This window comes from Comamonas badia DSM 17552, assembly GCF_000484635.1.
GTDB classification, from domain to species: domain Bacteria; phylum Pseudomonadota; class Gammaproteobacteria; order Burkholderiales; family Burkholderiaceae_C; genus Comamonas_C; species Comamonas_C badia.
The window spans coordinates 333,766-389,188 of sequence record NZ_AXVM01000004.1 but is presented as its reverse complement, the minus strand read 5'-3'; the positions used below and the strand labels follow the sequence as shown (position 1 = coordinate 389,188).

General features: G+C 67.4%; 55 protein-coding genes (2 of these 55 running past the window's edge). 33 read left to right on the top strand and 22 right to left on the bottom strand.

From position 1 onward, the window contains the following. The 4 genes in view from K320_RS0111135 to K320_RS0111120 are tightly spaced (at most 24 nt apart) and all read left to right on the top strand, a layout consistent with a single transcriptional unit that may run on beyond the window. On the top strand, nt 1-1,009 hold the 3' portion of the coding sequence (locus K320_RS0111135; protein ID WP_024538915.1) for a cytochrome P450. The gene continues 203 nt to the left of window position 1, outside the view; the window shows 1,009 of its 1,212 coding nt (coding positions 204-1,212); its start codon lies off the left edge, out of view; it ends in the stop codon at nt 1,007-1,009. Nucleotides 1,010-1,033: 24 nt separating this feature from the next. Next, nucleotides 1,034-1,357, top strand: coding sequence for a 2Fe-2S iron-sulfur cluster-binding protein (locus K320_RS0111130; protein ID WP_024538914.1), 324 nt, complete (start codon nt 1,034-1,036; stop codon nt 1,355-1,357). 7 nt (nt 1,358-1,364) lie between these two features. Then, nucleotides 1,365-2,594: an NAD(P)/FAD-dependent oxidoreductase gene (locus K320_RS0111125; RefSeq protein WP_024538913.1), complete on the top strand. Its 1,230-nt coding sequence runs from the start codon at nt 1,365-1,367 to the stop codon at nt 2,592-2,594. Between the two features lie 21 nt (nt 2,595-2,615). After that, nucleotides 2,616-3,161: a MarR family winged helix-turn-helix transcriptional regulator gene (locus K320_RS0111120; protein WP_024538912.1), complete on the top strand. Its 546-nt coding sequence runs from the start codon at nt 2,616-2,618 to the stop codon at nt 3,159-3,161. 43 nt (nt 3,162-3,204) lie between these two features. On the opposite strand, the gene K320_RS0111115 is transcribed toward K320_RS0111120, so the two are convergent. Continuing rightward, entirely contained in the window at nt 3,205-4,113 is a 909-nt protein-coding gene (locus K320_RS0111115) for a LysR family transcriptional regulator (protein ID WP_024538911.1), read from the bottom strand. Nucleotides 4,114-4,249: 136 nt separating this feature from the next. Here K320_RS0111115 and K320_RS0111110 point away from each other — a divergent pair, with 136 nt between their 5' ends. The 14 genes from K320_RS0111110 (at nt 4,250) to K320_RS0111045 (ending at nt 16,794) form a co-directional block, all read left to right on the top strand. Next, nucleotides 4,250-4,951, top strand: a complete 702-nt coding sequence (locus K320_RS0111110; RefSeq protein ID WP_245593869.1) for a substrate-binding domain-containing protein — start codon at nt 4,250-4,252, stop codon at nt 4,949-4,951. Between the two features lie 29 nt (nt 4,952-4,980). Beyond that, on the top strand, nt 4,981-6,009 hold the full coding sequence (locus K320_RS0111105; RefSeq protein WP_024538909.1) for an amidohydrolase family protein: 1,029 nt from the start codon (nt 4,981-4,983) through the stop codon (nt 6,007-6,009). Nucleotides 6,010-6,094: 85 nt separating this feature from the next. Beyond that, nucleotides 6,095-6,778 (top strand): 4-carboxy-4-hydroxy-2-oxoadipate aldolase/oxaloacetate decarboxylase, encoded by a 684-nt coding sequence (gene ligK / locus K320_RS0111100; protein ID WP_024538908.1) that lies wholly within the window; start codon nt 6,095-6,097, stop codon nt 6,776-6,778. 11 nt (nt 6,779-6,789) lie between these two features. Continuing rightward, a complete protein-coding gene (locus K320_RS0111095) occupies nt 6,790-7,722 on the top strand; it encodes a DUF1932 domain-containing protein (protein WP_029696058.1) in 933 nt (310 codons plus the stop codon). Continuing rightward, nucleotides 7,719-8,645: an amidohydrolase family protein gene (locus K320_RS0111090; RefSeq protein WP_024538906.1), complete on the top strand. Its 927-nt coding sequence runs from the start codon at nt 7,719-7,721 to the stop codon at nt 8,643-8,645. The genes K320_RS0111095 and K320_RS0111090 overlap by 4 nt, the downstream gene beginning before the upstream one ends. A gap of 72 nt (nt 8,646-8,717) precedes the next feature. Further along, entirely contained in the window at nt 8,718-9,155 is a 438-nt protein-coding gene (gene ligA, locus K320_RS0111085) for a protocatechuate 4,5-dioxygenase subunit alpha (RefSeq protein ID WP_024538905.1), read from the top strand. Nucleotide 9,156: 1 nt separating this feature from the next. Then, nucleotides 9,157-10,029: a class III extradiol dioxygenase subunit beta gene (locus K320_RS0111080; protein ID WP_024538904.1), complete on the top strand. Its 873-nt coding sequence runs from the start codon at nt 9,157-9,159 to the stop codon at nt 10,027-10,029. Nucleotides 10,030-10,071: 42 nt separating this feature from the next. Continuing rightward, nucleotides 10,072-11,028, top strand: a complete 957-nt coding sequence (locus K320_RS0111075; protein ID WP_024538903.1) for a Gfo/Idh/MocA family oxidoreductase — start codon at nt 10,072-10,074, stop codon at nt 11,026-11,028. A gap of 30 nt (nt 11,029-11,058) precedes the next feature. Further along, nucleotides 11,059-12,237 (top strand): ABC transporter substrate-binding protein, encoded by a 1,179-nt coding sequence (locus K320_RS0111070; protein ID WP_024538902.1) that lies wholly within the window; start codon nt 11,059-11,061, stop codon nt 12,235-12,237. A gap of 140 nt (nt 12,238-12,377) precedes the next feature. Continuing rightward, on the top strand, nt 12,378-13,232 hold the full coding sequence (locus K320_RS0111065; RefSeq protein ID WP_024538901.1) for a branched-chain amino acid ABC transporter permease: 855 nt from the start codon (nt 12,378-12,380) through the stop codon (nt 13,230-13,232). A gap of 9 nt (nt 13,233-13,241) precedes the next feature. Continuing rightward, nucleotides 13,242-14,291 (top strand): branched-chain amino acid ABC transporter permease, encoded by a 1,050-nt coding sequence (locus K320_RS0111060; RefSeq protein WP_024538900.1) that lies wholly within the window; start codon nt 13,242-13,244, stop codon nt 14,289-14,291. Continuing rightward, the gene (locus K320_RS0111055; protein ID WP_024538899.1) at nt 14,288-15,037 is read left to right on the top strand and encodes an ABC transporter ATP-binding protein; all 750 of its coding nucleotides are present in this window, start codon (nt 14,288-14,290) and stop codon (nt 15,035-15,037) included. The genes K320_RS0111060 and K320_RS0111055 overlap by 4 nt, the downstream gene beginning before the upstream one ends. Then, entirely contained in the window at nt 15,030-15,770 is a 741-nt protein-coding gene (locus K320_RS0111050) for an ABC transporter ATP-binding protein (protein WP_024538898.1), read from the top strand. The genes K320_RS0111055 and K320_RS0111050 overlap by 8 nt, the downstream gene beginning before the upstream one ends. Continuing rightward, nucleotides 15,763-16,794 carry an aldo/keto reductase gene (locus K320_RS0111045; protein ID WP_029696056.1) on the top strand — a complete coding sequence of 344 codons (1,032 nt, stop codon included), beginning with the start codon at nt 15,763-15,765 and terminating at the stop codon, nt 16,792-16,794. Before K320_RS0111050 ends, K320_RS0111045 begins: the two co-directional genes overlap by 8 nt. Nucleotides 16,795-16,802: 8 nt before the next feature. Here K320_RS0111045 and K320_RS0111040 read toward each other — a convergent pair whose 3' ends face one another. Then, the gene (locus K320_RS0111040; protein WP_024538896.1) at nt 16,803-17,615 is read right to left on the bottom strand and encodes an exodeoxyribonuclease III; all 813 of its coding nucleotides are present in this window, start codon (nt 17,613-17,615) and stop codon (nt 16,803-16,805) included. A gap of 4 nt (nt 17,616-17,619) precedes the next feature. Between K320_RS0111040 and pyrE the strand changes: the two genes are divergently transcribed. Beyond that, a complete protein-coding gene (gene pyrE / locus K320_RS0111035; protein ID WP_407059761.1) occupies nt 17,620-18,312 on the top strand; it encodes an orotate phosphoribosyltransferase in 693 nt (230 codons plus the stop codon). A 44-nt stretch (nt 18,313-18,356) separates the two neighbouring features. Next, nucleotides 18,357-19,010: a DUF4124 domain-containing protein gene (locus tag K320_RS0111030; protein ID WP_245593868.1), complete on the top strand. Its 654-nt coding sequence runs from the start codon at nt 18,357-18,359 to the stop codon at nt 19,008-19,010. A 36-nt stretch (nt 19,011-19,046) separates the two neighbouring features. Here K320_RS0111030 and gatB read toward each other — a convergent pair whose 3' ends face one another. The 3 genes from gatB to gatC are packed head-to-tail and all read right to left on the bottom strand — an operon-like array spanning nt 19,047 to nt 22,286. Continuing rightward, entirely contained in the window at nt 19,047-20,492 is a 1,446-nt protein-coding gene (gatB, locus tag K320_RS0111025) for an Asp-tRNA(Asn)/Glu-tRNA(Gln) amidotransferase subunit GatB (RefSeq protein ID WP_024538893.1), read from the bottom strand. A 2-nt stretch (nt 20,493-20,494) separates the two neighbouring features. Further along, nucleotides 20,495-21,982: an Asp-tRNA(Asn)/Glu-tRNA(Gln) amidotransferase subunit GatA gene (gatA, locus tag K320_RS0111020; RefSeq protein WP_024538892.1), complete on the bottom strand. Its 1,488-nt coding sequence runs from the start codon at nt 21,980-21,982 to the stop codon at nt 20,495-20,497. Nucleotides 21,983-21,986: 4 nt separating this feature from the next. After that, on the bottom strand, nt 21,987-22,286 hold the full coding sequence (gatC, locus tag K320_RS0111015) for an Asp-tRNA(Asn)/Glu-tRNA(Gln) amidotransferase subunit GatC (protein WP_024538891.1): 300 nt from the start codon (nt 22,284-22,286) through the stop codon (nt 21,987-21,989). A 203-nt stretch (nt 22,287-22,489) separates the two neighbouring features. On the opposite strand from gatC, the gene K320_RS0111010 reads away from it, so the two are divergent. The 4 genes from K320_RS0111010 to mrdA are packed head-to-tail and all read left to right on the top strand — an operon-like array spanning nt 22,490 to nt 26,967. Then, nucleotides 22,490-23,533, top strand: a complete 1,044-nt coding sequence (locus tag K320_RS0111010; protein WP_024538890.1) for a rod shape-determining protein — start codon at nt 22,490-22,492, stop codon at nt 23,531-23,533. 37 nt (nt 23,534-23,570) lie between these two features. Next, complete coding sequence (mreC, locus tag K320_RS0111005) at nt 23,571-24,509, top strand: rod shape-determining protein MreC (protein WP_024538889.1); 939 nt, start codon at nt 23,571-23,573, stop codon at nt 24,507-24,509. Further along, complete coding sequence (mreD, locus tag K320_RS0111000; RefSeq protein ID WP_024538888.1) at nt 24,506-25,024, top strand: rod shape-determining protein MreD; 519 nt, start codon at nt 24,506-24,508, stop codon at nt 25,022-25,024. The genes mreC and mreD overlap by 4 nt, the downstream gene beginning before the upstream one ends. Beyond that, nucleotides 25,024-26,967 (top strand): penicillin-binding protein 2, encoded by a 1,944-nt coding sequence (gene mrdA, locus K320_RS0110995; RefSeq protein ID WP_024538887.1) that lies wholly within the window; start codon nt 25,024-25,026, stop codon nt 26,965-26,967. The genes mreD and mrdA overlap by 1 nt, the downstream gene beginning before the upstream one ends. 25 nt (nt 26,968-26,992) lie before the next feature. Here the strand turns inward: mrdA and K320_RS0110990 are convergent, their stop codons facing one another. Together K320_RS0110990 and K320_RS0110985 are read right to left on the bottom strand one after the other, a co-directional pair. Next, entirely contained in the window at nt 26,993-27,751 is a 759-nt protein-coding gene (locus K320_RS0110990) for a sulfite exporter TauE/SafE family protein (RefSeq protein WP_024538886.1), read from the bottom strand. Nucleotides 27,752-27,975: 224 nt separating this feature from the next. Continuing rightward, entirely contained in the window at nt 27,976-29,643 is a 1,668-nt protein-coding gene (locus tag K320_RS0110985; RefSeq protein ID WP_029696054.1) for a GMC family oxidoreductase, read from the bottom strand. 172 nt (nt 29,644-29,815) lie between these two features. On the opposite strand from K320_RS0110985, the gene K320_RS0110980 reads away from it, so the two are divergent. The 4 genes from K320_RS0110980 to K320_RS0110965 are packed head-to-tail and all read left to right on the top strand — an operon-like array spanning nt 29,816 to nt 33,400. Continuing rightward, on the top strand, nt 29,816-30,937 hold the full coding sequence (locus tag K320_RS0110980) for an MlaE family ABC transporter permease (RefSeq protein WP_024538885.1): 1,122 nt from the start codon (nt 29,816-29,818) through the stop codon (nt 30,935-30,937). Further along, complete coding sequence (locus K320_RS0110975) at nt 30,934-31,743, top strand: ABC transporter ATP-binding protein (RefSeq protein WP_024538884.1); 810 nt, start codon at nt 30,934-30,936, stop codon at nt 31,741-31,743. Before K320_RS0110980 ends, K320_RS0110975 begins: the two co-directional genes overlap by 4 nt. Beyond that, nucleotides 31,743-32,720: an MlaD family protein gene (locus K320_RS0110970; protein WP_024538883.1), complete on the top strand. Its 978-nt coding sequence runs from the start codon at nt 31,743-31,745 to the stop codon at nt 32,718-32,720. Before K320_RS0110975 ends, K320_RS0110970 begins: the two co-directional genes overlap by 1 nt. 11 nt (nt 32,721-32,731) lie before the next feature. Continuing rightward, nucleotides 32,732-33,400: an ABC-type transport auxiliary lipoprotein family protein gene (locus K320_RS0110965; RefSeq protein ID WP_024538882.1), complete on the top strand. Its 669-nt coding sequence runs from the start codon at nt 32,732-32,734 to the stop codon at nt 33,398-33,400. Between the two features lie 8 nt (nt 33,401-33,408). Here the strand turns inward: K320_RS0110965 and K320_RS0110960 are convergent, their stop codons facing one another. Beyond that, entirely contained in the window at nt 33,409-34,044 is a 636-nt protein-coding gene (locus K320_RS0110960) for a MarC family protein (RefSeq protein WP_024538881.1), read from the bottom strand. 97 nt (nt 34,045-34,141) lie between these two features. Here K320_RS0110960 and K320_RS0110955 point away from each other — a divergent pair, with 97 nt between their 5' ends. Beyond that, nucleotides 34,142-34,831 carry a dienelactone hydrolase family protein gene (locus K320_RS0110955; RefSeq protein WP_024538880.1) on the top strand — a complete coding sequence of 230 codons (690 nt, stop codon included), beginning with the start codon at nt 34,142-34,144 and terminating at the stop codon, nt 34,829-34,831. Between the two features lie 17 nt (nt 34,832-34,848). On the opposite strand, the gene K320_RS0110950 is transcribed toward K320_RS0110955, so the two are convergent. From K320_RS0110950 to hemB, 6 genes are all read right to left on the bottom strand, one after another. After that, a complete protein-coding gene (locus K320_RS0110950) occupies nt 34,849-36,417 on the bottom strand; it encodes a DHA2 family efflux MFS transporter permease subunit (protein ID WP_024538879.1) in 1,569 nt (522 codons plus the stop codon). Between the two features lie 20 nt (nt 36,418-36,437). Further along, nucleotides 36,438-37,691, bottom strand: a complete 1,254-nt coding sequence (locus K320_RS0110945; RefSeq protein WP_024538878.1) for an HlyD family efflux transporter periplasmic adaptor subunit — start codon at nt 37,689-37,691, stop codon at nt 36,438-36,440. 96 nt (nt 37,692-37,787) lie between these two features. Beyond that, nucleotides 37,788-38,279, bottom strand: a complete 492-nt coding sequence (locus K320_RS0110940) for a MarR family winged helix-turn-helix transcriptional regulator (RefSeq protein WP_024538877.1) — start codon at nt 38,277-38,279, stop codon at nt 37,788-37,790. A 185-nt stretch (nt 38,280-38,464) separates the two neighbouring features. Continuing rightward, on the bottom strand, nt 38,465-40,147 hold the full coding sequence (locus K320_RS0110930; protein ID WP_084301246.1) for a methyl-accepting chemotaxis protein: 1,683 nt from the start codon (nt 40,145-40,147) through the stop codon (nt 38,465-38,467). Nucleotides 40,148-40,352: 205 nt separating this feature from the next. Continuing rightward, the gene (locus K320_RS0110925; RefSeq protein WP_024538875.1) at nt 40,353-42,329 is read right to left on the bottom strand and encodes a multicopper oxidase domain-containing protein; all 1,977 of its coding nucleotides are present in this window, start codon (nt 42,327-42,329) and stop codon (nt 40,353-40,355) included. A 119-nt stretch (nt 42,330-42,448) separates the two neighbouring features. Continuing rightward, nucleotides 42,449-43,462: a porphobilinogen synthase gene (gene hemB, locus K320_RS0110920; protein ID WP_024538874.1), complete on the bottom strand. Its 1,014-nt coding sequence runs from the start codon at nt 43,460-43,462 to the stop codon at nt 42,449-42,451. A gap of 46 nt (nt 43,463-43,508) precedes the next feature. On the opposite strand from hemB, the gene K320_RS0110915 reads away from it, so the two are divergent. Then, nucleotides 43,509-44,204, top strand: a complete 696-nt coding sequence (locus K320_RS0110915; RefSeq protein WP_024538873.1) for a lipoate--protein ligase family protein — start codon at nt 43,509-43,511, stop codon at nt 44,202-44,204. Nucleotides 44,205-44,258: 54 nt separating this feature from the next. On the opposite strand, the gene K320_RS0110910 is transcribed toward K320_RS0110915, so the two are convergent. After that, complete coding sequence (locus tag K320_RS0110910) at nt 44,259-44,639, bottom strand: MAPEG family protein (protein ID WP_024538872.1); 381 nt, start codon at nt 44,637-44,639, stop codon at nt 44,259-44,261. Between the two features lie 56 nt (nt 44,640-44,695). Beyond that, nucleotides 44,696-45,526, bottom strand: coding sequence for a hypothetical protein (locus K320_RS0110905; RefSeq protein ID WP_024538871.1), 831 nt, complete (start codon nt 45,524-45,526; stop codon nt 44,696-44,698). 119 nt (nt 45,527-45,645) lie between these two features. Between K320_RS0110905 and K320_RS0110900 the strand changes: the two genes are divergently transcribed. Continuing rightward, on the top strand, nt 45,646-47,577 hold the full coding sequence (locus K320_RS0110900; RefSeq protein WP_024538870.1) for a sigma-54-dependent Fis family transcriptional regulator: 1,932 nt from the start codon (nt 45,646-45,648) through the stop codon (nt 47,575-47,577). Between the two features lie 157 nt (nt 47,578-47,734). Continuing rightward, nucleotides 47,735-49,543, top strand: a complete 1,809-nt coding sequence (locus K320_RS0110895; protein ID WP_024538869.1) for an NAD(P)/FAD-dependent oxidoreductase — start codon at nt 47,735-47,737, stop codon at nt 49,541-49,543. Nucleotides 49,544-49,563: 20 nt separating this feature from the next. Here K320_RS0110895 and K320_RS0110890 read toward each other — a convergent pair whose 3' ends face one another. The 4 genes from K320_RS0110890 to K320_RS0110875 form a co-directional block, all read right to left on the bottom strand. After that, nucleotides 49,564-50,079, bottom strand: a complete 516-nt coding sequence (locus K320_RS0110890) for a CinA family protein (RefSeq protein WP_024538868.1) — start codon at nt 50,077-50,079, stop codon at nt 49,564-49,566. A 27-nt stretch (nt 50,080-50,106) separates the two neighbouring features. Continuing rightward, nucleotides 50,107-51,198, bottom strand: a complete 1,092-nt coding sequence (locus K320_RS0110885; RefSeq protein WP_024538867.1) for a hypothetical protein — start codon at nt 51,196-51,198, stop codon at nt 50,107-50,109. A gap of 86 nt (nt 51,199-51,284) precedes the next feature. Beyond that, nucleotides 51,285-51,794 (bottom strand): phosphatidylglycerophosphatase A family protein, encoded by a 510-nt coding sequence (locus K320_RS0110880; RefSeq protein WP_024538866.1) that lies wholly within the window; start codon nt 51,792-51,794, stop codon nt 51,285-51,287. A 17-nt stretch (nt 51,795-51,811) separates the two neighbouring features. Beyond that, on the bottom strand, nt 51,812-53,389 hold the full coding sequence (locus K320_RS0110875; RefSeq protein ID WP_245593866.1) for a DUF4139 domain-containing protein: 1,578 nt from the start codon (nt 53,387-53,389) through the stop codon (nt 51,812-51,814). Between the two features lie 106 nt (nt 53,390-53,495). Here K320_RS0110875 and K320_RS0110870 point away from each other — a divergent pair, with 106 nt between their 5' ends. Continuing rightward, a complete protein-coding gene (locus K320_RS0110870; protein ID WP_024538864.1) occupies nt 53,496-54,293 on the top strand; it encodes a DUF169 domain-containing protein in 798 nt (265 codons plus the stop codon). 1 nt (nt 54,294) lies between these two features. Here K320_RS0110870 and thiL read toward each other — a convergent pair whose 3' ends face one another. After that, complete coding sequence (thiL, locus tag K320_RS0110865; protein ID WP_024538863.1) at nt 54,295-55,293, bottom strand: thiamine-phosphate kinase; 999 nt, start codon at nt 55,291-55,293, stop codon at nt 54,295-54,297. Between the two features lie 4 nt (nt 55,294-55,297). Next, nucleotides 55,298-55,423 carry the final stretch of a YbdK family carboxylate-amine ligase gene (locus K320_RS0110860; protein WP_024538862.1) on the bottom strand. Its footprint extends 990 nt past the window's final position, so 126 of the gene's 1,116 nt are visible here — the last part of the coding sequence; the start codon falls outside the window, past its right edge; it ends in the stop codon at nt 55,298-55,300.

Here is a 55,423-nt window from a genome sequence, read left to right as displayed (position 1 = left end):
TGGCGTGGGACTGGCCAACTTCAATATCGAAAAGCCCTTTCGCCCCAGGAGCCTGATTCTGGAGGCCGACGCGCCGCTGCACACTGCAACGCGCGCCGTCCTGTCGCGCATCATGAGCCCCAAGACGGTGATGCAGATTCGCGCCAGCTTTGCACAGGAAGCCGAGCGGCTGCTGGACAAGGCGCTGGAGCTCAATGCGGCCAACGGCTCGATCGACTGGATGGCGGTGGTGGCCAACCCATTCCCGTTGAAAGTATTCGCAGATTCGATTGGCATCCAGGAGGAAGGCCGTGAAAACCTCTTGCTCTATGGAGACATGGTTTTCAACTCGATGGGGCCACAAAACGAAGTTTTCACCAAGTCGGTGGAGCGTGTGGTGCCGGTGACGCAATGGATCATGGATCAGTGCGACCGATCGAAACTACGCCCCGGTGGCTTCGGCGATCTGATCTGGCAAGCCGCCGAGGCAGGTGAAATCTCGATGGAGCAGGCGCCCATGCTGGTGCGCTCACTGCTCTCCGCCGGGCTGGACACGACCATCAACAGTCTGGGCAACGCGATCTATGCGCTGGGGCATCACCCGCAGGAATACGCCAGGCTGCATTCTGATCCGTCGCTGGCCCGCCCCGCTTTTGAAGAAGCATTGCGCTGGGAATCCACCGTGCAGACCTTCTTTCGCACCGCCAACAGGGATTGCGAGATCGCGGGTGTTCCGATCGCGGCGCAAACCAAGGTGCTGTGCATGCTGGCATCCGCCAACCGCGATCCGGACAAGTGGCCCGATGCCGATACCTACGACATCGGGCGCAGGCCCAGTGGCCATATGGCGTTTGGCTCGGGCCTGCACGGCTGTGTGGGGCAGGCCATCGCGCGGCTCGAAGGCGAGCTGATCCTGACGGCCCTGGCCAAGCGCGTGAAAGGCATTGAATTTGCCGGCCCCCATACCCGGCGCCTGAACAACACCTTGCGCGCGTTCGACACCTTGCCGGTGCGCCTGATTCCGGCCTGAAGCGCACGCATTTCGGAGAATTTCATGTCTGCCATTCATTTCATATCCCCCACGGGCGAAACCACCACGCTGCAAGCCAAAGACGGCGACAGCGCGATGGCGACAGCCATGGCCGCCGGCTTGAACGGTATCGTTGCCGAATGCGGCGGCTCGGCCATGTGTGCCACCTGCCATGTCTATGTGGACGAGGCCTGGGCAGACAAACTGCCTGCACCGCTGGCCAACGAACTGGAAATGCTGGAATGCACCGCGTCCGAGCGGCGCGCGACCAGCCGGCTGTCGTGCCAGATCAAGATCGATGCCGCGCTCGATGGCATCGTGTTGTCCTTGCCGGAAACCCAGCAATGAGGCAGCCATGAACAGCGAGGACTCCATCGTCATCGTGGGCGGAGGCCATGCGGCAGCGCAACTGTGCGCGAGCCTGGCTGCAGCTGGCGTGGGGGGGCGGATTGACCTTGTGTGTGAAGAGGCGGTTCTGCCCTACCAGCGCCCGCCGCTGTCGAAAAGCTACGTCAAGAATCCGGACGAAACGCCGCAATTGCACCGCGGTGAAGCGTGGTACGCACAGCAGGGCATACGCGTGCACCAAGGCGATGCGGCGACCGCGATCGACCGCGCCGGGCGCAGTGTCACCTTGCGCTCAGGCGCGCACTTGCGCTACCGCTGGCTGGTGTTGGCCACCGGCACCCGGGCGCGGCATTTGCCGCACCTGTCCCCGTCATTGGACAACGTGCATGTGTTGCGGGATGCGGCGGATGCCCAGCGTTTGCGTGCACTATGGCCTGCCATGCAGCAGCTCACGGTGTTGGGCGGCGGGTTCATCGGGCTGGAACTGGCTGCGACGGCGCAGGCCCTGGGAAAGAAGGTGCAGGTGCTGGAAGCAGCGCCGCGGCTCTTGATGCGTTCGGCGTCCGCTGAACTTTCGAACCACGTGCTTCAGACACACCGCAACAGCGGCATGGACATTCGGCTCGGCGTTTCCGTGGGTGATTTCGAAGTGGCGAGCAACCGTTTGAGCGCGCTGACCGTTGATGGCGTTCGTACGCCTGTGGATAGTTTGCTGCTGGGCATTGGCGCCGCGCCGGAAACGTCACTGGCCGAGCAGGCCGGACTCGATTGCGGTAATGGCGTGGTGGTCGATGCCGGCATGCGCACCTCTGATCCAGCGATTCTGGCGATTGGCGACTGCGCTCTTTTTCCGGGCGTCATGGGTTCCGGTGCGATCCGACTTGAGTCGGTACAGAACGCCAACGATCAGGCGAAGGTGGCCGCAGCAACCATCATGGGAGAGCCGCACCACTACGAGGCTGTTCCGTGGTTTTGGACCGAGCAAGCCAGCCTGCGGATTCAGATGGCAGGGCTGTTGCCAAAAAATGCTAGCTGTTACCGCAGGCCAGGAAAGGATGAAACCAGTTTTTCACTCTTGCACTACGCGCAAGGGCAATTGCGTTGCGTGGAGTCGGTGAATGCGCCTGCAGACCATATGGCCGCCCGCAAACTGCTGGAGCTGAAGCTCTCACCCGCGCCCGAGCAGGCGTGCAATCCGCAGGTGGCTCTGCGAACCATGGTGACGCCTGCCGCCTGAGGGGTTTTCTACAATGGCGGGATGGCAACACGACGGAAAAAAATCATCGAAACCCCGGCAGAAGAGGCGAACGTGAGCATTGACCTCAATCGCTATGCACCGGCGTTTTTCACCTGGATTGCCGCCAAGCTCTCCCGTGGCGCGTCCTATCACTATTTGCGTGCTTTCGACATCGGCATCGAAATATGGCGGTGCCTGGTGCTGATTGCGGCAGAGGGCGAGGTCTCCGCGCAGCGCGTGACCAAGGTGATCGGCATGGACAAGGCGTCCGTCAGTCGCTGCTTCAAGAGCATGGCCGAGCGTGGTCTGATCGAATTTGCGCTGGATCCGGCGGATGGGCGGTTGCGTCTGGCCCGGCTGACCGAAAAGGGACAACTGCTGCATGGGCAAATCCGCCATGTCGCCTTGGAGCGTGAACGCGTTTTTCTTTCGGTGCTTACGGACGATGAGCACGAGGTACTGCTAGGCTTGTTGCGCAGGCTGCACGAAAATTTGCCAGAGGGGGAGACTGCGACGGAACGGTATATCACCGAGCGCTTTCCTGGTGTGCTCAAGCGTGCGCCATAACATCGGCCGCAGGTTATTCGGTGCCTATATTTGCCATCGGGATTCACTGTCCGCTTTCCACAGCGCACACCCGCAGGCTCAGCCGTTGCAGCAGCTCGGCCGTGTGCTGCACCAGTGCCGTCGCGCGCTGACGCGCGGGTTGCACCACGCACAGGGTGCTGACGATGTGCGGGCTGTGGATGGGCGCCTGGACCAGTCCATCGGCCGTGCCCTGGCCGTACAGGGCGCTGTCGGTCAGTGCGGCAAAGCCGTGGCCGGTGCGTACCAGGTCAAGGATCACGGGCACGCTGGAGACCTCCCACACCACATCCAGCTTGATCTGTGAAAGTGCCGCCTGCGCCTCCATCAGCTTGCGGAAAATCTGCGTGCGCTGCGGCATCACCAGCGGATAGCGCCACAGCTCGGCAAAGGCCACGCCGCCTGCGGTGGGCAGGCTGCCTTCGGGTCCGACGAGGTTCAGGCGCTCCTGCAGCACGGGTTCGATCTCGATCTGCGCGTGCCTGGCGGGCGAGTAGACCAGGCCCAGATCCATGCGCGCGCTGCCCAGCCATTCGGCGATGGTGGTGGAAAACGCCTCGACGATTTCCAGCCGCGCCTGCGGCAGCTCGTGGCGGAACGCGGCTATCAGCGGCAGCGTCAGGCGCCGCGCCAGGCTGGGCGGCAGGCCGACGGCCACGCGCCCGGTGAGCGCGCCGCGCGCATGGCCCAGGTCTTCCTGCGCGCGCGCCATCTGCTGCAGGATGGTGTGGCCATGTTCCAGCAGCATCTGGCCGGCTTCGGTCAGCGTCACCCCGCGGCCGTTGCGCTGCAGCAGGTGCTGGTGCAGCTCCAGTTCCAATTGGCGCACCTGGCGGCTGAGCGCCGGCTGGGCAATGTCCAGCGCCTGCGCCGCGCGCGTAAAGCTGCCCAGTTCGGCCACGCGCACGAAGTATTGCAGTTGCTTGAAGTCCATTGCAGCTCGCATCCAATACGCCTATCGTACGCTGAGCTATGCCATTTTGTTCTAACTGATAGTGGCGATATGGGCTTGTTTGCATGAATTCCCTTGCCCACAATGCTTGGACCCCCGTGGATTGCCCCACCTCGCCATGAACAGCCCGACCCAGCCACCCCTGCACGCCATCTCCTCCATGGCCACGCGCGCCGTGCTGGGCGATCTGGCGCAGCTCTGGCAGCAGCAGGGCGGGCGCCCCGTGGCTGTGGAATCCGTCGGCGGCGTGGATGCGGCGAAACGCGTGCAGGCCGGTGAGGCGCTGGACCTGGTGCTGCTGGCCAGCGATGCGATCGACAAGCTGATCGCCGGCGGCCACGCCGTGGCGGGCAGCAAGGTCGATTGGGTGCGCTCCAGTACCGCCGTCGCGGTGCGTGCCGACGCAGCCTTGCCGGATATCCGCACCGAAGAGGCCTTGAGGGCCGCCGTGCTCGCCGCCTCCAGCATTGGTTATTCCACCGGCCCCAGCGGCACGGCCCTGATGCGCTTGTTCGAGCGCTGGGGCATCGCCGGGCAGCTCGGGTCCCGGCTGGTGCAGGCCCGTCCCGGCGTGCCCGTGGGGCAGCTGGTCGCCCGGGGTGAAGCCGCCCTCGGCTTTCAGCAGCTCAGCGAGTTGCTGCATGTGCCGGGCATCACCGTGGTCGGCGAACTGCCGGCGGCCGTTGCCATCGATACCGTTTTCTCCAGTGCCATCGCCTGCGCATGCCAGGACCGGGAAGCCGGGCGGCCATTCCTGGCCTTTCTCGCCGGCCCGGCCGCTGCTCCGACCAAGCAGCGCCACGGCATGCAGCCGCTGTGAGCGCGCATACCTTCAACAAGGATTGACTCATGATCATTGACGTTCACGGCCACTACACCACCGCACCCGCGGCGCTGGGCGAGTGGCGCAACCGCCAGATTGCGGCGCTGCAAGACGCCAGCCTGCAGCCCAGGGTCTCGGAGCTGAAGATCAGCGACGACGACATTCGCGAGAGCATCGAGAAAAACCAGTTGCGCCTGATGACGGATCGCGGCTCGGACCTCACGCTGTTCAGCCCGCGCGCCAGCTTCATGGCGCACCATATCGGCAATTTCGAGACGTCGAGCACCTGGGCGGCGATCTGCAATGAGCTCTGCCACCGTGTGAGCGAGCTCTATCCCGATCATTTCGTGCCGGTGGCGATGCTGCCGCAGTCGCCCGGCGTCGATCCGGCGACCTGCATTCCCGAGCTGGAAAAGTGCGTGAAAGAGTACGGCGCCGTCGGCATCAACCTGAATCCTGATCCCTCGGGCGGCCACTGGACCAGCCCGCCGCTGACCGACCGCGCCTGGTACCCGATCTACGAGAAGATGGTGGAACATGACCTGCCGGCGATGATCCACGTGAGCACCAGTTGCAACGCCTGCTTTCACACCACCGGCGCGCACTACATCAACGCCGACACCACGGCCGTGATGCAACTGATCCAGGGCGATCTGTTCAAGGATTTCCCGACGCTCAAGTTCCTGATCCCGCACGGCGGCGGCGCCGCGCCCTACCACTGGGGCCGCTACCGCGGTCTGGCGCAGGAGCTGAAGAAGCCGCTGCTGGACGAGCACCTGCTGAAGAACATCTACTTCGACACCTGCGTCTACCACCAGCCGGGCATCAACCTGCTGACCGAGGTGATTCCGGTCAAGAACATCCTGTTCGCCAGCGAAATGATAGGCGCGGTGCGCGGCATCGACCCGCAGACAGGCCATTACTACGACGACACCAAGCGCTACGTCGAGGCGACGAAGAACCTCAGCGCCGAGGAGAAGCACCAGGTCTATGAGGGCAACGCGCGAAGGGTGTTCACGCGGCTGGATGCGCGGCTCAAGGCGCGCGGGCTGTAGCAGGGTTTATGCATGAAATTGGCATCGAGCCCTTATCCAGCAAGCGCTGATAGCTATTGATTCAGGAAATTGATCGGAGCAAGCAATGTACGAACTCGGAGTCGTCTACCGCAATATCGAACGCGCCGACCGCGCCACCACCGACGCGCTGGCGCATTACGGCGCCGCCACGGTGCATGAGGCGATGGGCAAGGTGGGCCTGCTCAAGCCCTACATGCGGCCCATTTACCCCGATGCGCGGGTCTCGGGCACGGCGGTCACCGTACTGCTGCAGCCTGGCGACAACTGGATGCTGCACGTGGCGGCCGAGCAGATCCGGCCCGGCGACATCGTGGTGGCGACGGTGACCAGCGAATGCACCGATGGCTACTTCGGCGACCTGTTGGCCACCAGCTTCCAGGCGCAGGGCGCGCGCGCCCTCATCATCGACGCCGGTGTGCGCGACGTGCGCACGCTGCACGAGATGGGTTTTCCGGTGTGGAGCAAGGCCATCAGCAGCAAGGGCTGCATCAAGGCGACGCTCGGCTCGGTCAACATTCCGGTGGTCTGCGCCGGCATGTGGGTGCGCCCGGGCGACGTGATCGTGGCCGACGACGACGGCATCGTCTGCGTGCCGCGCGAGAAGGCCGAGGCGACGCTCGCGGCCGCGAAGAAGCGCGAGGACAACGAAACCGGCAAGCGTGAAATCTTCGCCGGCGGCGTGCTCGGGCTGGACTACTACAAGATGCGCGAAGGCCTGGCCAAGGCCGGGCTGCGCTACATTGATTGAAGCGCGCTGCGATGACTGTGCCTGCGTCAGCGCGTGAATGGAGCATGGGCCTCGTCGGCTACGGCGAGGTCGGGCGCATCCTGGCCGAAGACCTGCGCGCGCGGGGCGTGGCGGTCGCGGCGTATGACGTGAAGCTCGGCGGTGCTGACGCAGCGCCGCTGCGCGCGCACGCCCATCAGCACGGCGTGGCGCTGGCAGACGGACATGCGCAACTGGCGGACAGGGCGGACTTCGTCATCAGCGCCGTCACGGCCAGCCAGACGCTGGCGGTGGCGCAGGCTTGCGCGCCTGCCATGCGCGGCGGGGCGTTCTATCTGGATTTCAACTCCGCATCGCCCGGTGCCAAGCAGCAGGCGGCGGCGCTGATCGACGCCGCAGGCGCGCGCTACGTCGAAGGCGCGGTGATGACCAGCGTGCCGCCCTACCGCATCAAGGTGCCGCTGCTGCTGGGTGGCGCGCATGCGGCGGAGCTGGCTGAAAAAATCAATCCGCTGGGTTTCGCGGCCAAGGTGGCGAGCGAAAAACTCGGCGTGGCATCGGCCACCAAGATGTGCCGCAGCGTGATGATCAAGGGGCTGGAGGCCATGGTCATCGAGAGCTTCACCGCCGCGCGCCACTATGGCGTGGAAGACGCCGTGCTGGCCTCGCTGGCGGAAACCTTTCCCGGCATGGACTGGGAAAGACAGGGCGCGTATTTCTTCCAGCGCGTGATCGAGCATGGCCGACGGCGCAGCGAGGAGATGTTTGAATCGGCCCGTACCGTGCGCGATGTCGGCATGCCCTCCTGGATCGCCCAGGGCGCTGCCGAACGCCAGGCGTGGATGGCGAATCTGGCGGACGACGGTGTTTTCGGCGAGCGCGGCACGCCTGGTTTTGCCCGCGGCAGCGACTGGCGCACCGAGGCCGACCGGCTGCTTTCCCACCTCAAGGAATCTTCCGCATGAGTGCCTTTGAAAAAACCCCGGGCTGGCTCGATTGGTACGCCAACCCGAGCCAACCGCAATTCAAGCTGCCCGCGGGCAGCGTGGACGCGCACTGCCATGTGTTTGGCCCCGGCGACGAATTTCCCTATGCGCCCGAGCGCAAGTACACGCCGTGCGACGCGAGCAAGGCGCAGCTCTTCGCGCTGCGCGACCACCTGGGTTTTGCGCGCAACGTCATCGTGCAGGCCACCTGCCACGGCGCGGACAACCGCGCGCTGGTGGATGCCTTGCAGGCCGCGCATGGCAAGGCGCGCGGCGTCGCCACGGTCAAGCGCGGCATCACGGACGAGGAGCTGCGGCACTTGCACGCCGCCGGCGTGCGCGGCGTGCGCTTCAACTTCGTCAAGCGCCTGGTGGATTTCACGCCCAAGGACGCGCTGATGGAAATCGCCGCGCGCATCCAGCCGCTGGGCTGGCATGTGGTGATTTACTTCGAGGCGGTCGATCTGCCCGAGCTGTGGGACTTCTTCACCCGCCTGCCCACCACCGTGGTGGTCGATCACATGGGCCGACCGGATGTGAAGAAGGGCGTGGACAGCGATGAATTCGGCCTGTTCCTGCAGTTCATGCGCGAGCACGGCAATGTCTGGAGCAAGGTCTCCTGCCCCGAACGCCTCTCGGTCAGCGGGCCGCCGGCGCTGCAGGGTGAGCGCAATGCGTATCGCGACGTGATCCCCTTCGCGCGCCGCGTGGTCGAGGCATTCCCCGATCGCGTGCTCTGGGGCACCGACTGGCCGCACCCCAATCTCAAGAACCACATGCCCGACGACGGCCTGCTGGTGGATTTCATCCCGCACATCGCACCGACCGCCGAGCTGCGGCAAAAGCTTCTGGTGGACAACCCGATGCGCCTGTACTGGCCGGACGAAGAGGTTGAGCGTTGAGTGTTCGGCGTTCAGCGAATACCAACCTTCACGCCTCACGCCTCACGCCTCACGCTCAACAAGGAGTTTGCAATGGCTCTGGATAAACCCTACCTTGACGTGCCCGGCACGATCATTTTCGATGCCGAGCAATCACGCAGAGGCTACTGGCTCAACCAGTTCTGCGTCTCGCTGATGAAGCCCGAAAACCGCCAGCGCTTCAAGGCCAACGAGCGCGCCTACCTCGACGAATGGGCCATGACCGAGGAACAGAAGAAGGCCGTGCTCGCGCGCGATCTGAACTGGTGCATGCGCACCGGGGGCAACATCTACTTTCTCGCGCGCATTGGCGCGACCGATGGCCTGAGCTTCCAGCAGATGGCGGGCTCGATGACCGGCATGACCGAGGACGAATACCGCGCCATGATGGTCGCGGGCGGCCGCTCGGCCGAAGGCAACCGTTACCTGGGTGAAGACGGCGACGCACAGCCGCAGCACCAGCCCCAGGGCCACGCGGCGAAAGGACACTGACATGGCACGCATCACCGCATCCGTCTACACCTCGCATGTGCCGGCCATAGGCGCGGCCATGGACCTGGGCAAGACGCACGAGCCCTATTGGCAGCCGCTGTTCGCCGGTTACGACTTCTCGCGCCAGTGGCTCAGGGAAAATACACCGGACGTGATTCTGCTGGTCTACAACGACCACGCCACGGCCTTCAGCCTGGACATGATTCCGACCTTCGCCCTGGGCACCGCCGCCGAGTACCAGGTGGCCGACGAAGGCTGGGGTCCGCGCCCGGTGCCCAAGGTGATCGGCCATCCGGAGCTTGCCAGCCACATCGCGCAGAGCGTGATCCAGCAGGACTTTGACCTCACCATCATCAACAGGATGGATGTGGACCACGGCCTCACGGTGCCGCTGTCGCTGATGTGCGGCGAGAAGGACCCGAAGAAGGACGCCTGGCCCTGCCCGGTGATTCCGCTGGCGGTGAACGTGGTGCAGTACCCCGTGCCCTCGGGCCAGCGCTGCCTGAACCTGGGCCGCGCGATCCGCAAGGCGATCGAGAGCTACGACGGCGATCTGAACGTGCAGATCTGGGGCACCGGCGGCATGAGCCACCAGCTGCAGGGCGCGCGCGCCGGGCTCATCAACAAGGCCTGGGACAACCGCTTTCTGGATCTCTTGACCGAGAACCCCGTGGGCCTTTCGGAAATCCCGCACATCGAATACGTGCGCGAAGCCGGCAGCGAAGGCATAGAGTTGGTGATGTGGCTGATCGCGCGTGGCGCGATGGCGGATGTGGATTGCGCCAAGCCGCTGCCCAAGGTGCTGCACCGCTTTTACCATGTGCCGGCGTCCAATACCGCCGTGGGCCATCTTATATTGCAAAATCAGGCTTGAACGCTTGATGCATCAGTGCAAGCAGCTATCAAAGGAAGAGTCATGAGTTCAACCATCAAAGTGGCGCTGGCGGGCGCCGGGGCCTTTGGCATCAAGCACCTGGACGGCATCAGGAACATCGATGGCGTGCAGGTGGTCTCGCTGGTCAGCCGCGATCTGGACAAGACCCGCGAGGTGGCCGCCAAGTACGGCATCGCGCATGTCACCACCGATCTGGCCGAAAGCCTGGCGCTGCCCGAGGTGGATGCCGTGATTCTCTGCACGCCCACGCAGATGCACGCCGCGCAGGCCATCCAGTGCCTGCAGGCGGGCAAGCATGTGCAAGTGGAAATTCCGCTGTGCGACAAGCTGGCCGACGGCCAGAAGGTGGTCGATGCGCAGCAGCAGGCGGGCAAGGTGGCGATGGTCGGCCACACGCGCCGCTTCAACCCCAGCCACCAGTGGGTGCACCACAAGATCACGGCGGGCGAGTTTCATATCCAGCAGATGGATGTGCAGACCTATTTCTTTCGCCGCACCAACATGAATGCGCTGGGCCAGCCGCGTTCCTGGACCGACCATCTGCTGTGGCACCACGCCGCGCATACCGTGGACCTGTTCGCCTGGCAGGCGGGCCGCCCGATCGTGAAGGCCAACGCCGTGCAGGGCCCCATCCATCCGCAGCTGGGCATTGCGATGGACATGAGCATCCAGCTCAAGGCAGCCAACGGCGCCATCTGCACGCTCAGCTTGAGCTTCAACAACGACGGGCCGCTGGGCACGTTCTTTCGCTACATTGGCGACACCGGCACCTACATCGCGCGCTACGACGACTTGTTCAATGGCAAGGAAGAGAAAATCGACGTCAGCCAGGTAGCGGTGTCGATGAACGGCATCGAACTGCAGGACCGTGAATTCTTCGCCGCCATCCGCGAAGGGCGCGAACCCAATGCCAGTGTGCAGAGCGTGTTTGCCTGCTACCGGGTGCTGCACGATCTTGAGCGCCAGCTGGCGGACTGACCCCTTGTTTTTTCACCCCAGGAGACTTCCATGCGATTTGCAAAGACCGTTCTCAAGGCCACGCTGGTGGCGACTGCGCTGGCCACGGCCGGCCTGGTGCAGGCCAAGGACCTCACCATAGGCCTGGTGCTGTCGGTATCCGGCCCGTTTGCCGACTACGGCAAGCAGATCAAGCACGGCATAGACGTGTACATGGCCGAGCATGGCGACACGGTCGCCGGGCGCAAGGTGAAACTCATCGTCAAGGACGATACCGGCATGGCGCCTCAGGTGGCCAAGCGCGTGGCGCAGGAGTTGCTGGTCAACGACAAGGTGGACATCCTCGCGGGCTTTGATCTCACGCCCAACGCCTTCTCCGCCGCGCCGCTGGCCACCCAGGGCAAGGTGCCGATGATCGTGATGAACGCGGCCACCTCCTCGGTCACCGAGAAGTCGCCCTACATCGTGCGCGTGTCCATGACGCTGCCGCAGGGCGCCTGGGCCATGGCCAAATGGGCGGCCGAGAACAACATCAAATCGGCCTACACCCTGGTGGCCGACTACGGCCCCGGGCACGATGCCGAGCAGCAGTTCAAGAAGACCTTCACCGAGCTGGGCGGCAAGATCGTCGGCGAGGTGCGTACGCCGGTGAACACCGCCGACTACGCGGCCTACCTGGAGCGCGTGAAGGATTCCAAGGCCAATGCCATGTTCACCTTCGTGCCGCCGGGCAGCTCGATGGTGGCGCTGATGAAGGGCTTTCGCGAGCTGGGGCTGGACAAGGCCGGCATCCAGGCCATCGGCCCGGGCGACCTGACCGACGAGAACGAGCTGGCCGCCATGGGCAATTCGGCGCAGGGGCTGATCACCGCCTTCCACTATTCGCAGGCGCACGATTCGCCCGAGAACAAGGCCTACACGGCGGCCTACCTCAAGGCCTTCCCCAAGGACCGGCCCAACTTCATGTCGGTCGGCGGCTACGACGGCATGCAGCTGATCTACAAGGTGCTGGAGCAGACCAAGGGCGATGCCAGCGGCGATGCCTTCGTGGCGGCCGCCAAGGGCATGAAATGGGTGAGCCCGCGCGGCCCGGTGCAGATCGACCCCGAGACGCGCGACGTGATCCAGAACGAGTACATCCGCAAACTGGAGAACGTGAACGGCACGCTGCAGAACGTCGAGTTCGCCACCTTCCCGGCCGTCAAGGATCCGGGCAAGGGAGCGAAGTGATCCATGACGGAATGACCGCGCTGCGCTTTGAAGACTCGCCTTGCGGCGCATGACGGTGACCCGCCGTCATTGCGTCATGTCGGCGCCAGCCGGCGGTCATTCTGTCATTTGACGCGAGATGTGAACACGGATAAACCAATATGACGATCATTTTTGACGGAATCGCCTTTGGCATGCTGCTGTTCCTCATCAGCGTGGGCCTGTCGGTCACGCTCGGGCTGATGAACTTCGTCAACCTCGCGCATGGCGTGTTCGCGATGGTCGGCGGCTATGTCTGCGTGGTGCTGCTCAATGACTGGGGCGTGCCCTTTCTGGCAACCATCCCGTTCGCCATCATCGTGCCGGGCCTGGTCGGCGTGGTGCTGGAGCGGCTGCTGTACCGCAGGCTCTACGAGGCCTCCGACCTGGACCAGGTGCTGTTTTCGCTCGGCCTGGTGTTCATGGCGGTGGCGGCGACGCATTATTTCTTCGGCGCGCGCCAGCAGCCGCTGCACCTGCCGGCGTTCCTTTCGGGGCAGATTCACCTGCCTGGGGTGGACATCGGCGTGTACCGGCTGTTCCTGGTGATCGCGGGCATCATCGTCGCGGTGGCGCTGCAGTGGTCGGTGATCCGCACCTCGTTCGGTGCGCGCCTGCGCGCCGCGGTGGACAACCAGCGCACCGCGCGCGGCCTGGGCATAGACGTGAACCGGGTGTTCATGCTCACCTTCGCCCTCGGCTCGGCGCTGGCGGGCCTGGGCGGCGCGCTCGGGGTGGAGATGCTGGGGCTGGACCCGGAGTTTCCGGTGAAATACCTCGTGTACTTCCTGATCGTCGTCACCGTCGGCGGGGGCGGCAACATCCTGGGCTCGCTCTGGGCCGCGCTGCTGCTGGGCGTGGCCGATGTGGCCGGCAAATACTACATGCCGCAGATCGGCGCCTTCATCATCTACGCGATCATGGTCGTGATCCTGATCTTCCGCCCGCAAGGCCTGTTCGGCCGCGCTAAACACTGAGACGCAGACATGAGCTCTTCCGTGACATCGTCGATGCCGCCGGCCCGTCCCGCGGATCTGCATGAGACGCTGCAGCGCTTTCGCCAGTCGGCGCGCTGGAAACCGCTGGAATACCTGTTCTGGTGCCTGCCCGTCGCGGCGTACTTCCTGTTTCCCGGCAATTACCTGCTGCTGAGCCAGATCGCGGTCACCAGCCTGTTCGCGCTCTCGCTCGATCTGATCTTCGGCTACGCCGGCATCATCTCGCTGGGCCATGCGGCGTTCTTTGGCGTCGGTGCCTACACCGTGGGGCTGCTGGGCCTCCAAGGCATGGGCGATCCACTCACTGGCCTGCTGCTGGCCGCGGTATGCGCGGCCATCCTGGGGTTCTTCAGCAGCTTCCTGCTGCTGCGCGGCAGCGACTTGGCGCGGCTGATGGTGACGCTGGGCGTGGCCTTGATGCTCTATGAATTGGCCAACAAGTTCAGCAGCATCACCGGCGGCGTGGATGGCATTCCGGGCATAGAGATCAAACCCATCCTGGGCCTGTTCGCGTTCGATCTGTATGGCCGCACCGGCTACGTCTATGCGGTGGTGGTGCTGTTCGTGCTGTTCTGGGTGGCCCGGCGCATCGTGCATTCGCCGTTCGGCCAGAGCCTGCGCGGCATCCAGATGAATGCGCAGCGCATGCCGGCGCTGGGGGTGCCGGTGAACCACCGGCTGGTGGCGGTCTACACCCTGGGCGCGGCCTATGCGGGTGTGGCGGGTGCGGTGCTGGCGCAGACCAACCAGTTCGTCTCGCTCTCGGTGCTGGGCTTCGAGAACTCCGCCGATCTGCTGCTCATTCTGATTCTGGGCGGCACCGGACGGCTCTACGGCGGGCTGATCGGCGCCATCGTGTTCATCGTGGCCAAGCATTTCCTGTCGGACATGAACCCGCAGTACTGGCAGTTCTGGCTGGGCCTGGCGCTGGTGCTGCTGGTGATGTTCGCGCGCGGCGGCATTCTGGGCACCGCAGCGAAGTGGCAGGAGGCGCGGCGCCAGAAGGCGCGCAACCGCCAGCAGGAAGGCCGCGCATGAGCACCGTGCTGCAAACCCATGAGCTGGTGCGCCGGTTTGGCGGCTTCGTCGCCACCGACCATGTGAGCCTGAAGGTGGAGGCGGGCGCGCGCCACGCGCTCATCGGCCCCAACGGCGCGGGCAAGACCACGCTGATCAACCTGCTGACGGGCTACCTCGCGCCCACCGAAGGCCGCGTCACGCTGCTGGGCGAGGACGTGACCGCGATGGCTCAGTACGCGCGCTGCCGCCGCGGCCTGGTGCGCACCTTCCAGATCAACCAGCTGTTCGCCGACATGACGGTGCTCGAATCGGTGGCGCTCTCGGTCAGCGAACGTTTGCGGCTGGGGGGCAGCTGGTTCAAGCCGCTGGCGGCACGTGGCGAAGCGGTGGACGAGGCCGCCGCCATCCTGCAGCGCCTGGGCCTGCTGCCCGATGCCTACGAAGCGACGCGCAACCTGGCCTATGGCCGCCAGCGCCTGATCGAAATCGCGCTGGCGCTGGCGCAGCACCCCAAGGTGCTGCTGCTCGACGAACCCGCCGCCGGCGTGCCCACGAGCGAGAGCCGGGAACTGTTCGACGTGATCGCGCAATTGCCGCGCGACGTGACCATCCTTCTGATCGAGCACGACATGGACCTGGTGTTCCGCTTTGCCGAGCGCATCTCGGTGCTGGTCTCGGGCGCGCTGCTGCTGGAAGACACGCCCGACGTCATCGCCAGCCACCCCAAGGTGCGCGAGGTCTACCTGGGAGAAGCCCATGACTGATCTGCTGCAGGTGGAAGGCGTCTGGGCCGGCTACGGCGACGCCATCGTGCTCGAAGACCAGAGCTTCGGCATCCCGGCCGGGGGCAGCCTGGCGCTGCTTGGGCGCAACGGCATGGGCAAGACCACCTTGCTCACCACGCTGATGGGCGCCACGCGTCTGCGCCGTGGCCGCATTGCCTTCAATGGCGTGGACATCACCCGGATGCCCAGCCACCAGCGCGCGCACCTGGGTCTGGGCTGGGTGCCGCAGCAGCGCGACGTGTTCGAGTCGCTCACCGTGGAGGAAAACCTGACGGTGGTGGCGCGGCCGGGCGCGTGGACGCTGGAGCGCGTCTACGGCGTGTTCCCGCGCCTGCGCGAGCGCCGCGGCAACATGGGCAACCAGCTCTCGGGCGGCGAGCGCCAGATGCTGGCCATCGGCCGCGCGCTGATGCTCAACCCGAAGATGCTGCTGCTCGACGAACCGCTGGAGGGCCTGGCGCCGCTGATCGCGCAGGAACTGCTGCACATCATCCACGGCATGGTGCTGGAGGGCAGCATGGCGGTGATTCTGGTCGAGCAGCACGCGCGCCAGATCCTGCCGATCACGCAGAGCGCACTGGTGCTGGAGCGTGGACGCGGTGTTTACTTTGGTTCCAGCGATGCCTTGCTGGCCGATGGCGCCAGGCTTGATGGCTGGCTGGGCGCGGGGTCAAGCGCCGGCAGCGGCCAGGGGGAGGTGACGCATGCCTGATACATCCCTGCCGCAAAGGGCGATCGGCCCGTTCGGCGTCGGAGCCATCGCGCTGGGCTGCATGGGGCTGAGCCATGGCTACGGCCAGCGCGCCGACGCAGCGCAGGCCAAGGCGCTGCTGCATGCGGCGCTGGATGCCGGGGTCACGTTGTTCGACACCGCCGCGCTCTACGGCTTTGGCGCCAACGAATCGCTGGTCGGCCCGGTGCTCAAGCCCCATCGCCAGCACATCACGCTGGCCAGCAAGGGCGGGCTGGCGGGTGAGCCCGGCGAGGATGGCGTGCTGCGCCGCGTGATGGACGGCCGCCCCGAGGCGATCCGGCGCCATTGCGAGGCCAGCCTCCAGCGCCTGGGCACCGACGTGATCGATCTGTACTACCTGCACCGCTGGGACCGGCGCGTGCCGATTGAAGAGTCGGTGGGCGCGATGGCACGGCTCAAGGACGAGGGCAAGATCCGCGCGCTGGGCCTGTCCGAAGTCAGTGCCGCCACCTTGCGCCGGGCCCATGCGGAGCACCCCATCGCCGCGCTGCAGAGCGAGTATTCGCTCTGGTCGCGCAATGCCGAGCTCGGCACGCTCGCGGCGTGCGCCGAGCTGGGCGTGGCCTATGTCGCCTTCAGCGCGCTCGGGCGCGGTTTTCTCACCGGCGCGATGACCGACGTGCAGGGGCTTGACGGCGGCGACCTGCGCGTGAAGATGCCGCGCTTTGCCCCGGAGGTGTTCGCGCGCAACCACCGGCTGCTCGCGCCCTTGCAGACGGTCGCCGAGCGCCTGGGCTGCACGCGCGCGCAGCTGGCGCTGGCCTGGCTGCTGCACCAGGGCGGGCACGTGGTTGCGCTGCCGGGCACCACGCGGGTGGCGCACCTGCACGAGAACCTGGGCGCCGCGGCGATCGCGCTCGATCCCTTGACCCTGGATGAGCTCGGCACTCTGTTTGCCCCCGAACGCATCGAGGGTGACCGCTATGCGCTCACCGGACAGCGCGAGGTGGATACCGAGAAATTTGCCTTCGAGCAAACCTGAGTTCCGGATCAAAGCGCGAAGGCGTACTCCACCGTGATCGGTGCGTGGTCCGAGAAGCGCTCGTCCTTGTAAATCGAAACGTTGCGCGCCAGGGGAGCAATCTGCTGCGTCGCGAGGTGGTAGTCCAGCCGCCACCCCACGTTGTTGGCCCAGGCCTGGCCGCGATTGCTCCACCATGTGTAGCAGGCATCGGTCGTATCGGGGTGCAGGCGGCGGTAAACATCCACCAGCGCTGCCGTCGCGCCGGCCGAGAGCCGCGCCGTCATCCAGGCGCGCTCCTCGGGCAGAAAGCCACTGTTTTTCTGGTTGCCGCGCCAGTTTTTCAGGTCGATCTGCTGGTGCGCGATGTTGAGATCGCCGCAGAGGATGAACTCGCGCTCGCTTTGCAGGCGCGCCAGGTGCGGGGCCATCGCATCCAGAAAGCGGTACTTGGCCTGCTGCCGGTCTTCCCCGGAGGAGCCGCTGGGGAAGTAGGCGCTCAGGATGGACAGCTTGCGCGCCGGGGTGTCGAAGCGCAGCTCGACCAGGCGCCCTTCGGCATCGAATTCGCCCGCGTCAAAACCGATGACGACATCGCTCGGCTCATGGCGGGTGTAGATGCCGACGCCGGAATAGCCCTTTTTCTCGGCAAACTGAAAGTGTCCTTTCAACCCGGCAAGCACTTCGAAGCGGTCTTGCACGTCACCGGCCTGGGCCTTGAGCTCCTGCACGCAAATACAATCCGGGCGCCTGGTCAGCAGCCACGGTTCCAGCCCCTTGCTGGTGGCGGAGCGGATGCCGTTGAGGTTCAGGCTGGTCAGAATGAAACGAGGAGTGGGCATGGCGATGGGTTCTGTGCAAGCGACGGATCAGGAGCGCCTGGCGCAGGAGTTTGTGCGCTTTGCGCTCGAATGCGGCGTGCTGCGCTTTGGCGAGTTCAAGACCAAGGCCGGGCGCATGAGCCCGTATTTCTTCAACGCGGGCCTGTTCAATGATGGCGCCCGGCTGGGGCGGCTGGCGCAATTCTATGCACAGGCGCTGCTCGCCAGCGGCATCGGGTTCGACATGGTCTTCGGCCCGGCCTACAAGGGCATCGTGCTGGCCAGCAGCGTGGCGATCGAACTCGCGCGCCTGGGGCGCAATGTGCCGTTTGCCTACAACCGCAAGGAGGCCAAGGACCACGGCGAGGGCGGGACGCTGGTGGGCGCGCCGCTGCAAGGGCGCGTGCTCATCGTTGATGACGTGATGAGTGCCGGCACCGCCGCGCGCGAGGCCATTGCGCTGATTCGTGGTGCCGGCGCCACGCCGCATGCGATGGCGATCGCGCTGGATCGGCAGGAAATGGCCACGGAAAACGGCCAGGATGTGCCGCACAGCGCGGTGCAGTATGTGCGCCAGGCGCTTGGCATGCAGGTCTGCGCTATCGCCAATCTGGGGGATTTGCTGCATTATCTGTCCGTGAACGGGGGCGATGCGCGGATGCAGGCGCATCGCGAACGGGTTGAGGCCTATCGTGCACGCTACGGCGTCGCGGATTGAGGAAGGGCGGCAGCGTGGCAATGGCGCATGGGCGTAGGTTATGGATGGTGGTGCTTGCGGCGAGTGTGGGTGTCACGGTGTTCGCGCAGACCACGGGCGGAGCGGGCGAGGTCTATACCTGCATCGACAAGAACGGCAAGAAGCTGACGTCCGATCGCCTGATTCCCGAATGCAATGACCGTGAACAGCGGGTGCTGGACGCGACCGGCGCCGAGCGCCGGCGCATAGGCCCGTCCCTGACGGAGCATGAGCGCTCTGCGCAGGAAGCGCAGCGGCGCAAGCAGGCACAGGAGAAAGCGCGCGTGCTCGCCGAGCGCCGCGCCGAGCGGGTGCTGATCACGCGCTACCCCGATCAGGCTGCGCACCAGGCCGAGCGTGAACAGGCGCTCGCCCAGGTCGATGAAGTCATCGCCGTGGCGAGAAAGCGCATCACCGATCTGCGCACCGATCGCAAGGCGCTGGACGAGGAACTGCAGTTCTACAGCGGCGCGCTGTACAAGGCCCCCGTGAAGCTGCAGCGGCAATTCGCCGACAGCGACCATGCGATCGAGGAGCAGGAGCGTTTCATCGCGGCGCAGCAGCAGGAAAAGCAGCGCATCAACGAGCGCTTCGATGCCGAGCTGGCCAAGCTGCGCGTGCTTTGGGCGCAGCAGCGGGCAGCGCAGGAGACGCTGCTGCCCCCCGCTGCAAGAAACTGAATTTTGATAGCTCCTGACGCTTGCTGGTCAAGTGGTTCAGGCCAATTTGGCCTTTAAAAGCTCGTTGACCTGCTGCGGGTTGGCCTTACCCTTGCTCGCTTTCATGGCCTGGCCGACCAGGGCATTGAAGGCCTTGTCTTTGCCCGCCTTGAACTGCTCGACGTTGGCGGGGTTGGCGGCGATCACCTCGGCGATGATTGCCTCCAGCGCGCCGCTGTCGTTCATCTGCTTGAGGCCCTTGGCGGCGATCAGCGCATCGACGTCGCTGCCTTCGCCGCTCCACAGCGCCTCGAACACCTGCTTGCCCGCGTTGTTGGAGATCGTGCCGTCGTGGATGCGGGTGATGAGCTGCGCCAGCTGGAGGCTCGAAACCTTGACCGCCTCCATGGTGATCTCTTCGAGGTTCAGGCGCCGCGAAATCTCGCCCATCACCCAGTTGCTCGCCAGCTTGGCCTGGCCGCAGGCCTGCGCTGTCTCTTCGAAGTAGGCCGCCATCGCCCGGCTCTGCGTGAGCGTGGTGGCGTCGTATTCGGGCAGGTTGTACTGCTCTACAAAACGCGCGGCCATGTGCTGCGGCAGCTCGGGCATGCCGGCCTTCACCTGCGCAATCCAGTCCTCGGCAATCACCAGGGGCGGCAGGTCGGGGTCGGGGAAGTAGCGGTAATCGGCGGCGTCTTCCTTGGTGCGCATGGCGCGCGTTTCGCCGGTGTCGGGGTTGAACAGCACCGTGGCCTGGCGGATCGCGTGGCCGTCTTCGAGCTGCTCGATCTGCCAGCGGATCTCGTAGTCGATCGCCAGCTGCATGTTCTTGAACGAATTCAGGTTCTTGATCTCGCGGCGTGTGCCCAGCGGCTCGCCGGGCTTCCTCACCGAGACGTTGGCATCGCAGCGAAACGAACCTTCCTGCATGTTGCCGTCGCAGATGCCTATCCAGGTGACGATCTGGTGCAGCGCCTTGGCATAGGCCACGGCTTCGGCGCTCGAATGCATGTCCGGCTCGGTCACGATCTCCAGCAGCGGCGTGCCCGCGCGGTTCAGGTCGATCCCGGACTGGCCGATGAAGTCCTCGTGCAGGCTCTTGCCCGCGTCTTCCTCCAGGTGCGCGCGCACCAGGCGCACGGTCTTCTTTTCCTCGCCGAGGTAGAACGAGACGCTGCCGCCCTGCACCACGGGAATCTCGAACTGGCTGATCTGGTAGCCCTTGGGCAGATCAGGGTAGAAATAATTCTTGCGCGCAAAAATGCTCTCTGGCGCAATGTGGGAGCCGAGTGCCAATCCCAATTTGATAGCGCATTCCACTGCCTTCCGGTTCATCACCGGCAGTGCGCCAGGCAGCGCCAGATCGACCGGGCTGGTGTGCGTGTTGGGTTCGGCGCCAAAAGCCGTGGAGGCGCGGCTGAAAATCTTGGAGACGGTGGCCAGCTGGGTGTGCGTCTCGAAGCCGATCACGACTTCGTAGCCTGCGATGAGTGGTGTGGTCATGTTCAGAAACCCTCGGGCTGGCGCAGGTGAAAGTCCGTCGCCTGCTGGAAGGCGTGCGCCGCGTTCAGGAGCCGCCCTTCCTGGAAATGGTTGGCGATGAGCTGCAGGCCCACGGGCATGCCATGCGCGCCCAGGCCCACGGGGTGCGAGAGCCCGGGCAGGCCCGCGAGCGAGGCGGGCAGGGTGTAGACGTCCGCGAGGTAGTTCGTCACCGGGTCGGTCTGCGCGCCTATGGCGGGGGCCACCGTCGGCGCCACGGGCCCGGCGATCACGTCGCACGCCTTGAACGCCTGCTGGAAGTCGTCGGCGATCAGGCGCCGGATCTTCTGCGCCTGCAGGTAGTAGGCGTCGTAATAGCCTGCAGAGAGCACGTAGGCGCCGATCATGATGCGGCGCTTGACCTCCTCGCCGAAGCCCTCGGCGCGGCTCTTCTGGTACATGTCCAGCAGGTCGGTGTACTTGTCGGCGCGGTGGCCGTAGCGCACGCCATCGAAGCGCGAGAGGTTGGAACTGGCCTCGGCCGGGCTGATGATGTAGTAGACCGGCACCGAGAGATGCGTGCGCGGCAGCGAGATCGCCACGCGCCGGGCGCCGAGCTTTTCGTATTCGGCAAGCGCGGCGTCGATGGCTGCGCGTACGTCCGGGGCCAGACCTTCACCGAAGAACTCCTGCGGTACGCCGATGCGCAGGCCATCAAGCGGCTGGCCCAAGGCCTGCGTGTAGTCCTCGGCCGGGCGATCGACGCTGGTCGCGTCGTGCATCACATCCGGTCCGCACATGGCGGAGAGTATGAGCGCGCAGTCTTCGGCAGAGCGCCCGAGCGCCCCTGCCTGGTCCAGGCTCGAAGCGTAGGCGATCATGCCGTAGCGGCTGGCGCGTCCGTAGGTGGGCTTGATGCCGGTGATGCCGCAGAAACCGGCGGGCTGGCGGATCGAGCCGCCGGTGTCGCTGCCGGTGGCGGCGGGCGTCAGGCGCGCGGCCACGGCGCTCGAAGACCCGCCCGAGGAGCCGCCGGGCACGCGCGCGGTGTCCCAGGGGTTGCGCACCGGCTGCGGTGCCTCAAAACCCATGGCCGGAGTGCCCACGTTCTCGCTGGCGCCGCCCATGGCGAATTCGTCGCAGGCGAGCTTGCCCAGCGTCACGCAGCCGGCCTGCGCCAGATTGCGCACGATGGTGGCATCAAACGGCGAGCGGTAGCCCGCGAGCATCTTGCTGGCGGCGGTGGTGGTGAAGTCGCGCGTGACGAAGACGTCCTTGTGCGCGATGGGCACGCCCGCCAGCGGCCCGCCTTCGCCTCTGGCAATCAGCGCATCCTGCGCGCGTGCCTGGGTCAGGGTGGCTTCTTCGTCGATCGCCAGAAAGGCCGCCAGGCTCTGGCGCTGGCGCGCGCGTGCCAGGAAGTGCTGCGCCGCCTCCACGCTGCTGATGTGTTTGTGGTGCAGTTGCGCGGCCAGCGCGGCCACGCCCATTTGATGCAGTTCGGTGTTCATGGCGTCACTCGATCACGCGTGGCACGAGGAACAGGCCGCGCTCGGCCGCAGGGGCGTTGGCGAGATAGGCTTCGCGCTCGTTGGGCTCGCTCACCGCGTCGTTCATCAGGCGCAGCGCTACCTGCTGCACGGCCGACAGGGGGTGGGCCAGGGGTTTCACGCCCGTGGTGTCCACCGCCTGCATCTGCGCGACGATGCCAAAAAAATCGTTGATCGTGCTGCGCATGCGATCGGCTTCGGCGTCGCTCAATTCAAGCCGCGCCAGCCGGGCGATGCGCGTGATGTCTTCGGGGGTCAGTGCCATGGGTGGGGCGGCGTCGTAACCGCTTGCAAAACAATGCAATCGGCTGTAGAGAGAGCCAAGTTATACACAGGGATGCAGTATTATCCGAGCTTTGCCGCAATACCCCGCGCCGCGCTGGTCATTGAGCGAAAAACCACCCCATACACCCGACAACCGCGGCGATGGCAGGCCGACGCGCATGCCGTGCCCGCAAGGATTCCTGCATGTTCGGAGCATTCCGCCGGTATTTTTCCACCGATCTGGCCATTGACCTTGGCACGGCCAACACCCTGATCTTTGCCCGCGACAAGGGTCTGGTCCTCGACGAGCCCTCGGTCGTCGCCATCCGCCACGAGGGCGGGCCGCATGGCAAGAAAGTCATCCAGGCCGTGGGCAAGGAAGCCAAGGCCATGCTCGGCAAGGTGCCGGGCAACATCGAGGCCATCCGCCCGATGAAGGACGGCGTGATCGCCGACTTCGTCATCACCGAGCAGATGATCAAGCAGTTCATCAAGATGGTGCACCCGCGCAGCGTCTTCACGCCCAGCCCGCGCATTATCATCTGCGTGCCCTGCGGCTCCACCCAGGTCGAGCGCCGCGCCATCAAGGATGCCGCGGAAGCCGCGGGCGCCACGGCGGTCTACCTGATCGAGGAGCCCATGGCCGCGGGCTTGGGCGCGGGCCTGCCGGTGAACGAGGCGAGCGGCTCCATGGTGGTGGACGTGGGCGGCGGCACCACCGAAGTCGGCGTGATCTCCCTCGGCGGCATGGTCTACAAGGGCAGCGTGCGTGTCGGCGGCGACAATTTCGACGATTCCATCGTCAACTACATCCGCCGCAACTACGGCATGCTGATCGGCGAGCCCACGGCCGAATCCATCAAGAAGCAGATCGGCAGCGCCTTTCCGGGCAGCGAAGTGCGCGAGATGGAGGTGCGCGGGCGCAACCTCTCCGAGGGCGTGCCGCGCAGCTTCACGATTTCCTCCAACGAAGTGCTGGAAGCGCTGACCGAGCCGCTCAACCAGATCGTCTCGGCGGTCAAGAATGCACTGGAGCAGACGCCGCCCGAGCTCGGCGCCGACATCGCCGAGCGCGGCATGATGCTTACGGGCGGCGGGGCGCTGCTGCGCGACCTCGATCGCCTGCTGGCCGAAGAGACGGGTCTGCCGGTGCTCGTCGCCGAAGAGCCGCTGACCTGCGTGGTGCGCGGCTGCGGCATGGCGCTCGATCGGCTCGACCGCCAGGGCAGCATCTTCACCAGCGATTGATCCGGATTGGCGGGCGCGGGGGGCGGGGGCTGCATCCATGCCTTTGGGTACCTTGGAGCGCAGGGCGCCGTCGTTCTTCCGGCAGGGGCCGTCCGCGCTTTCGCGGCTGGTGCTGTATGGCGCGCTGGCGCTTTTCCTGATGGTGGCGGATGCGCGTTTTCACGTCACGGAACCGCTGCGCCAGGTGGTTGCCACGGCGCTCTACCCCTTGCAGTGGCTGATGCTGCAGCCGGTGGAGTTTGCCGGCCGCGGCGCCGGCTATTTCCAGTCGCTGGATGACGCGCAGGAGGCGCTGCGCGAAACGCACCGCCAGATGGCGCAGATGGCCGTGCGCGCCGGTGAGACGGAGCAACTGCAGCATGAAAACGCGCGGCTGCGCGAGCTGCTGGCGCTGCGCCAGCGCATCAATGCGCCGGCGATTGCCGCGGAGGTGCTCTATGACACGCCCGACCCGTACGCGCGCAAGGTCACGATAGACCGGGGGCAGCTCGCGGGCGTGCAGCCGGGCTCGCCGGTGGTGGATGCGCGCGGCGTGCTCGGGCAGGTCACGCGCGTGTTTCCGGCGCTCAGCGAAGTGACGCTGCTCATTGACCGTGACCAGAGCATTCCGGTACTCAATGCGCGTTCGGGTGCGCGCAGCATCGCCTTTGGCGACCCGACCGTGAGCCACGACGGCGGCATGGAGCTGCGTTTCACGCCGGGCAATGCGGATGTGCAGGAAGGCGATCTGCTGACCACCAGTGGCGTCGACGGCGTCTATCCGCCCGGGCTGCAGGTGGCGCGGGTGGCGCACATCGAGCGCCGTGCCGACACCACCTTCGCCCGGATTTACTGCGCGCCGCTGGCACAGATGCAGGGCGCGCAGCAGGTCATGGTCCTGCAGCCCGTGCAGTCCGATGCCGAGCGGCCGCCGGCGAGCCCGCGCACCGCGCCGACGGCCACGGCGCCGCGCAGCGACCGGGGGGCGCGGCCATGATCCTGCCCAGGGGCCAGCAATTGCTGTTGCCGGTGAGCCCGGCCTTCATGGTGGCCAGCTTGCTCGTCGCATTGGCACTGGATTTGCTTCCTCTGGGGCGTGTGACGTGGACGCCGGACTGGCTGATGGTGCTGCTGGCCTTCTGGAGCATGCACCAGCCACGCTACGTGGGCATGGGGGTGGCGTTTGCACTGGGGCTGGCGATCGACGTGCACCAATCGACGCTGCTCGGGCAGCATGCGCTGGTCTATTGCCTGCTGGTGTTCGGCGCGCAGGCGCTGCAGCGGCGTCTGCTCTGGTTCAACCCCTTGTGGCAGGCACTGCAGCTGCTGCCGCTGTTTGCCGGTGCCCATCTGCTGGCCGTGGCCGTGGGCGTGCTGGGTTCGGGTGTGGCGCCGGGCTGGCAAAGCCTGCTCGCGCCGCTGCTGGAAGCGCTGATCTGGCCGCTGGCCAGCGTGCTGCTGCTGGCGCCGCAGCGGCGCCCGCCGGACCAGGACGAGAACCGCCCGCTCTGATGACAGAACTGCGCGATGCCGAGCAGGACGCCGGGCGCTTTCGCCTGCGGGTATGGGTGGTGGGCGCCCTGGTGCTGCTGGCGTTTGCCCTCATCGCCTGGCGGTTGTATGTGCTGCAGGTGGTGCGCTATGAAGACCTGGCCGAACAGGCCGAAAGCAACCGCACCGCGGTGGTGCCCATCGTGCCGATGCGCGGGCAGATCCTGGACCGCAACGGCGTGGTGCTGGCCACCAACTATTCCGCCTATACGCTGGAGATCACGCCTTCGCGCGCCATCGATGTCGATGCGACGATAGAAGCGCTCTCGGCGATCGTCGATATTCAGCCGCGCGACAAGCGCCGCTTCAAGCGGCTGATGGACGAGTCGCGCCGCTTCGACTCGTTGCCGGTGCGCACGCGCCTCACGGACGAAGAGGTGGCGCGCTTCGCGGCGCAGCGCTGGCGCTTCCCGGGGGTCGAGGTGAAGGCGCGGCTGTTTCGCTCCTACCCGCTGGGCGAGGCCGGCAGCCATGTGATCGGCTACATCGGCCGCATCAACCAGCGAGAAAAGGAACGCATCGAGGACTCCGACGATGCCGCCAATTACCGCGGCACCGATTACATCGGCAAGCTCGGCGTGGAACAGAGTTATGAAGCGCAGCTGCACGGACAGACGGGGTTCGAGCTGCTGGAGACCTCGGCCGGCGGCTATGCGGTGCGGCGGCTGGAGAACCATCCGGCGACCCCGGGCGACACGGTGATCCTGTCGATCGACATCAAGCTGCAGAAGCTCATTGAAGACCTGTACGGCGAGCGGCGCGGGGCGCTCGTGGCGATCGACCCCCGCAACGGCGAGGTGCTGGCGCTGGTCTCCAAGCCCACGTTCGACCCCAACCTGTTCGTCGACGGCATCGACCAGGAAAACTGGCAGCAGCTCAATGAATCGATCAACAAGCCGCTGCTGAACCGCGCGCTGCGCGGCACCTATCCGCCGGGCTCCACCTACAAGCCCTTCATGGCGCTGGCCGCGCTGCAGCTGGGCAAGCGCGACCCGAAGCTGGTGATCAACGACCCGGGCTTCTACAACTTCGGTGGGCGCACCTTCCGCAGCCACGAAGGCGGCCTGGGCGGCGTGGACATGACGCGCGCCATCCAGTTTTCCAGCAACACCTATTTCTATTCGCTGGCGGTGGACATGGGCGTCAACGCCATCCACGACTTCATGGCGCCTCTCGGGTTTGGCCAGCGCACCGGCATCGATCTGGGCGGCGAGGTGCGCGGCATCCTGCCCAGCACCGAGTGGAAAAGAAACGCCTACAAGCGCGCCGACATGAAGAAGTGGTTTCCGGGCGAGACGGTGTCGCTCGGCATAGGCCAGGGCTACAACAGCTTCACCATGCTGCAGCTGGCCGTCGCCGAGAGCGTGCTGGCCAACGATGGCACGCGCTACCGCCCGCACGTGGCCAAGGCGGTGAAGGACCAGATCACAGGCACCGTCAGGCCGCTGGAGGAGCCGCCCGGCGAGAACTTGCATTTCAAGGAAAAGAACCTTGCCATCGTGCGCAATGCTTTGGCCGCGGTGAATGAAGCGGGTACCGGCCGGCGCGTGTTTGCCGGTGCGCCCTACACCTCGGCCGGCAAGACCGGTACGGCGCAGGCGATGAGCCTGGGGCAGAACGTCAAGTACAACGCCAAGCTGCTGGAGGAGCACCAGCGCGACCATTCGCTGTTTGCCGCCTTCGCGCCGCTGGAGCACCCGCGGATCGCAGTCGCGCTGATCGTGGAGAACGCCGGTTTTGGCGCCGCGGCTGCCGCGCCCATCGTGCGGCGGGTGTTCGACTACTGGCTGGCGGGCCAGTACCCGAGCGAGGAAGACATCGCCGCCGTGGCGCGCGGGCAGGCGAGCGTGCCGCTCGGCACACCCAGGCGGGCGGACGAGGTGGCGCTGCCTGCGGCCCAGTGAGGCGGCCGACTGCCGGCTCACTGGGTCAGCGCAGGAAGGCGTCGTAGCCTGTCTTCAGGATCAGCAGGCTGACGACCGCGATGAAGAGCGTGCGCACGAAGCCCGCGCCATGGCGCAGGGCCATGTGCGCCCCCAGCACGCTGCCGAGCACATTGGCGGCGGCGAGCCACAGCGTCAGGTGCCACCAGACATGGCCCTTGGCGGCGAACAGAATCAGTGACGAGGCGTTGGTGGCGAGGTTCAGCAGCTTGGCCGAAACCGAGGCGTTGAGAAAGTCGTAGCCCAGGAAGCGCACGAACAGGAAGATGAAGAAGCTGCCGGTGCCGGGGCCGAAGAAGCCGTCGTAAAACCCGATCACCGCGGCGATCGCGCAGGCCACCAGGCGTTCATGGGCCTGGCTGAGCAATGGTGCATGCACCCGCCCCAACTCCTTGCGCGCCAGTGTGTAGACCAGCAGCCCGATGAGGATGATGGGCAGGAGCTTGCGCAGCACCTCGGCCGAGACCAGCGTGACGACCCAGGCGCCGAGGAATGCCGCGACGAAACAGGTGGCGGCCGCTGGCAGCATGGCCTGCCAGCGGATCTGCACCCGCCGCGCGTATTGGGCGGTGGCGACGCCGGTGCCCCAGATGGCGGCACTCTTGTTGGTGCCGAGCAGATCCCCGGGGATGGCGGCAGGGTAGGTGGCGAACAGTGCCGGCAGCAGGATCAGCCCGCCGCCGCCAACGACGGAATCGACAAAGCCGGCCAGCAGCGAGGCCAGGGCGACGAGGATGGAGTCCATCGCCGCGATTGTCGCAGCGGGCGATCGCAATGGGGGCGAAAAAAAAGCACCTGACTGGCAGGTGCTTCTCAAAAATTTGGCGCCTCTTGTCGGGCGCCTGGCATTGCGTATTGTTTGGCTGGCGTGTCTCCCCGGCCCTCGGTGCGCACCTGGGGGAGCGCCTTGAGTGTCGTGACTTTAGTCACTTATGCGATAGCGCGCATCGGTATTTTCCCGAATAGCCGTCATTGGCCTGCATTGATCCAGCCGGCCGCCATCTCGGCCATCATCAGGGTCGGACTGTTGGTGTTGCCGCTGGTGATGGTGGGCATGGCACCGGCGTCCACCACGCGCAGTCCGTCCATGCCGTGCACCCGCAGGTGCGGGTCGAGTACCGCCATCGGGTCCGCGGCGCGGCCCATGCGCGTCGTGCCCACGGGGTGAAAGATGGTGGTGGCGATGTCGCCCGCCAGGCGCGCGAGCTCTGTGTCGCTCTGGAACTGCACGCCGGGCTTGTACTCCTGCGGGCGGTAGCGCGCCAGCGCCGGCTGGGCGGCGATGTGCCGCGTGACGCGCAGGCTGCTCGCGGCGATGCGCCGGTCTTCCTCGGTGGAGAGGTAGTTGGGTGCGATCGCTGGTGCATCCTTGAAATTCGCGCTTCTGATGCGCACCGTGCCCCGGCTCGTGGGCTGCAGGTTGCAGACGCTGGCGGTGAAGGCCGGGAAGTCATGCAGCGGTTCGCCGAAGGCGTCGAGCGAGAGCGGCTGCACGTGGAACTCCAGGTTGGCCCGCTCTCGGTCCGGGTCGGAGCGCGTGAACGCGCCCAACTGGGAGGGCGCCATGCTCATCGGCCCGCTGCGGTTCATCAGGTACTGCAGGCCGATCCATGCTTTGCCGAACGGGTCGTTGGCCAGGGTATTGAGCGTCTGCACGCCCTGCACCTTGAACACCGCGCGGATCTGCAGATGGTCCTGCAGATTGGCGCCGACGCCGGGCAGCGCATGCACGACAGGGATGCCGTGCTGCCGCAGCAGATCGACCGGGCCTATGCCCGAGAGCTGCAGCAGCTGCGGGGAATTCACCGCGCCGGCGCTCAGGATCACCTCGCGCACCGCATGCACGGTGATTTTCTCGCCGCCCTTGAGCACTTCCACCGCGCTGCAGCGCTTCTTGCCGCTGGGCGTGGTGCTGGTGATGAGCCTCATCGCCTGCGCGCCGGTCCAGATCGTGCAGTTGGGGCGGTTTTCGCAGGTCGGCCGCAGAAAGGCCTTGGCGGTGTTCCAGCGCCAGCCGCGGCGCTGGTTCACTTCGAAGTAGCCCACGCCTTCGTTGTCGCCGGTGTTGAAGTCCGGCGTGGCGGGTATGCCGGCCTGCACGGCGGCGGCGGCGAAGGCATCGAGGATTTCCCAGCGCAGGCGCTGCTTTTCCACACGCCACTCGCCGCTGCTGCCGGTGGAAAAATTGCCGTGCAGCTGCCTGAAGTGCGCATCCACGCCGTCGGGGCGGTCCAGCCGCCAGTGGTCTTCGTGGCGCTTGAAGGTTTCCAGCACATTGCCCCAGCGCCATGCGTCTTCACCGGTCACTTCGGCCCAGTGCTCGTAGTCCTGCTGCTGTCCGCGCAGGTAGAGCATGCCGTTGATGCTCGAACATCCGCCCAGCGTGCGCCCGCGCGGGTAGCGCAGCGTGCGCCCGTTCAGACCTTGGTCGGGCTCGGTCTGGTAGAGCCAGTCGGTGCGCGGATTGCCGATGCAGTACAGATAGCCGACGGGGATGTGGATCCAGTGGTAGTTGTCGCGCGGTCCGGCTTCGAGCAGCAGCACGCGCCGGTTGCGATCCTGGCTCAGGCGGTTGGCGAGCAGCGAACCGGCCGTGCCGGCGCCGATGATGATGGTGTCAAACGTGGTGTCGCTCATGGGGCGGAGCCTTTGCGGATACCCGGCGATTGTGCGTCGCGCGCGGCGGGTCCGGCAAAAAACCATGACACTATTGAATTCATAGTTGCCTGCGCTTGTACCATATGCGCGATCCACCTGTTTGCGCAGAGCCGCGCCGTTGCGCCGCCGCGCTTGTGTGACACTCGCACCCATGCCGATGTTTTCCCCTCCCACGCTGACTCTGGAGCAGGGCGGCGCGCCGTGCGTGCGGCTGCGCGGCGATTGGGTGGCGGCCGCGTTGGCCGATCGGCCGACCTGGCGCGCCCTAACGGCAGCGCTGCGCGGCACCGATGTGCGGCAGGCCTGGGACGTGCAGGGGCTGGGGCGGCTCGATCACGTGGGCGCGCAGCTGCTCTGGCACCACTGGGGCCGGCAATGGCCGCGCGAGCTGCGGGCCGGCGAGGCGCAGCGGCAGATGCTCGAACATGTCGCGCAGCTCACCCCACCCGGGGCGCAGCTGCGCAAGCCACGCCGCACGGAGGCGCTGGAACATCTGGGCGAGATGGTGCTGGGCGCGCTGCAGTTCGTGCGCCAGCTGGTCGAGGTCATGGGCCAGCTGCTGCTGGACCTGGGGCGGCTGCTGCGTGCCCCCGGGCGGGCGCCGTGGCGCGATATTTCGGGGCATCTGTACCAGATGGGCGCCACCGCCCTGCCGATCACCGCGCTCGTGGGTTTTCTGATCGGCGTCGTGCTGGCCTACCTCATGAGCCTGCAGCTGCAGCGCTTTGGCGCCGAGGCCTTCATCGTCAACATCCTTGGCATCTCGCTGATCCGCGAGCTCGGGCCGATGCTGGCGGCCATTCTGGTGGCCGGGCGCTCGGGCTCGGCCATCACCGCGCAGATCGGCGTGATGCGCGTGACCGAGGAGCTCGATGCCATGCGCGTCATGGGCATTTCGCACAGTTACCGATTGGTGCTGCCGCGCGCCGTCGCACTGGGCATCGCCATGCCGCTGGTCTCGGCCTGGACGACGGCGGCAGCGCTGGCGGGCGGCGTTCTGGCATCGGACATCGTGCTGCACATCACGCCGGGGTTCTTCTACCAGTCGCTGCCCATGGCGGTACAGGGGATGACGCTGGTGCTGGCCACCGCCAAATCCATCGTGTTCGGTGTGTTGATCGCGCTGATCGGCTGCGTCTGGGGCATGCGGGTGCAGCCCAATACGCAGAGCCTGGGCGAGGGCACGACGGCTTCGGTGGTCAGCGCCATCACCGTGGTGATCCTGGTGGATGCGCTGTTCGCCATCCTGTTCAAGAACGTGGGGTTCCAGTGACTGGCGATGCCGCACCCGCCCTCGTCGAGATCCGGGACCTGGCGACCGTCTTCGGCAAGGGCGCGCAGGCCTTCAGCGTGCACGAGCACCTGAACCTGACGGTGGCACGCGGCGAGCTGCTCTCGCTCGTCGGCGGCTCGGGCACGGGCAAGACGGTGCTGCTGCGCCACATCCTGGGGCTGACCACGCCCAGCGGCGGCAGCGTCACGGTGGCGGGGCGGCCGGCGGCGGAGCTGGGCGGCGACGGCGCCAGCAGCCGCGTGGGCATGCTGTTCCAGCATGGCGCGCTGTTCACCGCGTTCAATGTGCTCGACAACATCGCTTTCGCGCTCTACGAATTGCACACTGTGCCGCGCGATCTGGCGCATGAGATCGCGATGGTCAAGCTGCGCATGGTGGGTCTCAAGCCCGAGCACGCGCTGCGCATGCCGGCCGACCTTTCAGGCGGCATGATCAAGCGCGTGGCGCTGGCGCGGGCGCTGGTGATGGACCCGCCGCTGCTGCTGCTCGATGAACCCACGGCCGGGCTCGATCCCAATGGCTCGGACGAGTTCTGCGATCTGCTGCGCGAAATGCACGCCGCGCTGGGGCTCACCGTCATCATGGTCACGCACGATCTCGATACGCTGTATGCGCTGTCAAGCAAGGTGGCGGTGCTGGCCGACAAGCACGTCATCGTGCATGCGCCGCCCGCCGAGGTCGCGCGTTTTGACCACCCCTTCATCGACCATTTCTTTCGCGGCCAGCGCGGTTTGCGCGCGCTGGCACCGGCGCCGACGCAGCTTGCACAGGCCAAGGAGCACTGATGGAAAACAAGGCACATGCCCTCGCCGCGGGCCTCTTCATCGTCCTCATCGGGGCGCTGCTGGTGGTGCTGGGCTACTGGATATCGAGCGACGAAATACCGCACACGAGCTACGAGCTCACCACCACCGAGAACGTCAGCGGCCTGCAGCCGCAGGCGGCGGTGCGCTACAAGGGCGTGCCGGCGGGGCGCGTGCTCGCGATCGGCTTCGACCCCAAGACGCCTGGCCGCGTGGTGATCCGCATCGACGTGGACAGCAACGCGCCTATCAGTCCCACCACCTATGCCACGCTGGGCTACCAGGGGGTGACCGGGCTGGCGCACATCCTGCTCAACGACGCGGACAAGCCGTTCGAGAAAATTCCGCCGGGCGCCGACGGCCTGCCGCGCATCCCGATGCAGTCCTCGCCCTTCAGCCAGCTGGCCGAGCAGGGGCCGCTGCTGCTGGGCAAGGTGCAGGAGGCGATGGAGCGCGTCAACCACCTGCTGAGCGACGACAACCTGCAGGCGTTTTCCGGCCTGCTGGCACGCCTGGGCACGGCGGCGCAGAACATCGACCGGCTGGCGCTGAGCCTGAACCACAGCGTGACCAGCGGCCTCGACCCCGCCATCGCACAGCTGCCGGCGCTGCTGGGCCAGACGCGCCAGGCCCTGCAGGCGCTGCGCGATGCCGGGGTCAATACCGCGCAGACCGCGGCCGACGCGGGGCAGATGGTGCGCTCGCTCAATGCGCCCAGCGGCGTGCTGCACGAGGCAGGCCAGGGCGCGCGCGCGCTCACCGGGGTCGCCGAACGCTTTGGCGACCGCACCCTGCCGCAATTGGATCGCGCTGCGAATGAAACCGCACAGGCCGCCCGGCGCCTGGGCCGTGTCGCTGCGGGCGTGGGCGACAACCCGCAGAGCCTGATCTACGGCCCGCCGCGCGTTGCCCCCGGACCGGGCGAACCGGGCTTTGCGGCGCCCTCCGCCGCACGATGAGGAGAATTTGCATGGCGTATTCAAAAAAAGTAGCTATTGGCGCTTTCCATACAAGCGCAAAAGCGGGTTTTTGCCTGATTTTTTCACTCGCCATGGCGGCCTGCTCATCACTGCCGCAGCCGCCGGTGCGCGCCGAGGTGTATGACTTCGGACCCGGCCAGCAGGCGGCGTCGGCCCCTGCCGCACCGGCCGCCGCACACGCGATCGTGCTGGCGGATGTGGTGAGCACCGGCATGCCGGACGCCGACAGCGGGCTGAATTACCGCCTGGCCTATGCCAACGCGCAGCAGTTGCGCCCCTACCGCGACGCGCGCTGGAGCCAGCCGCCGGCGCAGCTTTTGACGCAGGCGCTGCGCGAGCGTCTGGGCCAGAGGCGGGCGGTGCTGACCGAGGGTGGCGTGGGTGTGCGCCTTGCCGATGGCGCGCGGCCCGAGGTGCTGCGCCTGCAGTTGGAGGAGTTCAGCCAGGTGTTCGATGCGCCGCAGACCAGCCACGCGCTGGCGCGCTTGCGGGCCTCGCTGGCGCGCAGCACGCACGGCGGTGAGCGCTTGCTGTCCCAGAGGCTCTTTGTCGTGCAGCGCCCGGCAGCGACACCGGACGCCGCCGGCGGTGCCAAGGCGCTGGCCGAAGCGGCCGGGCAATTGGCGGATGAAGTGGCGCAGTGGCTGGAACAGCCCTGACGCCTGGCTTACCCGCGCAGCGCCGGAAACAACCCCACCAGCCCGTTGGCCATCACCTCCACGGCGAGCGCCGCAAGGATCAGGCCCATGAGCCGCGTCATCACGTTGATGCCGGTGCGTCCGAGGATGCGAGAAATCGGGTCGGCGAGCGAGAAGCACAGCGCCGTCGCGCCCGCCACCACCACGCCGTAGCCCACCAGCGCCAGGTGCTGCCAGAAGTTGCTGGCACGGTCAGCGTAGATCACCACGGTGGACATCGCGGCCGGGCCGGTCAGCAGCGGGATGGTGAGCGGCACCACCGCGATGCTGTCGCCCTGCGCGGCCTTGTCGGCGGCGTCTTCCAGTTCCTGCGTGTGCGGCTTGGCCTCGGCGGGGTGGGCGTTGAGCATGTTCAGCGCGCTGATCAGCAACAGCATGCCGCCGCCCACCTGAAAGCTCGCCAGCGAGATGTTGAAGAACGCCAGGACTTGCAGGCCGATCAGCGCGCAGGCGGCGATCACGCAGAACGCGGTGAACGCCGCCACCTGCACCGTGCGCTTGCGCTGCGCGCTGTTGAAGCCCTCGGTGTAGTGGATGAAAAAAGGGACGATCGCCAGCGGGTTGACGATGGCCAGCAGCGCGATCAAAGGCTTGAGTGATTCCATCACCGGACCTCGCCGCGCCCCGGCGCCATGGCTGGTTGCGCAGGTGGGAAAAGGGCAGATACTTGCATGCTTTCAATTGTCACAAAAAGGAGGCGGCATGGGCCAGTGGATCACGATCAAGGGTGCCGACGGCTTTGCCGTGCCAGCCTGGCAGGCGGCGCCCGAGGGTACGGCCCGGGGTGCCATCGTCGTGCTGCAGGAAATCTTCGGGGTGAACGCGCATATCCGCACCGTTGCCGACCGGCTGGCCGCGCGCGGCTGGTGGGCGCTGGCGCCGGCGATGTTCGAGCGTGTGCGCCCCGGGGTGGATCTGGGTTACAGCGCCTCCGATGTCGGCGTGGGCGTGGCGCTCAAGGCGCAGGCCGAGGCGCTGCCGGCGCCTGGCGTTATCGCCGACATCCAGGCCGCCATCGACCATGCGGCGCAGGCCAGCGGGCGCAAGGTGGGTGTCACCGGGTTTTGCTGGGGCGGGCTGCTCACCTGGCGCGCGGCCGCGCTGTGCACCGGCCTTGCGGCCGCGGCACCCTACTACGGCGGCGGCATGACGGGCGAGGCCGAGGCCGCGCGCCAGCCGCGCGTGCCGCTGATGGCGCACTTCGGCCGGCGCGACGCGCATATTCCCGTGAAGGGTGTGGAGGCCCTGGCCGCGGCGCACCCGGAGATCACAGTGCACCTGTACGACGCGGACCACGGCTTCAACTGCGACCAGCGCGGCAGCTACGACGAAGCGGCTGCCACGCTGGCGCGCGATCGCACGCTGGCGTTTTTCGAGAAACACCTCGCATGACCGGAATACTCGGCCGCTCAGTGCGCCCCCGCCGCTGCTGCCGAGCCACCGGGCGCGCCTCTTTTGGGCGCATCGGCCAGCCACACCAGCGGTACGAGCAATAAAAACAGTACCGCCGAGGCCCAGTTCACGTCGTTGGCCGCGAGCGTGAAGGCCTGCTGCGTCACCAGGCGCTCCACCTGCGCCAGCGCCTGTGCGGGCGTGAGGCCCAGCGATTGCAGTGTCTGCAGCGCATCGTTCAAAGGCCCGTAGCCGCTGTGCAGGTGCTCGATCAGGTTGGCGTGCGCCAGGGTGGCGCGCCGCTCCCAGAGCGTGGTGGTGACCGAGGTGCCGACCGCGCCGGCGGTGATGCGCACGAAGTTGGTCAGGCCCGAGGCCGCGGGCACGCGGTGCGCCGGGATCTCCGAGAGCGTGAGCGTGACCAGCGGCACGAAGAAGAAGGCCACCGCCGCGCCCTGGATGATGGTCGGGATCATGATGGTGCTGAAGTCGGCCGTGGTGGCAAAGAGCGAGCGCATCCACAGCACCAGCGCGAAGACGAAGAAGGCCACGGTGGCGTAGCGCCGCGGGTCGACCTTGCCTATGCTTTTGCCGACGATGGGCGAGAGGACCATCGCCAGGAACCCCACCGGCGCCATCAGCATGCCGGCCGAGGTGGCGGTGTAGCCCATGTACTGCTGCAGCCACAGCGGCAGCAGCACCACGTTGCCGAAGAAGATGCCGTAGCCCACGGCGGTGGCGATGGTGCCGGCCCAGAAATTGCGGATCCTGAAGAGCGAGAGATCGACGATGGGGTGTTCTTCGCCCAGCTCCCAGATCACGAAGGCGATGAGCCCGAACACGGCCGCGGCCGCGAAGCCTATGACCATGCTGGAGGAAAACCAGTCGTGCTCCTTGCCGATATCCAGCATGATCTGCAGGCTGCCCACGCCCAGGATCATCAGCGCCAGGCCCATGGCGTCTATCGGCAGCTTCTTCGTGGCGGTTTCGCGCTCGGCGTAGATGGCCATGGTGCCGATGGCGGCGACGATGCCCACGGGGATGTTGATGTAGAAAATCCAGGGCCAGCTGATGTTGTCGGTGATCCAGCCGCCCAGGAGTGGCCCCATCACCGGCGCGATCAGCGTGGTCATGGACCACATCGCCATGGCCAGGCCTGCCAGCGCGCGCGGGTAGCTGGAGAGCAGCAGCGCCTGCGACAGCGGAATCATCGGCCCGGCGACGAAGCCCTGCACCACGCGCGCGGCGATGAGCAGCGGCATGCTCGGCGCCAGGCCACACAGGAAGGAGGCGGTGAGAAACAGCAGCACGCTGATGACGAACAGGCGCACCTGCCCGAAGCGCTGCGCCAGCCAGCCGGTGAGCGGCACCGAGATGGCGTTGGCGACGGCAAAGCTGGTGATCACCCAGGTGCCCTGGTTGGGGCTTACGCCCAGATCGCCGGCGATGGCCGGCAGCGATACGTTGGCGATCGACGTATCGAGCACGTTCATGAACGTGGCGGCCGAGAGCGCCAGCGTGCCCCAGGCGCGCGCCGAGCCCGAGAGCGGCGCGAGCTCGGGCCCCGCGGCTTGCGATGTGGCCATGGTGGTTTCTCTTCAGTGCCTCAGTGGCTGCCGAGGTTGGCGCGGATGATGCGGCCGATCTCGGCGTCGGCGTCGCCATCCTGCGTGGCGTAGACGGCGGTCTGCGCCAGCGGCTCGGCGCGCGGTGCGGTGGCCAGCTGGGCGCCGTTCTGGTCGCGCGTATCGACGGTGACGAGCATCGACAGGCCCAGGCGCAGCGGGTGCCTGGCCAGCGGCTCGGGGTCCAGCGCGATGCGCACCGGAATGCGCTGCACCACCTTGATCCAGTTGCCGGTGGCGTTCTGCGGCGGCAGCAGCGCAAAGGCCGCGCCCGTGCCCACGCCCAGGCCGGCAACGCTGCCGGTGTAGCGCACGCTCTCGCCGTAGAGATCGGCCGTCAGCGTGGCGCGCTGGCCGATGCGCAGGTTGCGCAACTGCGTTTCCTTGAAGTTGGCGTCCACCCACACGCCGTGCAGCGGCACCACGGCCATCAGCGGCGTGCCGGCGGCCACGCGCTGGCCCAGCTGCACGCTGCGCCGCGCGATGAAGCCGTCCACCGGCGCGGGCAGCGCGGTGCGGTGCGCCGCCAGCCAGGCCTGGCGCAGTTGCGCGCTGGCGGCCTTGACGCTGGGGTGTTCGGCAATCTTCACGCCCTGCGTGAGCGCCTGGTTGCTGGCGAGCTGCTCGCGCGCGGCGGCCACGCCGGCGCGCGCGGCAGCCTCGCCGGCGCGTGCTGCCTCCAGCTGGGCGCGTGCGGCGGTCTGCGCGCTCTGTGCGTGCTTGAGTTCTTCGGCGGAGACCGCGCCCTGCGCCCCCAGCTGCAGGCGGCGCTGCACGTCCTGCTCGGCGCGCTGCAGATCGCTGTGCGCCGCCGTCTGCGCGGCAACCGCCTTGGCGACATTCGTCTCCTGCAGCTTGATCTGCGCGGTCAGCGTGGCGTTGTTGGCGTAGAGCTGGCGCACCTGGCGCACGGTCTGGGCCAGGTTGGCCTCGGCCTGCTTCAGCGCCACGTCGGTGTCGGCCGGGTCCAGCTGCACCAGCGGCGTGCCGGCGCGCACGAGGTCGTTGTCGTCGGCCAGGATGGACATCACCGTGCCGCCGACCTGCGGTGTGATCTGGATGATGTTGCCCTGCACGTAGGCGTTGTCGGTGTCTTCCTGGTGGCTGGCGACGAGCAGGTCGTAGGCGCCCCAGGCAACGCCGCCGATGAGGGCGACGATGACGAGCAGCGCCAGGCGTTTGCGGCGGCTGGTGGGGGCTTGCGCCGCGGGGGCGGAAACTTCGGGGGCGGTCATGGTGAATGCGGAAGTGGGTGCGGGCGTGTGGCCTGCGATGATTTGAAAAAGATAGCTGTCAGCGCTTGATGGATATGCGCAAATGCCGGTTTTGCTTCAGTTTTTTTGTGGCTGGTCCAGCGCCATGGCGTTGTCCTGCAGCCGGGCGAGCATGGCGCGCAGCTGCGCTTCCTCGGCGCTGCTGAAGCCGTGCAGCAGTTCGTGCTGCACCTGGGTGAGCATGCCGGGCAGCTGGGTGGCCACGCGCTCGCCTTCCGGCGTGAGCGAGATTTCCACCACGCGCCGGTCGGTGCGGCAGCGCTCGCGCTGGCACAGGCCCTTGGCCAGCAGCCGGTCCACCAGCCGCGTGAGCCCGCCGGTATCCAGGCCGCAGCGGCGCGCCAGCTCGGATGCGGTGGCGGGCGAGCCATGCAGCAGGCACAGCAGCGGACGCCATTGCGCGTCGGTCAGCCCCAGAGGCTCCATGCGGCGGTCCACCGTGGATGCCAGCTGCGTCACCAGGCGGCGCAACTGCCGGCCAATGCTGCTGTTCGCGTCGTAGGGGGTGGCGGAGGGCGAAGCGCAGGCGCCTGCCAGGGTTTCGGGCATGCCGCATTATATTTGCATAATCAATAACTGCTCAGGCAAATAAATGCAGCCGGAGCCGTTCCCGCAGCCTGTCCTGCGCCCGCTACCCGTTGGCGTGCCGCTGGCGCGTGGCTTCGCGCAGCGCCTTGGTGCGCAAGGTTTCCAGCCAGTGGGGCAGTCTCAAGCGGCGCCCGGAATCGGCAAGGTCAGAAACTTCCCCGTTCCTCGTTGCCGAGCGCATGCGGCAGGGTCTTGGGTTTGGCTGCCGCTGGCGCGGGGTTTGGCGCGGCGCGCCCGATACGCAGCGCCGCCGCGGCGTTTGCCGGGGCGCGCGGCTGGGCGCCCGGGTCCTGCGGGCCGTCCTGCAGGCGGAAGGCGGAGACCGACCGCACCATGTCCTCGGCCTGGCTTTGCAGGCTGCCCGCGGCCGCCGACATTTCCTCGACCAGCGCGGCATTCTGCTGCGTCACCTGGTCCATCTGCGAGATCGCCTCGCCGACCTGCGCCACGCCCTGGCTCTGTTCGGTGCTGGCGGCACTGATCTCGCCCATCAGGTCGGTCACGCGGCGAATGCTCCGGACCACGTCCTGCATCGTCGTGCCCGCCTTGTCCACCAGCGCCGTGCCCTGGTCCACGCGCTCGACGCTGTCGGCGATGAGCTGCTTGATTTCCTTGGCCGCTTCGGCGCTGCGTCCGGCCAGGGCGCGCACCTCGGTGGCCACCACGGCAAAGCCCCGGCCCTGCTCGCCCGCCCGCGCCGCTTCCACGGCGGCGTTGAGCGCGAGGATGTTGGTCTGGAAGGCGATGGAGTCGATGACCGAGATGATGTCCGCGATCTTGTGGCTGTCGTCGCTGATGGCGCGCATGGTCCGCACCACGTCGGCCACCACCTGCCCACCGTCTTCCGCGACGGTGCTGGCGCCGTGCGCCAGCTGGTTGGCCTGCTGCGCGTTGTCCGCGTTCTGGCGCACGGTGGCGTTGAGCTGCTCCATGGAGGCGGCGGTTTGTTCCAGCGCGCTGGCCTGTTCCTCGGTGCGCGCGCTCAGATCCAGGGTGGCCTGCGCGATTTCGCCGCTGGCCGACGCCACGCTCTCGGAGTTGCCGCGCACGCCCGACACCACCGTGTGCAGGCTCTGCACCATGCGCTGCAGCGCCGCCAGCAGCTGCGCCGTCTCGCTCTTGCCGCGCGCGTCGAGCTGGATCGAGAGATCGCCCGCGGCCACCGCCTCGGCCGTTTGCACCGCCTGGCGCAGCGGGCGCGTGATGGCGCGGATGATCGACAGCGCCAGCGCGGCCGACAGGACCAGGCCGACGATGAGCGCCGCCCAGATCGCCGTTTGCGTGCCTTGCGCGCTGGCCTGGGCCGTGACGGATTCTTTCGCGAGCACCTGGCCCTGGAAGGACTGCAGCGCGGTGATGGCCTGGCGGTAGCTGGCCAGCACGGGCCGGGCGGTGGTGGCCAGATAGGTCTGCGCCGAGACCACGCCGCTCTTGTAGTACTCATCCATGAAGCCGTCCTGCACGGCGACGTACTGCGCGCGCTGGGCCAGCACGGCGGCCAGCAGTTGCTGCGCCTGGGGTGCCGCCATCGCGGTCTTGAAGCCTTCGAGGATCTCGCCGATGCGCGCACGGGCCTGCGGAATGCGGGCCTTCGCGTCCTCGAAGTCCTGGTCGGTGGCGACGGTGAGGATGTCGCGCATCGCCACGTCGATCGCGCCCAGTTGCTGCTCCACCTCGTGCATCATGATCACGCGCGGAATGCGCTCGTTGGTCACGCGCGCCACGCTGGCCGCGAGTTCGGCGCTCTTGTACAGCGCCACGCCGCCCACGACGATGAGCAGCGCGCACATCAGTGCGAACCCCAGCGCCAGCCGGGTCGAGAATTTCATGTCTTTCATGGGGAATTCCTGGAGGGTGTCCGCCGGATGAATCCGGCGGCGTTTTCGTCGGCGCATTGCGCGGCGCGCATTGTAACTAACGGTTAATGACGAGGCCGGGGCGGTGCGTCGGAGTGTGCACGCACGGTGCGCTGCGCCAGCGATGTCGGCCAAAAAAAGGCCGCCCGGCCAGCGGGCGGCCTGGCGTGCGCGGCGGTCAGCGCAGCGCCTTGACCTGATCGGCCGTCACCAGCTTGGCCTGATTGCCCCAGGCGGTGCGCTCGTGGTTGGCGATGTCGGCCACGTCGGCATCACTGAGCTGCGCGGCAAAGGGCGGCATCGGGCTGGGGTAGCTCACGCCGTCGATGACCTCGCCGCTGACGCCGTGCAGGATGGAACGGATGTGCTTGGCCCCGTCGGCGGCCAGCACGGCGGGGTTCTTCACCAGCGGCGGGAAGGCTCCGGGCAGGCCCTCGCCACCGGCCTGGTGGCAGGCGGCGCAGGTGCTGGCGTAGAGCTGCGCGCCGCGCCCGGCGTCGAATTTGTAAGGGCCTTCGGCCGCAGGGGCCACGGCCGCCGGTGCAGCGGCCGCATGGCCTTCGATCTTGGAGACCTTGGGCTTGACGAAGTTGTCCGGGTTGCCGATGCGCAGCGAGCCGGCCGCGCCCTTTTCCAGGTGGGCGAAGGAGTGGTCAACGAAGACGTAGTTGCCGACATCCGGAATCACCACGTCAAAGACGATGCCCTCGCCCGGGCCCACGCTGTAGGTGGATACGCCGTTGAGCGCGTGCTTCGGGTTGCCGTCCGGGTAGACCTTGTCGAAGATCGCGCCGATCACGTGGAAGGCGCTCCACAGGCTGGGCCCGGCGTTGACCACGTACAGGCGCACGCGCTCGTTGGGCTCGGCGGTGAGCGGGTGGTCCTGGTACTGGAAGGCCACGCCGTTGAAGGCGACGATGTCGGGCTGGATTTTCTGCATCTTGGCGAAGTCCGGCCCCATCAGATTGCCCGAGACCTGCTGCGTGTACCACTCGCTCTGCACCAGCACGTATTCCTTGTCGGCCCTGGGGCGCGGGTCATCGATCGGGTCGACGATGATGGCGCCGTACATGCCGTTGGCCATGTGCAGCAGCACCGGCGGCGTGCCGCAGTGGTAGACGAAGGTACCCGGCACCTTGGCCTCGAAGGTGAATTCGATCTGCTCGCCGGGGTTGATGTCGGCGAAGCTGGTGTTGGGCGGGGTGAAGGCCGAGTGGAAGTCGATGGAGTGGTGCATCGAGGCCTTGTTGGCCAGCACCACCTTCACCATCTGGCCCTGCTTCACGTGGAGGATCGGACCGGGCACCGTGCCGCCGTAGGGCCAGGCCTGGTACTTCACGCCGCTGGCGATTTCCACCGCCTCGTCGGTGATGTCGATGTTGAGCACCACCTCCTTGTCCTTGGAGAGCGGCGGCAGCGTGGCGTCGTACGCCTTCTTGACCGGCTCCTTGCTCATCAGCTGCAGCGGCGAGACGGCGGCGGCCGCCGCCGCCGGCGTCGGCGCCTTCACGTTCAGGCTGCTCTGCAGGCCCGCCACGAGGAAGAACACCACGGCGGCGACACCGGCGAGGATGCCGGTCTGCGCCCACCAGCCGACGCGCGGCGCGTCCGAAAGGCGCCGCTCGCGCCATTCGGCGACCCAGCTCCAGGCGGGCCATTTCAGCTCGATGAAGTAGTCCAGGCTGTAGGGGCTGGTGCCGCCGCGGTGGTTGATCGCGATCAGCACCGCGAAGATCAGCAGGTAGATGATGCCCACGCCGGTGTTGGAGGCACCGATGGTGTACGGGCCGCCGAAGCCGCCCGCCGTGCTCCAGATGAGCAGGCTGTAGAGCGCGCCGATGACGTAGACCGTGCGCCTGGCAAAGCCGAAGAGCAGCGCCAGCGCCAGCGCCGTCGTCGCCAGGCGCGTGAGCCACAGGAACAGGCTGGCGTTGGGCTCGACGATCGCGATCCAGGTGTCGAACCACCAGGCCGACCAGGCGGGCTGCCCTTCGGCGGCGTTGCGCAGGTAGCCGGCGTAGTTGGCGCTGAAGCTGGGCAACCAGGTGAAAGCCGCGTTGACGATCCAGATGATGCCGAAGGCCACGCGCAGCGCGGCGGTGGACAGCGCCGGCCAGGCGTCGTGCGATGCGTTGGGGGCGGGGGCTTGTGTCACAGGTGCTTCCTTTCTGCAGACAAGAAATCAGGGTGTCTGTCCGGCGGCAAGCACAAGGGGGCTTTGGGTCCCAATTGGCTCCCCGCGCCGGGCGCGGGCGTCGGATAGGCGCAAGGGGTTCAGTTGCGCTGCTTGAGCCAGCGTGCCGCGTCCAGTGAAAAATAGGTCAGGATGCCATCGGCCCCGGCGCGCTTGAATGCGAGCAGCGCCTCCATCATCACGGCGTCATGATCGAGCCAGCCGTTGGCGGCTGCGGCCTTGAGCATGGCGTACTCGCCGCTCACCTGGTAGGCAAACGTCGGCATGCGGAATTCGTCCTTCACGCGGCGCAGCACGTCAAGGTAGGGCATGCCGGGCTTGACCATCACCATGTCCGCGCCCTCGGCGATATCGAGCGCCACCTCGCGCAGCGCCTCGTCGCTGTTGCCCGGGTCCATCTGGTAGACGTTCTTGTCGGCCTTGCCCAAGGCGCCGCGCGTGCCCACGGCGTCGCGAAACGGCCCGTAGAAGCTGCTCGCGTATTTGGCGCTGTAGGCCATGATGCGGGTATGGATCAGGTGCTGCGCCTCGAGCGCGCGGCGCACGGCGCCAATGCGCCCGTCCATCATGTCGCTGGGCGCGACAATGTCCACGCCCGCGTGCGCGTGGGTCAGCGCCTGCTGCACCAGGATTTCCACCGTCTCGTCGTTCAGGATGTAGCCGGTGTCGTCCAGCACACCGTCCTGGCCGTGGCTGGTGTAGGGGTCCAGCGCCACGTCGGTCATCACGCCCAGCGCGGGGAACTCTTTTTTGAGAGCACGCACCACGCGCGGAATCAGGCCATCGGGGTTGGCGGCCTCCTTGCCGTTGGGGGTCTTGAGATCGACCTCGATCGCCGGAAACAGCGCCAGCACGGGAATCTGCAGCTTGACGCATTCCTCGGCCACGGGCAGCAGCAGATCGAGGCTCAGGCGATCGACGCCCGGCATCGACGGCACCGCTTCGCGGCGCTTGCTGCCCTCGTGCACGAACACGGGGTAGATGAAATCATGCGGCGTAAGAACCGATTCGCGCACCAGGTTGCGCGAGAAGCCGTCGCGGCGCAGGCGGCGCGGGCGATTGGTGGGGAACGGAGTGGGACTGGATAAATGCATGGGCCGATTGTGCGACAGACGCCGCGCAGGGTTACGCTATCCCCCCATGGAACCTGGGTTTGCAACTGCCGCTGAGGAACAGCGTTGGAATGCCGAGCAGCTGGCGCAGCCGGTGCAGGCGCCGCGCTTCGCCGTCTGGAGGTATGCCGCGCCGGCCATCGTGCTGGGCTGTTCGCAGCGCCAGCAGCTGGAAGGTCTGGTGCAGCGGGTGCCCGAGGTGCGGACCCTGGTGCGCAGTTCGGGCGGCGGTGCGGTGCTCACGGGGCCGTGGATGGTCAGCAGCTCGGTGGTGCTGCCACCCGATCACCCCTGGGTGGCTGGCCGCATCAACGAGAGCTACCGTGGGCTGGGCGCGGTGTACGTGGATTTGCTCGCCCGGCTGGGCGTTGCCGCGCGGGCGCTGCCGCCGGGCGAGGTGGCAGCGGCCGATGCCCGGCTGGGCGCGCCCATCGCCTGGGCCTGTTACGGCTCGCTGGCGTCATGGGAGGTGGTGGATGCGGCGGGCGGACGCAAACTGGTCGGTCTGGCGCAGCGGCGCCAGCGCCATGGCGTACTGCTGGTGGCGGGCACGCTGGTGACGCCGCCCGACTGGGCGCTGCTGTGCCGCGCGCTGGGCCACGAAGCGGACGAGGCGGCGATGCGCCAGCGCACGGTGTCGTGCAGCGCGCTCAAACCGGATTTCGTCGATGCAGCCACCTACGCCGCGCGCCTGCAGGCGGCGCTGGCGCTCGCGCTGACGTAGCTGCCCCTGTCCTGCGCCGCAAGGCGCGTCATCGCCGCGCGGCGCGGTCATCCTTCATGCGGCCGTGAGCGCGCCCCACAGCGCCGCCAGCACCAGCGCCACGGTGGGCAGCAGCGTGAGGATGAAGCCCACGGCGCGGCTGTTCGGGTCCCTGGTGTATTCAAAACGGTAGAGCACGCGCCCGACGAGCCAGAGCACGCCTATGCCGGCGATCACGTTGGGCGACCAGTACTGCCCCGCCAGAAACAGCGCGGGCAGAAAGGCGACGAGCTGCTCCAGGGTGTTCTGCTGCACGCGGAAGGCGCGCTCGAACGCCGGATCGCCCGTGGTCGCCGGCGCCACCACGCGCCCTTGCATGCGCTGGCGCCCCACGAGCACGGTGAAGGCGATGTAGAGCAGCACCGCCAGCAGGGCGACGACGTGGATGGGGTTCATGGTGTTCCTTTGCAATAAATAAACCGTGTTTGCGCTTATCTGACGTACGCTGTCAGCTATTCATATTGTAGTTTCGTTGCTTGTTCGTAGGCGGCGCGCAGCTGCCACGCAGCGTGCCCCCAGCGCTGGTCGGGCGGCAGGTAGCGCAGCCAGGCCAGGCGCGTGGCGGCCTGCTGCACCGCGGCGCGAAACGCATCGCCGCGCACCGGCTGGGCGAGCCACTGGGCCCACAGCGCCCGCGCCGGATCGCGCGCGCCCGCCAGGTGCAGCAGGCCAGCCGTGGAGAACAGATAGGCCAGCGCATCGCGCGCCTGCCCCTGCGCCGGCGCCAGCGCCAGCGCGGCGGCAGGGTCGTCGCGCAGATCGGTGAAGCCGATCACGCCATCCGGGCAGCGCACCATGGCGTGCGCGAACGCCCGGCCCACGCACAGCCCTTGCGCATGCGCGGTATCCAGCGCCCGCAGCCCCTGCTGCCAGAGCGTGAGCATGGCGCCGCTGCCGGCGGGCATGGCGGCTTCGATCTCCTGGTGCAGCGACGGGGCGCCGGGCCTGCTGCCGCGCAGGTCGCTCATCAGGAAGGCGTCGTCGGCGGACGCCAGCACGCGGGGCACGCGGATGCCGCGGGCCGAGAACGCTTGAAGGCGTGCGCGTTCGTTGGCCATGGCGGTGCGCGCATCCGCCGGGGGCGAGGGCCGCAGCATGGGCAGCCGCGCGGCGCGAGCGATCAGCCCCAGCAGGCGGCGGCGCAGGCCGCGGTGACCGTACGCGCCGCGCCTGAGCCAGACACGCTCCCCTTGCCACTCGTATGCGGCCAACGGCACCGATTGCAGCGGTGCCTGCCGGGCGAGAAAGGCGGCGTAATCAACGGTGCGGGCGTGTTCGGGCATGGGCGGCGCGATGATAGGGGGAGCGCGGTGCCAACGGCGCGGGCATGGGCACTTGTACCGATGCGCGATCCGGCGTTTTGCCGCACCATGCATGGTCAATCGCCGTTTGCCAGAGCGCCATGAAGCCTTTCCAGCAAGCCCATATCCAGACCGTGCTCCAGGTGGCGGAGCGCGGCGTGAACGCGCCCGGCGTGCAGCACGACCGCCTGATCCGCGAATCCTGGCTGCGCTGCGTGACCGAGCACGGCCTGGAGCCCACGCGCATGCAGGAGGCCATCATCGTGCCGCGGCAGCGCCTGCGCGAGCACCAGGAACAGATGGAAGCGCTGCTGCAGATCGCGCGCCATGGGCTGGAATCGCTCTACGGCCAGATGGCGGGGCTGGGTTATTGCGTGCTGCTGACCGATGCGCGCGGCGTGACGGTGGACTTTTTGGGCGACCTGCAGACGGAACCCGGCCTGCGCAAGGCCGGGCTGTACCTGGGGGCGGACTGGAGCGAGGCGGTGGCCGGCACCTGCGGCGTGGGCACCTGCATCAGTACCGGGCAGGCGCTGACGGTGCACCTGAACGACCATTTCGACGCCTGCCACATCCCGCTCACCTGTACCACGGCGCCGGTGTTCGACAGCCAGGGGCAGCTGCGCGCGGTGCTCGATGTCTCGCGGCTCAGCTCCTCGCAGCCCAAGGCCAGCCAGCACCTGGCGCTGCAACTGGTGCAGCGCGTGGCCAACGACATCGAAGACGCCGCCTTCCTGCAGCGCCACCGGCGCGACTGGGTGCTGCGCCTGTCGGGCGCGCCGCAGTTCCTCGACGTGCAGCCGGAATTTCTGCTGGCGCTGGATGCGGCCGGGCGCGTCGTCGGCCACAACCAGCGCGCGCACCGGGCGCTCGCCGATGCCTGCGCGGGCGGCTTGCTGGGCGCGTCGTTTGAATCGCTCTTTGGCCAGCCGCTGGCGCAGATCGGGCGCTTTGTCGCGGCCGAGCCGTCCGACCGGCGCGCGGTGATGTTCGCCGGCGGGCCGCGCCTGCTGTTCCTCTCGGCCACGCCGCCGGCGCAGGCGCGTGCGCTTGCGCCGGCGCAGGTGGAGCAGGCGGCGATTCCCGCGCCACTGGCGCAGCTTTCGGCGGGCGATGCAGCGCTGCAGCAGCAGATTGCACGCGCGGCGCGGCTGCTCAATTCGCCGATCAACCTGCTCATCACCGGCGAGACCGGCACGGGCAAGGAATACTTCGCCAAGGCGGTGCACAAGAGCAGCGCGCGGCGCGCGCGCCCCTTCGTCGCCGTCAACTGCGCGGCGATCCCCGAGGCGCTGATCGAGAGCGAGCTCTTCGGCTACGTCGGCGGCAGCTTCTCCGGCGCCTCCGCCAAGGGCAAGCGCGGCCTGATCGCCGAGGCCGAGGGCGGCACGCTGTTTCTGGACGAAATCGGCGACATGCCGCTCACGCTGCAGACCCGGCTGCTGCGCGTGCTCTCCGAGCGCGAGATGCTGCCCGTCGGTGCCACGCGCGCGGTGCCCATCAATGTGCGCGTGATTGCCGCCACCCATGCGCCGCTGGAGCAGCGCGTGCGCGAGGGGCGCTTTCGCGACGATCTGTACTACCGCTTGAACGGCGCGCACATCCCGCTGCCGCCGCTGCGCGAGCGCAGCGACCTGCTGGCGCTGATCGAGCGCTGGGTGGCGGGCCGCCGGTTTTCGCCGGCTGCGCAGCAGCGGCTGCTGCACTACCCCTGGCCGGGCAATCTGCGCCAGTTGCGCAATGCGCTGGAGTACGCCACCCACATCTGTCCGGAAGGCGAAATGGGTGTGGCCGACCTGCCCGAATGGCTGGTGCACGCGCCGGTGCTGGCGCAGCAGGAGGCAGCGCCGCAAGGGATGGCCGAGGCGCAACCCGCCGAGCCCGATTGGTGGCAGGTCTTGCAGGACCTTGGCTGGAACGTCAGCGCCGCCGCGCGCCGGCTGGGTCTGTCGCGCATGACGCTGTACCGGCGCATGCAGCGCGCCGGCCTGGCGCTGCCGCGGCGTGGGCAGGCGGCTGTCACAGGGCGGTGACAGCTGTCACTGGTGCGCCTCAAATGCCGTCACAGGGTGACAGCGCGCCCCGGGTTTTGATTCACCTTTGCCTGCCGGTTGCGCTGAAAACCCCGGTGGCATGGATCGTGTAAGTCCCTGTCTGCCGCCCGCCGTGGGCGGGAGTTCTACAGGAGACATGACGATGACGACACCTACCGAGCGGGCCGGTGCCTGGCTCGCCCAGTTCGAGGCCGCGCTGACCAGCGGCAAGCCGCAGGCCGTGAGCGCGCTGTTCGACGCCGATTGCTACTGGCGCGACCTGGTTTCCTTTACCTGGAATATCCGCACGCAGGAGGGCCAGGCGGCGATCGAAGAGATGCTGGCGGCGCAGCTCGCCAAGACGGCGCCGGGCAACTTCCGCGTCGAAGGCGATGCCACCGAAGCCGACGGCGTGGTCGATGCCTGGTTCACCTTCGAGACCAAGGTCTCGCGCGGGCGCGGCCATCTGCGCCTGAAGGCGACCGCCGCGGGCGACCGCGCCTGGACGCTGCTGACCACCATGGTCGAGCTCAAGGGCTTCGAAGAAAAGAAGGGCACGCGCCGCGTCAAGAGCGCCGAGCACGGCGTGCACCCCGGGCGCAAGAGCTGGCTGGAACAGCGCCAGGACGAAGTCGCCGCACTCGGTCACACCACCCAGCCCTATGTGCTCATCGTCGGCGGCGGCCAGGGCGGCATTGCGCTGGCCGCGCGCCTGCGCCGCCTGGGCGTGCCGACCATCGTCGTCGAGAAAAACGCGCGAGCCGGCGACAGCTGGCGCAACCGCTACAAGAGCCTGCACCTGCATGACCCGGTCTGGTATGACCACCTGCCCTACCTGCCCTTCCCGGACGATTGGCCGGTGTTCGCCGCCAAGGACAAGATCGGCGACTGGCTGGAGAGCTACGCCAAAATCATGGAGATCAACTACTGGGGCTCGACCACCGCCAGGAAGGCGCGCTTTGACGAGGCCAGGGGCGAGTGGGAAGTGGTTGTGGAACGCGAGGGCAGGGAGATCACGCTGCGCCCCAAGCAGCTCGTGTTTGCGCTGGGCGTGTCGGGCTACGCCAATGTGCCGAAAATCGAGGGCGCCGAGACCTTCCTGGGCGATCAGCACCACTCCAGCAAGCACCCCGGCCCCGAGGCCTACAAGGGCAAGAAGGCGGTGGTGCTGGGTTCCAACAACTCGGCGCACGACATCTGCGCTGCGCTGTGGGAAAACGGCGTGCAAGTGACCATGATTCAGCGCAGCAGCACGCACATCGCGCCGTCCGATTCGCTGATGGACATCGTGCTCGGGCCGCTGTACAGCGAGCAGGCGGTGGCCAATGGCATCGATCACCACAAGGCCGACCTGATCTTCGGCAGCGTGCCCTACAAGATCATGCACACCTTCCACATCCCCGCCTACGACGAGATGAAGAAGCGCGATGCCGATCTGTACGGGCGGCTGGAGAAGGCGGGCTTCATGCTCGACTTCGGCGAGGATGGCTCGGGTCTGTTCATGAAGTACCTGCGCCGCGGCTCGGGCTACTACATTGACGTGGGTGCGAGTGAGCTGGTGGCCAATGGCAGTGTCAAGCTCAAGAGCGGCGTGGAAATCAAGAGCATCAAGCCCAAATCCGTGGTGCTCAGCGACGGCACCGAGCTGGACGCCGACCTGCTGGTCTATGCCACCGGCTATGGCTCGATGAACCACTGGCTCGCCGACCTGATCTCGCCCGAGGTGGCCGACCGCGTCGGCAAGGTCTGGGGCCTGGGCTCCAACACCAAGAAAGACCCGGGGCCCTGGGAAGGCGAGCTGCGCAACATGTGGAAGCCCACCAACCAGCAGCAGCTGTGGATACACGGCGGCAACCTGCACCAGAGCCGGCACTACTCGCAGTTCCTCTCGCTGCAGCTGAAGGCGCGCTACGAGGGGCTGGAGACGCCGGTGTACAAGGTGGCGCCGGTGCACCACCTGCGCTGAGAAGCGGCGTTGGCGGGCCGTCAGCCGAGGAGCGCGGCGAGCCGCGCCAGCGCATGCTGCACGGTCGCCGCGCGCACGGCGGCGCGGTCGCCGGCGAAGTGCCGCACCTCGCTGTGCGTGCGCTCGTCAACCCGCCAGCCAAACCAGACCGTGCCCACGGGCTTGTCGGCACTGCCGCCCGTCGGGCCGGCGATGCCGGTGACGGAAAGACTTGCCTGGGCAGCCGAATGCTGGATGGCCCCCTCCGCCATTGCGCGCGCCACGGGCTCGCTGACGGCGCCCTGCTGCTCGATCAGCGCCGCCGGCACGCCAAGCAGCTCAGCCTTTGCGGCGTTGGAATAGGTGACGAAACCGCGTTCAAACCATTGGCTGGAGCCCGCGAGTTCGGTGCAGGCCGCGGCGATCAGCCCGCCGGTGCAGCTTTCGGCCGTGGCCAGCATCTGGCCACGCGCGAGCAGTGCATTGGAGATTTGAGCTAAAAGTGGCTCCAGTGCATGCTGGGCATGCGCTGAAAGCTCATTATTTTGTAGTGACATTGGCAGAGGCAAGGTGCGGCCGCGGGCTCAGCGCACCCGTTGCAGTTCGACGCTGCCCGGCGGCTGGTAGTAGGGGTCGCTGGTGCTGCTGTAGGTCCCATCGGGGTGCTGCAGCACGCGGTCGCCGCCGTGGATGCTGGAGCGCACCGGCTCGCCCGCGGTGTTGCTGTAGGTGTTGTATTCGCCCACGCCCTCCAGCGTGCGCCGCTGGATGCGGTCGTTCGTCGCCTGCGTGTTGGCCTGGGTCTGGTTGTGGATGTTGGCGATGTCGCGCTGGGTCTGGGAGCGGATGGCTGCCCTGTCCGCCGCGCCCTTGGCGTTGATGCGCGCCATCTCGCCCGCATGCCATTGCTGGATCTGGCGGCTCTGGTTGGCGGAGTGCGTCTGCACGAAGCGCTGGCTGGCTTCGCTCACCTTGGCCATCCAGGCTGGATTGGTCTTCATCGAAGCGACGATGCGGTCGCTCACCGCACGGTCCGGCGCGCCGCCCAGGCGGCGATGGGCGTAGACGGTGCCGGCATTGCCCATCAGCGAGTTCTGCATTGCCGTGAAGGTGACGCTGGTCCACAGCCGTTCCTGGATCTCGCTGCCGCCCGAGCCTGCGTAGGCAATCACCACTTCGCCCGCCTCGATCCTGCGCTGCATGCCGTTCTGCGGCGGCGGTGCCTGGGACGTGGCGCTGGCGACGATGTCCGCGCGATCGCTGTAGTTCAGCACGCGTGCGCCGGGGCGGCGCTGCTGCACCACCGCCATCAGAAAAGCGCGTGCCGAGGCGACGGCCATCACCGGGCAGGGATTCATCTGGATGCTGCGGCCCTGCACCTGCCACGCGTAGGGGTGCATGACTTCAAAGGCTTCATCGTCCCGGGGGCTGGTGGCGACCCAGGCGATGCGCATCTGGTTGCTCACGCAGGCGTCGCCGCGCTGCCAGTTGACGCCGCCCTGGGTTCGCCAGCCCCTGGGCACCTGGAGCGTGGCCGCGGTCATCGGCTGCCCGAAGCCCTGCGCATCCACCATCTCCACCTGCTGGCTGGTACCCGCCGCTGAAACAGTGCCGCAGAGGACCATGGCGGCGGCCAGGGTCAGGGCGGTGGCAAGCGATTGCCGGATGGTGGCCATGGAGTCCTCCCTTGTAATGGTGCGCAGCGCCTGCCCATGCTAGCGCCAATTCCCGATACCGCAAGCCCTGTGCGCCCGGGTGCGCCTCAGGCGAGGAAGTAGCGCCAGAACGCGATGACCAGCAGCGTGCAGAGCGCGGCCACCACATCGTCGAACAGGATGCCGAACCCCCCGCGCCAGCCCATGCCCTTGAAATGCTTGTCCGCCCATCCCACGGGCCCCGGCTTGACGGTATCGAAGAAGCGGAACAGCGCAAATGCCAGCAACTGCCCGAGCAGGCCCGTGGGCATCACCAGCAGCAGGATGAGCCAGATGGCGACGATTTCATCCCAGACCACGGCGCCCGGGTCGGCGATGCCCATGTGCCGCGCAGTGACGGTGCAGGCCCACCAGCCCACGGGCAGGGCGGCCAGCGTGACGAGGGCGAGTTGCGGCAGCGAGAGCCATTGCTGGACGACCACGAAGGCCAGCCAGCCCCAGAGCGTGCCCACCGTGCCCGGCGCGACCGGCGAAAGGCCGCTGCCGAAACCGAGCGCGATCAGGTGCGCCGGGTGCGCCAGCAGAAAACGGATTCCGGGGCGTGCGGTGCTGGCCATGGCGTTGTTGGCCGCCGTCAATGGCGCTCCTGTACGCGCACGTCCTTGTCGTGCTCGACGACGTGGCGCGCGGCAAAGCGCGCCGTGGCGCCCGCCGCCAGCTCCCGCTGCCAGGCGATGCTGCCTTCCTGCCCGCCCCAGGCGGTTTCCTGCGGCGCGGGTTCGTAGCTGGATTGCACGCGGATCGCATCGTTCTTCGAGATGGGAGCAGCGTCCAGCACCTGCAGCGCGATGGCCCGTTCGTGGCGGTTCTCCACCTGATAGGCGCGTTCCAGCGTGCGCTCTATGCGCCCGCCGGTGAAGCCTGCATTGGCCGTATGGTCCTTGACCGGCTCAGCGGTGACGAGGATGCGCTCGTCGCGCCCGAAGGACAGGCCATTTTTTTCCCAGTCGCTCGCGCCCGGATTGAACTGCCCCTGGCCCACGTAGGCGCCATCGCGCAGCAGCGCCACCGGGCCCGCCGGCCAGATGCCGGCCAGCGGCGGCATCTGCGCCACGAGGTAGGCGGCCGGCTCCAGCGCCGGCGTGGTGCGCGCGATCAGGGCGGCATCGACGGTCTGTTCGCCCAATGCCAGCGTGACCTTCTCGCCGCCCGTGGGCACGCTGACGCGCTGGGGCACGGCAAAGGTGGTGGCAAAGCTGCCTTCGCTGACGGCGACATCGAAGCTCGGCTCGGCCGCCTCTGCGTCGGCGGCCTTCAGGGCTGGCGCGGCGGCCGCCATGCGGGCGGTGGGCGCGGGTGCCGCCAGCACGGCAGGCATGGGCGGCTGCACGTTCAGCGTCCACGGCCGGGGCAGGCGCCCGCTGGTGGCGGCCAGCGGCTGGCCGGTGGAAAGCGTGAGCTGCACGCCGCCCCAGTCCTCGCCCGTGTCCTGCGCCACCAGCGCCAGGCGCTCAATGCGCACGCGGGCGGTCCTGCTGTCCAGGCTGGCGCGGTAGCTGGGCGACCAGCTCGGGCCGCGCACCTGGTAGGAGAGCTGCAGCTGCGCATCGGCCGGTGCCGCCAGCGTGATGCGCACCATCGCCACCTTGCCCGCCTGCGTGTTGCCGGGCTCGGCCTGCAGACGTTTGAGCGCGCGTTCCTTTTCCTGCAGGGTGCGCTGCGCCAGGTGCAGCTGCTGCTGCGTCTCGCGCGTATGGCGGCGCAGCGCCTCCATCATCGGGCCCATCTGGGTGGCGGTCGCTGCCGCGGCGCCGGGCCCCGGCGCATTGCTGGCCTGCGATTTCAGGTAGGTCTGCGTGAGCTCCAGCGCCTGCACGTCGGCGCGTGCCTGCGCCAGCGCATCCTCGGCGGCGCGCAGGCGATCCGGCTGCGTGCTCTCGCAGCCTTCAGCGAGTTGGCGGTCCATCACCTGCACGCTGATGTCGCCGATGCGCACGGCGCCGGTGCCGGCCACCTGCAGGCTGCGTGCATCAAGCTGCGCCGGCAGGCAGGCGAAGGCGGCCGTGCGGCTGCCGGCCGCAATGCGCAGGCTGCGCTGCACCGTGGCGCTGCCGGGGTAGAGCGTGATGCTGGCTATGCGCGAGGTGTTTGCCGTGCTGCCGGCCTGCGCGCTGGCCAGCAGCGGCGCAAGCGCAAAGACGGCAGTCAGCACGGGGAGCGATCGCAAAACCATCGTTCGGGTATTCCAATAGGCCGGGACAAGAGGCATAGTGTGCCCCAGCCCTTCTTCAATATTTTTCTGCACCGCACCGCACCGCATGACACACGCCGCCCCCGCCTCCCTCTCCGCCGCCGACGGCGCAGCCCTCACCGACGCCCTCATGCGCCTGCTGCGCCTGAAGACCACGCCCATCGTCATGCAGATGTTCGCCAGCGTGGCCGAGATGGAGGCCGTGCCGCGCATCCGGCGCCCAAGCCATGTGCACACCACCGACCAGATCGTCGGCCAGGCCGCGCGCCTGGGCTTCACCGTGGGCATCACGGTGGACGACCTCGTCGGCCCGCAGTGCAGCGCGGTGCTGGGCCTGTCGCCGCGCGATGCGGCGTTCGAGCGCGGCGAGGATTTCGCCGGGGTCTGGTTCGACACGGTGGAAGACGCCAGCGCCCATCAAAAAGCCATGCACACCGCGCCGTACGGGCGCTGGACGGCGATGGCGGTCTCGCCCCTGAACAGCGGGCGCCTGACCGCGCCGCAGATCGCGCTGGTCTATGCCAACCCGGCGCAGATGATTCTGCTCATCAACGGCCTGCAGCACAGCGGCTACCGCAAGCTCGAATGGGGCGCGGTGGGTGAATCGGCCTGCGCTGATTCCTGGGGCCGGGCGCTGGCCACGGGCGAGCCCAGCCTGTCCATTCCCTGCTTCCCCGAGCGGCGCTATGGCGGCGTGGCCGACGATGAGCTGCTGCTGGCGCTGCAACCGGCCGATCTGGCCAAGGCGGTGGCGGGGCTGGAGCGGCTCTCGGCCAACGGCCTGCGCTACCCCATCCCGCCCTACGGCGTGCAGATGGATGTGCGCGCCGGCATGCAGCGCAGCTACGGCGCGAAGAAGGGCTGATTCACGCGAAGTGATCGAAGGAGGCAAAGCGCTCTGCCAGCGCTGCGCCTTGCGCATCGACCACGCGCAGCCCCGGCGCTGAGGTGATCTGCCCGATGCGCGTCACGCGGGTGTCTGCGTGTTGCCCTGCGGCCTCGATCGCGGCCCGCTGCGCGGGTGCAGCGGTGAATAGCAGTTCGTAATCATCGCCGCCCGCCAGTACACATTGCTGCAGGGTCTTGTGGCTGATCGTTGCGAATAAATCGGTATAAAAATTGCCTCCAGCGCTTTGTGTATGAGCGTTTGAAGCTATCAATAACGTTGCGTCTTCCGCATATACGGTAGCCCCGGCACGCGAGCGATCCAGCACATGCCGCAAATCGCCCAGCAGCCCGTCGCTGATGTCGATCGCGCTGCTGGCGATGCCGCGCAGCGCCAGGCCCAGCGCCACGCGCGGCGTGGTGCGCTCCAGCCGCGGGCGCAGTGCTGCGAGAGCGGCATCGGCTAAGGCCCATTCGCCGCGCAGCGCCCCCAGCGCCAGGCGCGCCTGCCCCGGGCTGCCGCTGACCCAGAGGTCGTCGCCCGGCCGTGCGCCGCTGCGCCTGAGGGCATCGCCCGGTGGCACTTCGCCAAACACGGTGATGCAGATATTGAGCGGTCCGGCGGTGGTATCCCCGCCGATCAGCTCGCAGCCGTGCGCATCGGCGAGCGTGAGCAGGCCGCGCGCAAAGGCGGCCAGCCAAGCGTCGTCTGCCTGTGGCAGCGCCAGCGCCAGTGTGAACGCCAGCGGCCTGGCGCCGCAGGCGGCCAGATCAGAGAGATTGACCGCCAGCGCCTTGTGGCCCAGCGCCTCGGGGTCGGTGCCGGCAAAGAAGTGGCGTCCTTCGACCAGCATGTCGCTGGAAATCGCCAACTGCATGCCGGGCGCCGGCGCCAGCAGGGCGCAGTCGTCGCCCACGCCCAGGGCTGCGCGCCTTGCCGGGCGCGTGAAATGGCGTGCGATCAGGTCGAATTCGCCCATGGCATCACCCTCTGAAGCGCAGCCCCGCCTGGCGCGTCACTTCCGCCAGCAGATCCTCCTGCGCCATGCACTCGCGCAGCCAGCGCGCGTCGTTGTGGGAAGCCAGCGTATCGCCGCGCAGCAGTTGCAA

Coding starts and splice junctions, on each gene's coding strand:
- K320_RS0111130 (WP_024538914.1), top strand. CDS start 1,034: ATGTCTGCCATTCATTTCATATCCCCCACGGGCGAAACCACCACGCTG.
- K320_RS0111125 (WP_024538913.1), top strand. CDS start 1,365: ATGAACAGCGAGGACTCCATCGTCATCGTGGGCGGAGGCCATGCGGCA.
- K320_RS0111120 (WP_024538912.1), top strand. CDS start 2,616: ATGGCAACACGACGGAAAAAAATCATCGAAACCCCGGCAGAAGAGGCG.
- K320_RS0111115 (WP_024538911.1), bottom strand. CDS start 4,113: ATGGACTTCAAGCAACTGCAATACTTCGTGCGCGTGGCCGAACTGGGC.
- K320_RS0111110 (WP_245593869.1), top strand. CDS start 4,250: ATGAACAGCCCGACCCAGCCACCCCTGCACGCCATCTCCTCCATGGCC.
- K320_RS0111105 (WP_024538909.1), top strand. CDS start 4,981: ATGATCATTGACGTTCACGGCCACTACACCACCGCACCCGCGGCGCTG.
- ligK (WP_024538908.1), top strand. CDS start 6,095: ATGTACGAACTCGGAGTCGTCTACCGCAATATCGAACGCGCCGACCGC.
- K320_RS0111095 (WP_029696058.1), top strand. CDS start 6,790: ATGACTGTGCCTGCGTCAGCGCGTGAATGGAGCATGGGCCTCGTCGGC.
- K320_RS0111090 (WP_024538906.1), top strand. CDS start 7,719: ATGAGTGCCTTTGAAAAAACCCCGGGCTGGCTCGATTGGTACGCCAAC.
- ligA (WP_024538905.1), top strand. CDS start 8,718: ATGGCTCTGGATAAACCCTACCTTGACGTGCCCGGCACGATCATTTTC.
- K320_RS0111080 (WP_024538904.1), top strand. CDS start 9,157: ATGGCACGCATCACCGCATCCGTCTACACCTCGCATGTGCCGGCCATA.
- K320_RS0111075 (WP_024538903.1), top strand. CDS start 10,072: ATGAGTTCAACCATCAAAGTGGCGCTGGCGGGCGCCGGGGCCTTTGGC.
- K320_RS0111070 (WP_024538902.1), top strand. CDS start 11,059: ATGCGATTTGCAAAGACCGTTCTCAAGGCCACGCTGGTGGCGACTGCG.
- K320_RS0111065 (WP_024538901.1), top strand. CDS start 12,378: ATGACGATCATTTTTGACGGAATCGCCTTTGGCATGCTGCTGTTCCTC.
- K320_RS0111060 (WP_024538900.1), top strand. CDS start 13,242: ATGAGCTCTTCCGTGACATCGTCGATGCCGCCGGCCCGTCCCGCGGAT.
- K320_RS0111055 (WP_024538899.1), top strand. CDS start 14,288: ATGAGCACCGTGCTGCAAACCCATGAGCTGGTGCGCCGGTTTGGCGGC.
- K320_RS0111050 (WP_024538898.1), top strand. CDS start 15,030: ATGACTGATCTGCTGCAGGTGGAAGGCGTCTGGGCCGGCTACGGCGAC.
- K320_RS0111045 (WP_029696056.1), top strand. CDS start 15,763: ATGCCTGATACATCCCTGCCGCAAAGGGCGATCGGCCCGTTCGGCGTC.
- K320_RS0111040 (WP_024538896.1), bottom strand. CDS start 17,615: ATGCCCACTCCTCGTTTCATTCTGACCAGCCTGAACCTCAACGGCATC.
- pyrE (WP_407059761.1), top strand. CDS start 17,620: ATGGGTTCTGTGCAAGCGACGGATCAGGAGCGCCTGGCGCAGGAGTTT.
- K320_RS0111030 (WP_245593868.1), top strand. CDS start 18,357: ATGGTGGTGCTTGCGGCGAGTGTGGGTGTCACGGTGTTCGCGCAGACC.
- gatB (WP_024538893.1), bottom strand. CDS start 20,492: ATGACCACACCACTCATCGCAGGCTACGAAGTCGTGATCGGCTTCGAG.
- gatA (WP_024538892.1), bottom strand. CDS start 21,982: ATGAACACCGAACTGCATCAAATGGGCGTGGCCGCGCTGGCCGCGCAA.
- gatC (WP_024538891.1), bottom strand. CDS start 22,286: ATGGCACTGACCCCCGAAGACATCACGCGCATCGCCCGGCTGGCGCGG.
- K320_RS0111010 (WP_024538890.1), top strand. CDS start 22,490: ATGTTCGGAGCATTCCGCCGGTATTTTTCCACCGATCTGGCCATTGAC.
- mreC (WP_024538889.1), top strand. CDS start 23,571: ATGCCTTTGGGTACCTTGGAGCGCAGGGCGCCGTCGTTCTTCCGGCAG.
- mreD (WP_024538888.1), top strand. CDS start 24,506: ATGATCCTGCCCAGGGGCCAGCAATTGCTGTTGCCGGTGAGCCCGGCC.
- mrdA (WP_024538887.1), top strand. CDS start 25,024: ATGACAGAACTGCGCGATGCCGAGCAGGACGCCGGGCGCTTTCGCCTG.
- K320_RS0110990 (WP_024538886.1), bottom strand. CDS start 27,751: ATGGACTCCATCCTCGTCGCCCTGGCCTCGCTGCTGGCCGGCTTTGTC.
- K320_RS0110985 (WP_029696054.1), bottom strand. CDS start 29,643: ATGAGCGACACCACGTTTGACACCATCATCATCGGCGCCGGCACGGCC.
- K320_RS0110980 (WP_024538885.1), top strand. CDS start 29,816: ATGCCGATGTTTTCCCCTCCCACGCTGACTCTGGAGCAGGGCGGCGCG.
- K320_RS0110970 (WP_024538883.1), top strand. CDS start 31,743: ATGGAAAACAAGGCACATGCCCTCGCCGCGGGCCTCTTCATCGTCCTC.
- K320_RS0110965 (WP_024538882.1), top strand. CDS start 32,732: ATGGCGTATTCAAAAAAAGTAGCTATTGGCGCTTTCCATACAAGCGCA.
- K320_RS0110960 (WP_024538881.1), bottom strand. CDS start 34,044: ATGGAATCACTCAAGCCTTTGATCGCGCTGCTGGCCATCGTCAACCCG.
- K320_RS0110955 (WP_024538880.1), top strand. CDS start 34,142: ATGGGCCAGTGGATCACGATCAAGGGTGCCGACGGCTTTGCCGTGCCA.
- K320_RS0110950 (WP_024538879.1), bottom strand. CDS start 36,417: ATGGCCACATCGCAAGCCGCGGGGCCCGAGCTCGCGCCGCTCTCGGGC.
- K320_RS0110945 (WP_024538878.1), bottom strand. CDS start 37,691: ATGACCGCCCCCGAAGTTTCCGCCCCCGCGGCGCAAGCCCCCACCAGC.
- K320_RS0110940 (WP_024538877.1), bottom strand. CDS start 38,279: ATGCCCGAAACCCTGGCAGGCGCCTGCGCTTCGCCCTCCGCCACCCCC.
- K320_RS0110930 (WP_084301246.1), bottom strand. CDS start 40,147: ATGAAATTCTCGACCCGGCTGGCGCTGGGGTTCGCACTGATGTGCGCG.
- hemB (WP_024538874.1), bottom strand. CDS start 43,462: ATGCATTTATCCAGTCCCACTCCGTTCCCCACCAATCGCCCGCGCCGC.
- K320_RS0110915 (WP_024538873.1), top strand. CDS start 43,509: ATGGAACCTGGGTTTGCAACTGCCGCTGAGGAACAGCGTTGGAATGCC.
- K320_RS0110910 (WP_024538872.1), bottom strand. CDS start 44,639: ATGAACCCCATCCACGTCGTCGCCCTGCTGGCGGTGCTGCTCTACATC.
- K320_RS0110905 (WP_024538871.1), bottom strand. CDS start 45,526: ATGCCCGAACACGCCCGCACCGTTGATTACGCCGCCTTTCTCGCCCGG.
- K320_RS0110900 (WP_024538870.1), top strand. CDS start 45,646: ATGAAGCCTTTCCAGCAAGCCCATATCCAGACCGTGCTCCAGGTGGCG.
- K320_RS0110895 (WP_024538869.1), top strand. CDS start 47,735: ATGACGATGACGACACCTACCGAGCGGGCCGGTGCCTGGCTCGCCCAG.
- K320_RS0110890 (WP_024538868.1), bottom strand. CDS start 50,079: ATGTCACTACAAAATAATGAGCTTTCAGCGCATGCCCAGCATGCACTG.
- K320_RS0110885 (WP_024538867.1), bottom strand. CDS start 51,198: ATGGCCACCATCCGGCAATCGCTTGCCACCGCCCTGACCCTGGCCGCC.
- K320_RS0110880 (WP_024538866.1), bottom strand. CDS start 51,794: ATGGCCAGCACCGCACGCCCCGGAATCCGTTTTCTGCTGGCGCACCCG.
- K320_RS0110870 (WP_024538864.1), top strand. CDS start 53,496: ATGACACACGCCGCCCCCGCCTCCCTCTCCGCCGCCGACGGCGCAGCC.
- thiL (WP_024538863.1), bottom strand. CDS start 55,293: ATGGGCGAATTCGACCTGATCGCACGCCATTTCACGCGCCCGGCAAGG.